This window comes from Marinicella sediminis (assembly GCF_002000055.1).
In the GTDB taxonomy this organism is placed as follows: domain Bacteria; phylum Pseudomonadota; class Gammaproteobacteria; order Xanthomonadales; family Marinicellaceae; genus Marinicella; species Marinicella sediminis.
Map to the genome: position 1 here is coordinate 288,357 of NZ_MVBD01000002.1, position 57,671 is coordinate 346,027.

Annotated in this window: 48 protein-coding genes (2 of these 48 cut by a window edge); 22 read left to right on the top strand and 26 right to left on the bottom strand. The window is 47.5% G+C overall.

All coding sequences use genetic code 11. The annotated features are described in order from the left end of the window. The 6 genes from B0475_RS03760 to B0475_RS03785 all read left to right on the top strand — a co-directional run. On the top strand, positions 1 to 211 hold the end of the coding sequence (locus B0475_RS03760; RefSeq protein WP_077410170.1) for a quinone-dependent dihydroorotate dehydrogenase. 812 nt of this gene lie to the left of the window's left edge; only the last 211 of its 1,023 coding nucleotides appear in the window; its start codon lies beyond the left edge, outside the window; it ends in the stop codon at positions 209 to 211. Beyond that, a complete protein-coding gene (murB, locus tag B0475_RS03765; protein WP_157892685.1) occupies positions 195 to 1,190 on the top strand; it encodes a UDP-N-acetylmuramate dehydrogenase in 996 nt (331 codons plus the stop codon). Before B0475_RS03760 ends, murB begins: the two co-directional genes overlap by 17 nt. 135 nt (positions 1,191 to 1,325) lie before the next feature. Next, positions 1,326 to 1,625, top strand: a complete 300-nt coding sequence (locus B0475_RS03770; RefSeq protein ID WP_077410174.1) for a c-type cytochrome — start codon at positions 1,326 to 1,328, stop codon at positions 1,623 to 1,625. Between the two features lie 130 nt (positions 1,626 to 1,755). Further along, positions 1,756 to 2,061, top strand: a complete 306-nt coding sequence (locus B0475_RS03775) for a c-type cytochrome (RefSeq protein WP_077410176.1) — start codon at positions 1,756 to 1,758, stop codon at positions 2,059 to 2,061. Between the two features lie 12 nt (positions 2,062 to 2,073). Next, positions 2,074 to 2,400 carry a c-type cytochrome gene (locus B0475_RS03780; protein ID WP_077410179.1) on the top strand — a complete coding sequence of 109 codons (327 nt, stop codon included), beginning with the start codon at positions 2,074 to 2,076 and terminating at the stop codon, positions 2,398 to 2,400. Positions 2,401 to 2,463: 63 nt separating this feature from the next. Then, positions 2,464 to 3,261: an SDR family NAD(P)-dependent oxidoreductase gene (locus B0475_RS03785; protein ID WP_077410181.1), complete on the top strand. Its 798-nt coding sequence runs from the start codon at positions 2,464 to 2,466 to the stop codon at positions 3,259 to 3,261. Between the two features lie 39 nt (positions 3,262 to 3,300). Here the strand turns inward: B0475_RS03785 and B0475_RS03790 are convergent, their stop codons facing one another. Beyond that, positions 3,301 to 8,217 (bottom strand): NAD-glutamate dehydrogenase, encoded by a 4,917-nt coding sequence (locus tag B0475_RS03790; protein ID WP_157892686.1) that lies wholly within the window; start codon positions 8,215 to 8,217, stop codon positions 3,301 to 3,303. 318 nt (positions 8,218 to 8,535) lie between these two features. Further along, positions 8,536 to 9,162: a glutathione S-transferase family protein gene (locus B0475_RS03795; protein WP_077410186.1), complete on the bottom strand. Its 627-nt coding sequence runs from the start codon at positions 9,160 to 9,162 to the stop codon at positions 8,536 to 8,538. Positions 9,163 to 9,292: 130 nt separating this feature from the next. Between B0475_RS03795 and B0475_RS03800 the strand changes: the two genes are divergently transcribed. From B0475_RS03800 to B0475_RS03810, 3 genes are read left to right on the top strand one after another with little or no spacing between them, the layout of a single operon-like run. Beyond that, positions 9,293 to 10,213, top strand: a complete 921-nt coding sequence (locus B0475_RS03800) for an ArsR/SmtB family transcription factor (RefSeq protein ID WP_077410188.1) — start codon at positions 9,293 to 9,295, stop codon at positions 10,211 to 10,213. Between the two features lie 15 nt (positions 10,214 to 10,228). Beyond that, positions 10,229 to 13,885 carry a methionine synthase gene (metH, locus tag B0475_RS03805; RefSeq protein ID WP_077410190.1) on the top strand — a complete coding sequence of 1,219 codons (3,657 nt, stop codon included), beginning with the start codon at positions 10,229 to 10,231 and terminating at the stop codon, positions 13,883 to 13,885. Between the two features lie 12 nt (positions 13,886 to 13,897). Beyond that, complete coding sequence (locus B0475_RS03810) at positions 13,898 to 14,491, top strand: acyltransferase (protein ID WP_077410192.1); 594 nt, start codon at positions 13,898 to 13,900, stop codon at positions 14,489 to 14,491. 182 nt (positions 14,492 to 14,673) lie between these two features. On the opposite strand, the gene B0475_RS03815 is transcribed toward B0475_RS03810, so the two are convergent. Both B0475_RS03815 and phhA read right to left on the bottom strand, forming a co-directional pair. After that, complete coding sequence (locus B0475_RS03815) at positions 14,674 to 15,018, bottom strand: 4a-hydroxytetrahydrobiopterin dehydratase (protein WP_077410194.1); 345 nt, start codon at positions 15,016 to 15,018, stop codon at positions 14,674 to 14,676. A gap of 32 nt (positions 15,019 to 15,050) precedes the next feature. Beyond that, on the bottom strand, positions 15,051 to 15,854 hold the full coding sequence (phhA, locus tag B0475_RS03820) for a phenylalanine 4-monooxygenase (protein ID WP_077410196.1): 804 nt from the start codon (positions 15,852 to 15,854) through the stop codon (positions 15,051 to 15,053). A 128-nt stretch (positions 15,855 to 15,982) separates the two neighbouring features. On the opposite strand from phhA, the gene B0475_RS03825 reads away from it, so the two are divergent. Next, the gene (locus B0475_RS03825) at positions 15,983 to 16,447 is read left to right on the top strand and encodes an Lrp/AsnC family transcriptional regulator (RefSeq protein WP_077410198.1); all 465 of its coding nucleotides are present in this window, start codon (positions 15,983 to 15,985) and stop codon (positions 16,445 to 16,447) included. A gap of 49 nt (positions 16,448 to 16,496) precedes the next feature. Here the strand turns inward: B0475_RS03825 and B0475_RS03830 are convergent, their stop codons facing one another. The 10 genes from B0475_RS03830 to B0475_RS03875 form a co-directional block, all read right to left on the bottom strand. Then, a complete protein-coding gene (locus B0475_RS03830) occupies positions 16,497 to 18,725 on the bottom strand; it encodes a beta strand repeat-containing protein (protein WP_077410200.1) in 2,229 nt (742 codons plus the stop codon). Between the two features lie 112 nt (positions 18,726 to 18,837). Beyond that, positions 18,838 to 21,909: a DEAD/DEAH box helicase gene (locus tag B0475_RS03835; RefSeq protein WP_077410202.1), complete on the bottom strand. Its 3,072-nt coding sequence runs from the start codon at positions 21,907 to 21,909 to the stop codon at positions 18,838 to 18,840. Between the two features lie 164 nt (positions 21,910 to 22,073). Continuing rightward, on the bottom strand, positions 22,074 to 22,904 hold the full coding sequence (proC, locus tag B0475_RS03840) for a pyrroline-5-carboxylate reductase (protein ID WP_077410204.1): 831 nt from the start codon (positions 22,902 to 22,904) through the stop codon (positions 22,074 to 22,076). Continuing rightward, a complete protein-coding gene (locus B0475_RS03845) occupies positions 22,891 to 23,274 on the bottom strand; it encodes a VOC family protein (RefSeq protein ID WP_077410206.1) in 384 nt (127 codons plus the stop codon). Before B0475_RS03845 ends, proC begins: the two co-directional genes overlap by 14 nt. A gap of 4 nt (positions 23,275 to 23,278) precedes the next feature. Next, positions 23,279 to 25,249: an exodeoxyribonuclease V subunit alpha gene (gene recD / locus B0475_RS03850; RefSeq protein ID WP_077410208.1), complete on the bottom strand. Its 1,971-nt coding sequence runs from the start codon at positions 25,247 to 25,249 to the stop codon at positions 23,279 to 23,281. Then, positions 25,249 to 28,740, bottom strand: coding sequence for a UvrD-helicase domain-containing protein (locus B0475_RS03855; RefSeq protein ID WP_077410210.1), 3,492 nt, complete (start codon positions 28,738 to 28,740; stop codon positions 25,249 to 25,251). The genes recD and B0475_RS03855 overlap by 1 nt, the downstream gene beginning before the upstream one ends. Next, positions 28,740 to 32,291: an exodeoxyribonuclease V subunit gamma gene (locus B0475_RS03860; RefSeq protein WP_077410212.1), complete on the bottom strand. Its 3,552-nt coding sequence runs from the start codon at positions 32,289 to 32,291 to the stop codon at positions 28,740 to 28,742. Before B0475_RS03860 ends, B0475_RS03855 begins: the two co-directional genes overlap by 1 nt. 87 nt (positions 32,292 to 32,378) lie before the next feature. Continuing rightward, positions 32,379 to 33,350 (bottom strand): GGDEF domain-containing protein, encoded by a 972-nt coding sequence (locus B0475_RS03865; RefSeq protein WP_077410214.1) that lies wholly within the window; start codon positions 33,348 to 33,350, stop codon positions 32,379 to 32,381. Positions 33,351 to 33,414: 64 nt separating this feature from the next. Beyond that, positions 33,415 to 33,807: a DUF6165 family protein gene (locus B0475_RS03870; protein ID WP_077410216.1), complete on the bottom strand. Its 393-nt coding sequence runs from the start codon at positions 33,805 to 33,807 to the stop codon at positions 33,415 to 33,417. 3 nt (positions 33,808 to 33,810) lie between these two features. Continuing rightward, positions 33,811 to 34,215, bottom strand: a complete 405-nt coding sequence (locus B0475_RS03875) for a DUF6524 family protein (protein ID WP_077410218.1) — start codon at positions 34,213 to 34,215, stop codon at positions 33,811 to 33,813. Between the two features lie 147 nt (positions 34,216 to 34,362). On the opposite strand from B0475_RS03875, the gene mltF reads away from it, so the two are divergent. Further along, complete coding sequence (gene mltF, locus B0475_RS03880) at positions 34,363 to 35,745, top strand: membrane-bound lytic murein transglycosylase MltF (RefSeq protein ID WP_157892687.1); 1,383 nt, start codon at positions 34,363 to 34,365, stop codon at positions 35,743 to 35,745. 97 nt (positions 35,746 to 35,842) lie between these two features. Beyond that, the gene (locus B0475_RS03885; protein ID WP_077410222.1) at positions 35,843 to 36,550 is read left to right on the top strand and encodes a PP2C family protein-serine/threonine phosphatase; all 708 of its coding nucleotides are present in this window, start codon (positions 35,843 to 35,845) and stop codon (positions 36,548 to 36,550) included. A gap of 45 nt (positions 36,551 to 36,595) precedes the next feature. Here B0475_RS03885 and B0475_RS03890 read toward each other — a convergent pair whose 3' ends face one another. Both B0475_RS03890 and B0475_RS03895 read right to left on the bottom strand, forming a co-directional pair. Next, a complete protein-coding gene (locus B0475_RS03890) occupies positions 36,596 to 37,687 on the bottom strand; it encodes an anhydro-N-acetylmuramic acid kinase (protein ID WP_077410224.1) in 1,092 nt (363 codons plus the stop codon). Next, positions 37,687 to 38,982: a peptidoglycan DD-metalloendopeptidase family protein gene (locus B0475_RS03895; RefSeq protein ID WP_077410225.1), complete on the bottom strand. Its 1,296-nt coding sequence runs from the start codon at positions 38,980 to 38,982 to the stop codon at positions 37,687 to 37,689. Before B0475_RS03895 ends, B0475_RS03890 begins: the two co-directional genes overlap by 1 nt. A 199-nt stretch (positions 38,983 to 39,181) precedes the next feature. Here B0475_RS03895 and tyrS point away from each other — a divergent pair, with 199 nt between their 5' ends. After that, positions 39,182 to 40,378 (top strand): tyrosine--tRNA ligase, encoded by a 1,197-nt coding sequence (gene tyrS / locus B0475_RS03900; protein WP_077410227.1) that lies wholly within the window; start codon positions 39,182 to 39,184, stop codon positions 40,376 to 40,378. A gap of 76 nt (positions 40,379 to 40,454) precedes the next feature. On the opposite strand, the gene B0475_RS03905 is transcribed toward tyrS, so the two are convergent. Further along, positions 40,455 to 41,177 (bottom strand): DUF481 domain-containing protein, encoded by a 723-nt coding sequence (locus B0475_RS03905; RefSeq protein ID WP_157892688.1) that lies wholly within the window; start codon positions 41,175 to 41,177, stop codon positions 40,455 to 40,457. Positions 41,178 to 41,284: 107 nt separating this feature from the next. Between B0475_RS03905 and coq7 the strand changes: the two genes are divergently transcribed. The 4 genes from coq7 (at position 41,285) to B0475_RS03925 (ending at position 46,084) form a co-directional block, all read left to right on the top strand. Further along, positions 41,285 to 41,962: a 2-polyprenyl-3-methyl-6-methoxy-1,4-benzoquinone monooxygenase gene (gene coq7 / locus B0475_RS03910; RefSeq protein WP_232781835.1), complete on the top strand. Its 678-nt coding sequence runs from the start codon at positions 41,285 to 41,287 to the stop codon at positions 41,960 to 41,962. Then, positions 41,959 to 43,605, top strand: coding sequence for an electron transfer flavoprotein-ubiquinone oxidoreductase (locus tag B0475_RS03915; RefSeq protein WP_077410230.1), 1,647 nt, complete (start codon positions 41,959 to 41,961; stop codon positions 43,603 to 43,605). The genes coq7 and B0475_RS03915 overlap by 4 nt, the downstream gene beginning before the upstream one ends. Before the next feature lie 227 nt (positions 43,606 to 43,832). Next, complete coding sequence (locus B0475_RS03920) at positions 43,833 to 44,048, top strand: cold-shock protein (protein ID WP_077410232.1); 216 nt, start codon at positions 43,833 to 43,835, stop codon at positions 44,046 to 44,048. A 140-nt stretch (positions 44,049 to 44,188) separates the two neighbouring features. Continuing rightward, on the top strand, positions 44,189 to 46,084 hold the full coding sequence (locus B0475_RS03925) for a tetratricopeptide repeat-containing diguanylate cyclase (protein ID WP_157892689.1): 1,896 nt from the start codon (positions 44,189 to 44,191) through the stop codon (positions 46,082 to 46,084). An 8-nt stretch (positions 46,085 to 46,092) separates the two neighbouring features. Here B0475_RS03925 and B0475_RS03930 read toward each other — a convergent pair whose 3' ends face one another. Genes B0475_RS03930 through B0475_RS03940 form a run of 3 tightly spaced genes read right to left on the bottom strand, consistent with a single transcriptional unit; the run spans position 46,093 to position 49,185 of the window. After that, positions 46,093 to 46,851, bottom strand: a complete 759-nt coding sequence (locus B0475_RS03930; RefSeq protein ID WP_077410236.1) for a phytanoyl-CoA dioxygenase family protein — start codon at positions 46,849 to 46,851, stop codon at positions 46,093 to 46,095. Next, positions 46,848 to 48,230 (bottom strand): GntP family permease, encoded by a 1,383-nt coding sequence (locus B0475_RS03935; protein WP_077410238.1) that lies wholly within the window; start codon positions 48,228 to 48,230, stop codon positions 46,848 to 46,850. The genes B0475_RS03930 and B0475_RS03935 overlap by 4 nt, the downstream gene beginning before the upstream one ends. Positions 48,231 to 48,249: 19 nt before the next feature. Next, positions 48,250 to 49,185 carry a DUF4920 domain-containing protein gene (locus B0475_RS03940; protein ID WP_077410240.1) on the bottom strand — a complete coding sequence of 312 codons (936 nt, stop codon included), beginning with the start codon at positions 49,183 to 49,185 and terminating at the stop codon, positions 48,250 to 48,252. 67 nt (positions 49,186 to 49,252) lie between these two features. On the opposite strand from B0475_RS03940, the gene B0475_RS03945 reads away from it, so the two are divergent. Beyond that, a complete protein-coding gene (locus tag B0475_RS03945) occupies positions 49,253 to 49,792 on the top strand; it encodes a hypoxanthine-guanine phosphoribosyltransferase (RefSeq protein ID WP_077410242.1) in 540 nt (179 codons plus the stop codon). Further along, on the top strand, positions 49,792 to 50,205 hold the full coding sequence (locus B0475_RS03950; RefSeq protein WP_077410244.1) for a cytidine deaminase: 414 nt from the start codon (positions 49,792 to 49,794) through the stop codon (positions 50,203 to 50,205). The genes B0475_RS03945 and B0475_RS03950 overlap by 1 nt, the downstream gene beginning before the upstream one ends. Here B0475_RS03950 and B0475_RS03955 read toward each other — a convergent pair. The 6 genes from B0475_RS03955 to B0475_RS03980 all read right to left on the bottom strand — a co-directional run bounded on the left by B0475_RS03955 (position 50,184) and on the right by B0475_RS03980 (position 56,179). Continuing rightward, a complete protein-coding gene (locus B0475_RS03955; RefSeq protein WP_077410246.1) occupies positions 50,184 to 51,050 on the bottom strand; it encodes a UTP--glucose-1-phosphate uridylyltransferase in 867 nt (288 codons plus the stop codon). The genes B0475_RS03950 and B0475_RS03955 overlap by 22 nt on opposite strands. Next, complete coding sequence (locus B0475_RS03960) at positions 51,047 to 52,858, bottom strand: polysaccharide biosynthesis protein (protein WP_198538103.1); 1,812 nt, start codon at positions 52,856 to 52,858, stop codon at positions 51,047 to 51,049. The genes B0475_RS03955 and B0475_RS03960 overlap by 4 nt, the downstream gene beginning before the upstream one ends. Positions 52,859 to 52,921: 63 nt before the next feature. Beyond that, positions 52,922 to 53,875, bottom strand: a complete 954-nt coding sequence (locus B0475_RS03965; protein ID WP_077410250.1) for an MraY family glycosyltransferase — start codon at positions 53,873 to 53,875, stop codon at positions 52,922 to 52,924. Then, entirely contained in the window at positions 53,856 to 55,037 is a 1,182-nt protein-coding gene (gene lapB / locus B0475_RS03970; RefSeq protein ID WP_077410252.1) for a lipopolysaccharide assembly protein LapB, read from the bottom strand. Before lapB ends, B0475_RS03965 begins: the two co-directional genes overlap by 20 nt. Further along, a complete protein-coding gene (locus tag B0475_RS03975) occupies positions 55,034 to 55,351 on the bottom strand; it encodes a LapA family protein (protein WP_077410254.1) in 318 nt (105 codons plus the stop codon). Before B0475_RS03975 ends, lapB begins: the two co-directional genes overlap by 4 nt. Before the next feature lie 69 nt (positions 55,352 to 55,420). After that, positions 55,421 to 56,179, bottom strand: coding sequence for a lysophospholipid acyltransferase family protein (locus B0475_RS03980; RefSeq protein ID WP_157892690.1), 759 nt, complete (start codon positions 56,177 to 56,179; stop codon positions 55,421 to 55,423). 164 nt (positions 56,180 to 56,343) lie between these two features. On the opposite strand from B0475_RS03980, the gene B0475_RS03985 reads away from it, so the two are divergent. The 3 genes in view from B0475_RS03985 to murU are tightly spaced (at most 5 nt apart) and all read left to right on the top strand, a layout consistent with a single transcriptional unit that may run on beyond the window. Further along, positions 56,344 to 56,649: a hypothetical protein gene (locus B0475_RS03985; RefSeq protein WP_157892691.1), complete on the top strand. Its 306-nt coding sequence runs from the start codon at positions 56,344 to 56,346 to the stop codon at positions 56,647 to 56,649. Positions 56,650 to 56,654: 5 nt separating this feature from the next. Then, positions 56,655 to 57,632, top strand: a complete 978-nt coding sequence (locus B0475_RS03990; RefSeq protein WP_077410261.1) for an aminoglycoside phosphotransferase family protein — start codon at positions 56,655 to 56,657, stop codon at positions 57,630 to 57,632. After that, positions 57,629 to 57,671, top strand: the start of a protein-coding gene (gene murU, locus B0475_RS03995; protein WP_077410263.1) for an N-acetylmuramate alpha-1-phosphate uridylyltransferase MurU. The gene runs 632 nt beyond the window's last position; 43 of the gene's 675 nt are visible here — the first part of the coding sequence; its start codon is at positions 57,629 to 57,631; its stop codon lies beyond the right edge, outside the window. Before B0475_RS03990 ends, murU begins: the two co-directional genes overlap by 4 nt.

The following is a 57,671-nucleotide window of genomic DNA, read 5'->3' on the forward strand; positions in this document are numbered from 1 at the left end:
AAAATCAAACCAGACATTGGGACTGGTCAGAGAATTTGCCGGTGAAAATTTCCCAATTATTGCGGTTGGTGGTATCATAGATAAACAAGACGCACTGGACAAAATAAAACTGGGGGCAGACCTGATCCAGATTTACACAGGATTTGTACTCAAGGGTAATCAACTGATCAAACAAATAAATGACCATCTGAATAGTGAAGATACTGCGTAACCACAACCTGAAAAACCTCAACACCCTGGGCGTCGATTGTTGTTGTGAGCAGTTTGCCGAAATCAATTCACTGGCTGACCTGGAAGCCCTTCCCAAAGACATTAAAATCACCGAAATGCTGGTATTGGGTGGCGGCAGTAATTTATTGTTCACTCAGGACCTACCTCGTTTTGTGGCCCACATCAAACCCCGCAAACACATCACCATCGTTGATAACCTGGTGGTCGCCTGGGCCGGCACCGTTTGGGATGACCTGGTACAATGGGCGGTACAACGAAACCTGGGCGGGATTGAAAACCTGGCGGCCATACCGGGCCTGGTAGGTGGCGCACCTTTTCAGAACATTGGGGCTTATGGAGCGGAGATCAAAGACTGCCTGGTATGGGTTGAGGTATACAACTGGCACACCGGACTGTATCATCGCCTGAGCAACGAAGAGTGTATGCTTTCCTACCGGCACAGCATATTCAAATACCATGACCAACCCTGGATCATCAGTCGGATTGCCCTCGATTTACGCCCCGACAATCCCATCAATGTCAGCTATGGCCCTCTGAAAACAGTGTTTGATAACCTTGGGGGTACCCCAACATATCAACAGGTAGCCACCGCGGTGACGCAAATCCGCGCCAGCAAACTCCCTGACCCTAAAACATTGGCCAATGCCGGTAGCTTTTTCAAGAACCCCATCATCAGCGATCAGCAAGCCAAAAGATTACAACGCCGTTTTAAAGAAATGCCATTGTTTGATACGGGCCAGCCTGATGAGCACAAAACCAGTGCCGCCTGGTTGCTTGAACAATGTGGTTTTAAAGGACACAAGGAAGGCGATGCCGGTTTTTATGACAAACACGCACTGATATTGGTGAATTACGGTAACGCCACCGGCCAGGACCTGTTGCGCATCAGCAAGTCTGCCAAACGTGCAGTGAAGAATAAATTTGCCATTGAGCTGGAAGAAGAAGTCAGGGTTTTGTAAAACATTGTCAGCAAATACAATAACTTGATCCAGATCAAAAATCAGTCAGTTTCCTCTGTTTTTATTAACTGTTCTTAACCATTGATTCCTTAATAATGATAAGCTTGCCCTGCTTTTATTTATTGGATAATCCACATGAAAAAAATAACTGTTCTGTTACTCACATTAGGTCTGTTTTCCGCTCCTGCCATGGCTGGAGATGTTGAAGCAGGTAAAGCCAAATCCGTGGTTTGTGCAGCGTGTCATGGACCTGCAGGCATCAGCTCCAATCCATTGTGGCCCAACCTGGCCGGACAAAAGGAAGCGTACCTGGTCAAACAAATCAAAGCTTTTAAAAGCGGCGAACGCAAAGACCCAAGCATGGCGCCTATGGTGGCAGCACTGACCGATGAAGACATCGCCAACATCGCTGCATATTACGCCAGTTTGAAATAAACACGATTTTCATCCAAGCACGTGATTAAAGGGTTGTTCTGCAACCCTTTTTTTGTGGAATTGAATTGAATTAGATTGAGAGATGGCTGTGATCTGACTATAATGGTCACTTTTTATAATTTGGCACGAAATGAAAAAAATACTGACACTGGCTCTGGTGCTTTCATCATTCCAATTATTCGCTGAAGGCGATGTAGAAAATGGCAAAAAAATTGCCTACACCTGTACAGGTTGTCATGGCATTCCTTTTTACCAAAACACCTACCCTGCTTATCATGTACCCCGACTGGGTGGACAGAATGAAGCTTACATCGCTCTGGCGCTGAAAGCCTATCGATCCGGCGAAAGGAGCCATTCCACCATGCAGGCCCAAGCCGGCAACCTGACTGATCAGGACATTGCTGACATCGCTGCCTATTTTTCATCGCTTAAATAACAGGAATCCATCATGAAAAACGTTTTGATTTTATGCTTATTGTTTGTGGGTTCAACAGCCATTGCCGGCGATGCTGAAAAAGGCAAAGAAAAAGCCCAGCAAGTCTGCGCTACATGTCACGGTATGGATGGTGTGGGCATTGACAATACTTACCCAAAACTGGCTGGTCAGTATGCCGATTACATGGAACGCGCATTGAAAGACTATCGTTCAGGTGCCCGTAAGAATGCCATCATGGCCGGTTTTGCAGCCACATTGACTGACGAAGACATCGAAAATGTAGCCACTTACTACTCAACCCTGAAAGAAAACCGGTTGCGAGATCTGACCATTAAATAGGTCAGCACCGATTGACACCAAAGGCCAGATTTCTGGCCTTTTTTTTGCTTTGGAGAAACACAGATGACAACATCATGGGCACTTGTTACCGGCGCATCAGCCGGACTGGGTAAACAATTTGCTTTACAATTGGCCGCTAAAGGACAGGCAGTTTTACTGGTCGCCAGGCGTGAAGCGCAACTCAAAGAACTGCAATCTCACATCAAAGCAGCCCATCAGGTTGAATGTGAGTACCTGGCACTGGACCTCAGCGAGCCTGATGCCAACCAAACCCTGTTTGATCATTCTCAGCAAAATAACTGGCAAATAGACACCCTGATCAACAATGCAGGATATGGCGTACCTGGTGATTTTGATGCGGTTGACTGGCAGACTCATCAGGACATGTTACAAGTGATGCTCACATCGGTGATTGAGTTGTGCCACCTGTATTATCCGTTGATGAAACAACGTCAACAAGGCCAGATCATCAATGTATCATCGCTGGCTGGCTTGACTCCAGCCACAGCAGGTCACACCCTTTATGGTGCAGTAAAGGCTTTTCTGGTTAAATTCAGTCAATCCCTGCATCTCGAAGCCAGCGATCATGGGGTGCATGTAACGGCTTTGTGTCCCGGTTTTACTTACACAGAATTCCATGATGTGAATGGCACCCGCAAGATGGTCAGCACAATGTCGAAAAAACTATGGATGTCTGCTGAAGATGTGGTATCCCAGGGGCTGCAGGCCGTGAACGATAACCAGGCTGTCTATATCAACGGCTGGCGTAACCGGTTGATTGCCCGGTTATGCAAACTGTTGCCAGAAAGCCTGGTGCGCTACCTGATGAAAGGCAGTATAGCCAAATTCCGCAAACGGTAAACAGCCAGGGCATGAACCTGCCCCGGCTGATGACACCTTTTACTTGGTGGCGCTCACCAAATGACTCAGGGTATTGATGGCCACCATAATGGTCGGATAATCCACTTGTTTTTCCAACTTGATTGAAGCCATCATGTCTTTGACATTTTTCACCTGAACACTGAAATCCTGACCCCACTGAGTCAGTATCACATCACTGCTTTGTTTCTTGCCATATCGTTTGATCAAGGAAGCCGTGAGTTCAGCGTGGTATTCAGTCAGATCATCCCGCAAGCCACCACGTGCATGAACGTGCCATTGATTGTTGACCTTAAGCTGCTCGATCATGTTCTGCAACCACAGTAGATTGAGCATCTTACCCAGTGGGAAATACATGTCAGCGGCTTGTTTGACGGTGACAGATTGTTGGTTGGCCACGCTGACCACATCCAAAGATGCACTGAGGTATGGAAGTGCTGATATTTTACTTGAAAGATCGTCGCTAAAACCTTGTTTTTGATATGTTTTAACAGACTTATTGAGTGCTGTTTGATCGGCATCACTGAGGTACTTGGCTAAATCCTTACTGAATTGATTGACCCCTTTATTCAACAAATTGACCTGAGATTCAATGTTCAGTTGATGACCCAGGTTATTCAATACCCAACGGGTGGTTTGTCTGACAAACTTCCAGATTTCCACAAAAGCCTCAATCTGTTTCACCACCTCTACCTCACCATCATGATGTTCGATGCCTTGCCACAGTTCATTCAACTTAAACAATTCTGTGGTGATATAAAAAGCCTGACAAATGGCCCCCACATCGGCACCGGTGTCTTCTTGCATGCGCATCACAAAAGTAGCTCCCATGCGGTCAATCACCTGACTGGTCAGGATGGTGCCAATGATTTCACGTTTCAGTCGGTGATTGTCCAGGTATTTGGCATCCACTTTCTGTAATTTTTTCGGAAAATAATTCACCACTAAACGACGTAACCAGGGATCATCAAGTACTTTTGAGCCGATGATCTGATCATACAAATCCAATTTGGCATAAGACAACAGCACACACAGTTCTGGCCGGCTCAGGCCTTCCCCATTCTTACGCCGACGTTCCAGTTCGGCATCGTTGGGCAAAAACTCTATGTCCCTGTCCAGCAACCCTTTGTCTTCAAGTTGTTTGATCAGATGAGCTTTGGCCCCTACCCGGTTTGAGCTGAGGAATGACATGAAACTCAGGGTTTGGGTTTGCATGTAATTGTTTTTCAAAACCAGATCACTGACGTCATCAGTCATGGATGCCAATAACTTGTTACGGGATTTGAGGTCAAAATGACCATCTTCCATCATGGCTTTGAGCAAGATTTTGATGTTCACTTCATGGTCAGAACAATCAACCCCAGCCGAATTGTCGATGAAATCGGTGTTGACTTTACCACCATTATGGGCAAATTCGATGCGACCTTTTTGTGTCATACCGAGATTTCCACCTTCACCAAAAACTTTACATTTCAATTGCTTACCATCAACTCTTAAGGCATTATTTGCACTGTCACCTGCATCAGAATGAGTTTCATCTGAAGCTTTGACATAAGTCCCAATACCACCATTCCAAATCAAATCCACTTCTGACAATAATAAGCGGTTAATCAATTCCTGAGGTGCCAGTTCATCTTCTCTGATCTTCAGCCAGGCCTTCACTTCAGGCGAAATGGGAATGGCCTTGTCTGAACGCGAATAGATGCCACCGCCTTTGGAAATCAGTGATTGATCATAATCTTCCCAACTCGAACGGGATAGCTGAAACAGGCGATTACGTTCTTCCCAGGTTTTCGCTGAATCCGGATTGGGATCGAGGAAAATGTGCAGGTGATTAAACGCAGCCTTTAAACATATGTGTTTTGACAGCAGCATGCCGTTACCAAACACATCGCCCATCATGTCACCAATGCCTACCACTGAAAAATCCTCGGCTTGACAATCCACACCCAATTCCCGGAAATGACGTTTGACTGACTCCCAGGCTCCCTTGGCGGTGATGCCCATGCCTTTGTGATCATAACCAGCCGAACCGCCTGAGGCGAAGGCATCACCCAGCCAGAAGCCCCGCTCTTCTGAAATTGCATTAGCGATGTCCGAAAAAGTCGCAGTTCCCTTGTCAGCGGCCACCACCAGATAAGGGTCTTCCTCATCATGACAAACCACATTCCTCGGGGCGATGATCCGTTTGCCTTTGATGTTGTCGGTAATGTCCAGCATGCTGCCAATGAATGATTGGTAACAACTGACCACTTCAGCCATCACTTCGTCGCGGCTGCCATTGGGTAGTTGTTTGACCACAAACCCACCTTTTGACCCAACTGGTACGATGATGGAGTTTTTCACATTCTGGGCTTTCATCAGACCCAGCACTTCGGTGCGAAAATCTTCATAACGGTCAGACCAACGCAGCCCACCACGGGCCACCTTACCCATTCGCAGATGAATCGCTTCTACCCGCGGTGAATAAACAAAAATTTCCCGAAAAGGCACGGGCTTGGGCAGGAAAGACAAGGCCGAAGAATTGATCTTCATGCTGATTGCCGGTTTAAAAGAACCTTCTTTGTTGGTTTGATAAAAATTGGTACGCAACATCGCTTTGATGGTATCCACCACGTGCCTGATGATGCGGTCTTCATCCTGAGATTTCACGGTATCCAGTAATGCAGTGATGACTTTAACCACTTTATCAGACATGGTTTGCCGGGTGAATTTTCGGCTGCGGACGTATTTATCCACACAATCCTGTTGATACTGGGTCAATGTCACATTCAGGTGATGACATTGTAAAGAAAATTTCTCGCTGAAGCGATCCAGGTAGGTACGCACCTCTTTGGGCTCCACCACTTCAAGCTTTGGTGAAAAGCGAATGGTAAATAACTCAACCAGCCAACGCGAAATGTGCGGATGCTGGATCATGGCTTTCTCAATGTAGTCTTTGCTGTATGGCAACCCAGTCTGCAGCAGGTATTTCACCACACCACGGAGAAAATTGATTTGGCGCCAAGTCAGCCCACCAAGAATGATGAGTTTGTTCAAAGGGTCTGATTCCAGCTCACCAGCCACTACCTGACCGAATGCTTCATGGAAGCGGGTTTTCACCAGATCCAGCTCCAGGCCCTTGCCAGATGCCAGATTCAGGTCAAAATCCTGAACCCAAATATTCTCACCATCAGCCAGTTTCAATTCATAAGGTCTTTCACTGACCACATGCAGCCCAAGGTTTTCCAGATCAGGTAACACCGCACTCAAAGGAATGGAGCTGTGATAACGGAATACTTTAAAACGAAAATCACCCTGACGTTTAACCCTTGGGGCGTATAAACTCATTTTAATGTCATCTTCACCGTCCAGTTTGGCGGCATTTTCCACATCAAAAGAAGCCACCCAAGGGCTCACATCTTCAGTATAGGCCACTGGAAATGATCCTTTGAAGCGATCCATCAAACGCACACTCTCTTCATTGCCCAGGCGTTCTTTCAAGGCCATCGAGAGTCGGTCTTCCCAGGTGGTCACCACCTCAATGACATCTGTCTTGATGGTTTTCAGGATGTCATCATTGAATTGTTTGATGTCCCTGATGACCACATATAAACGCGCATAATGAGAATCGTCAATGGCCACCGCAAATTCAACTTCAATACCACCAACCGCATCGGCCAGGAGTTTTTGTATCTTGTGTCGTGTGCTGGTGCTGAACAGGTCACGCGGCACATAGACCATGAATGAACAGAACCGATTGAATTTATCTCTTCTGGCAGTGACCTGAGTGGTTATTTTTTCCTGAATCACCAATGATTGATAGACCGCTTTGAACAGTTCTTTGGTGTTTGATTGCAACACTTCATCCCGCGGCATGGTATCGATGATGTGCATCAGCATCTTGCCACTGTGTGAATTTTCATCAAACCCAAATTGTTTGATCAGTACTTTGATCTTGCTGTTGATGTATGGGATTTTCAATGAGTTGGTGTTACTGGCAACGGAAGTGAACAAACCGATGAACCGGTGTTCAGCGATGACTTTGCCCTGCTTGTCGGTTTCCAGAAAACCAATGTAATCCAGGTTACCTTTGCGGTGAATCTTTGACAAAACATTGACTTTGGTGATGACCACCAGATCTGATTGTTTGGCCACCTGATAATCTTCGACAGAAAGCTGACTGGCGTCATTGGCATTGGCATCAAGGTCTTCACTGAGCAAGCCCAAACCTGATTCCGGTTCTGCCACCAGCTGTTGCTTCTTCACAGTATGCTTGCGATAACCAAGGAACGTGAAGTGATCATCCATCAGCCAGTCAATGAAGGCCTGTTGCTGTTTCCTGACTCCAGAATCATCCAGATCACCCAGTTGATTTTTAACAGCTGAAATGGTTTTCAACATTGGCTGCCAGTCTCCCACTGCCTTTCTGATTTGTGCGAATACCTGGTTCAGGTAGTCTTTGAATGCCTTAACCTGAGCTTTGCTTTCGATGTGTTTGACTTCGATATAAATCAAAGATTTGGTCTGGGTCTGACCTTTTTTGGGTTTGTCGATGAGCACCCTTTTGTTGTCTTTGCCTTCAACCTGAATAATGGGATGCGAAATCAACTTAATGGAAAGCCCAAATTCGGCACAGGCCATGGTGGCTGAATCGACCAGAAAGGGAATGTTGTCATTGACCAGCAACAACTGTGACACCGCTTCATCCGGGGTGTCCTGAATAACCTCAATGATGGGATTGCGTAACTTTCTCAACGACATGCTGTTGATCATGGTATGCACTGTGTGCATCCAATAATCCATGTCATGGGACTCCACTTCGTCCATAGACATGTGCATAAACAGTTGTTTACCCAACTGTTTTATGCTGTCGGTATAAGGAGAGTCACTCTGGGTGACCTGACTGGAAAACTTTTTGATGAACTTTTTGTGTTCAGCAGTTAATAACGATTGCATCAGATTCTCTGGTATCTTCTTCGCATGAATGTAACAACCAGCCATGTCGCCTGAATCTGTTGATTCTGGGTTGTGACCGGGTCAAACAATATACCAGTGCTCAGCACTGTTGCTGAGTCACTGTCCCCAAAACGAGTAACCCACTGTTCCACAAATCAACTGTTGTTGGTGTCATCAGTCCCCGTCGTGTTCTGTCATCAGTGCCGGCCAACCTCATGTTTTTATGACGCTGATGAGAACTTGAATTTTAACGTTTTCAGTGAACGAAATACAGCGAATGAAAAAATATAATTGGATAAACTTTTTCAGGCCTGCAATTCATCTCAACCGATCGAGCCAGCTTCGGATTTTCAGGTCCGCCTGCATGTCCCGATACCAACGCTTCAACCCAGCATACCGATCAGTCAAACCATATTTGGCCGATGCATGAACCACTGGAAAACTCACCAGGTCTGCCAGGGTCATGTCACTGCCTGTCAGGTATGCCCGGACCTTCAGGGCTTGATCGAACACCTGATAAAAATCCAAAGCCCGATCACGCAATACATTGGCAGCTTCCGGCTGTGGTACTTCAATGAGGCTTTTGAGATAAAAATTGTTGAACAGATTGGTGGATATGTCGGTGAGCTGAAACCAAATCCATTCGTCTACCTGACTTCGGGAACTTTCATTCTGTGGGTACCATGCATCACCATATTGCCGTCCCAAATAAGTCACGATGGCTCCGGTTTGTGAGACCACCAAGGGCTTATCCCGCCCGTCACGTTCAGCAGGATCAACCAATACCGGAATCCTGCCAGAGGGATTCATCTTCAAGAACTCAGCTGATCGCTGCTCACCTTTCATTAAATCCACTGTTTTGATCTGATGCGGTTGTTCCAGACAATGCAAAACCAGTTCTGCCACCTGACCATTGATGGTGTTGTATGTGTATAGTGTTATCATTGCTCCTCCGGATTTGTGACAACTGCTGTTGTTCTTAGTCTGTTTCTTTATATCACATTGATTAATGCTTGTATATTTCACATAAACCACTAAAATTCATAATATCTCTTAATCAAGATATAAAGATATAATGAATTTGAACGATGTGTTTAAAACCCTTGCTGACGAGTCAAGGATCCGGTTAATTCTGCTGCTACAGCAACAGGAATTAACCGTGGCTGAATTGGCTGAGATCACCCGTCTGGCTCAGCCAAGGGTTTCAACACACCTGTCACACCTGAAAAAAAATCACCTGGTTCAGGTGCGCAAACAGGGTGTCAGTTCGTATTACCGACTCAATGAAATTCAATTTACAGAAGACTTCAATGGTATTCTGGAGCTGGTCACCGAGCACTATGCAGAACATCCGTTGATTCAACAGGATAAGGAACAATTGTCACTGGTGATGGCCAGTCAGGCAGCATCCAATCAGTGGGTCGACGCTGTAGCTGGCGACATGGAACGTCATTATTCTCCAGGGCGAACCTGGGAAGCCACCACCCGTGTGGTTTCCAGGCTGGCCAATCTGGGCCGGGTACTGGACCTGGGTTCAGGAGATGGCGTTCTGGCTGAGTTACTTGCCGCCAACAGTGAACATTATGTCTGTGTTGACAATAACAACAAAGCCATTAAGGCGGCTAAAGACCGCCTTAAACATCTGAATAATGTGGAGTTTCACCAGGCCGATATTCATCAACTTGTCTTACCAGATAACCAATTTGACCATGTGTTGATGTTACACGTACTGACTTATTCTGATGACCCGCTCAAAGTCATCAAACAAGCACATCGGGTATGTCGGCCTGGCGGCCAGTTAATTATCAATACCCTGGATCAACATCCACATGAATTTGTCCGAACAGAATATGGTCACAAAAACCTGGGTTTTGATGTCACCACCCTGAAACAACTCTGCCAGAAAGCTGGTTTTGAACACGTCAATGTTGCTGTCAGCTCTCAGGAACAACGCAAACCTCACTTTAAAATCATCACTGTTGAAGCCACCAAATAACCACCCACAAACATCATGAATCAATCAATTTCTGTCAAAAAAGAACTCGAAAGACACCTGCAAAAGCGTATATTACTGCTGGATTCAGCCATGGGAACCATGATCCAGACCCTGAAATTGACTGAGCAGGATTACCGCGGCGAATTGTTACAAGACCATGCCAGCGACCTCAAAGGCAATAATGACATCCTGTCACTGACCCAACCAGACATCATACGCACCATCCATGAACAAAACCTGGCTGCCGGTTCTGATTTTGTTGAAACCAACACCTTCAATGCCACCTGCATTGCCCAGGCTGATTACCAAACTGAATCATTGACATATGAAATCAACCGACAGTCTGCCGTGTTGGCCAAACAAGCCTGTGATCAATACAGCTCAGCCGACAAACCACGCTGGGTGATCGGGGTACTCGGCCCCACCAATCGCACAGCGTCAATCTCACCTGACATCAACCGGCCTGAATACCGCAATGTGACATTCGCTGAGCTGGTAGCAGCTTACACCGAAGCTGCAGAAGGCTTACTGGCTGGCGGCGCTGATGTCTTGATGGTCGAAACCATTTTCGATACGCTGAATGCCAGAGCTGCATTATTCGCCGTACAAACGGTCCTTGAAAAACAGTCAGATGACATACCGGTGATGATTTCCGGCACCATTGTGGATGCCAGTGGCCGCACCCTATCAGGTCAGACATTGGCCGCTTTTTACCATTCAATCCGGCATGTCAAACCCCTGGCCATCGGCCTGAATTGTGCACTGGGTGCAGATGACTTAATTCCATATATCAAAGAGTTATCGGACATTTGTGAGTGTTTCGTGAGCATTCATCCAAACGCAGGTTTGCCCAATGAACTTGGTGAATATGATCACAGCCCTGAACACATGGCTGACATCATGAAGCACATGGTAAATCAAGGTCAGGTCAACATCATGGGAGGCTGCTGTGGCACCACCCCTGAACACATCAAAGCCATGGCTGAACTGGCAGCTGGTCACTCACCACGGGTTTTGCCTGAACCTGCGCCCCATTGCAGGCTCTCCGGCCTGGAACCATTGACCATTACCCCGGAACTGAATTTCATCAACGTCGGAGAACGAACCAATGTCACCGGATCACTGAAATTCAAGAGACTGATCAAAGAAAACGATCTGGTCACCGCACTGGAAATTGCCCAGCAACAAGTAGACAACGGTGCCCAAATCATTGACATCAATATGGATGAAGGACTGATCGACTCCAAAGAAATGATGGTCACCTTCCTTAATCTGATTGGTTCAGAACCTGGAATTGGCCGGGTGCCCATCATGCTTGATTCCTCAAAATGGGACATCCTTGAGGCAGGTTTACAACACATTCAGGGTAAAGGGATTGTTAATTCGATCAGCCTTAAAGAAGGTGAAGACAGTTTCATCAGGCAAGCCCGGCTGGCCCAAAAATATGGGGCGGCAGTGATCGTCATGGCCTTTGATGAAACCGGACAGGCCGATAGCTTTGAACGGAAAACTGAAATTTGCCAGCGTTCATATGACGTTCTCACCCAACAGGTTAATTTCCCCCCGGAAGACATCATTTTTGATCCCAATATTTTTGCCATTGGTACTGGCATTGAAGAACACAACAACTACGGCAAGGACTTCATTGATGCCACCCGTTGGATCAAACAAAACCTACCCCATGCCATGGTCTCAGGTGGTGTATCTAATATTTCATTTTCATTCCGTGGCAACAACCCCTTAAGAGAAGCCATTCACTCAGTGTTCCTGTACCATGCCATCAAAGCCGGTATGAACATGGGCATTGTGAACGCTGGACAACTGACGGTTTATGATGACATTCCAACCGAGATCAAAGACAAAATTGAAGATTTACTGTTCAACCGGGACCCCAACGCCACAGAGGAATTGTTGGAGCTGGCTAAAGACATGCAGGGACAGGCCCAGAGTGATGAAAACAAACTGGCCTGGCGGGAACTACCGGTCACTGAACGCATCAAACATGCCTTGGTGCATGGCATCATCGATTTCATTGAAACGGACGCCGAGGCCGCACTGGACGAAATCAATGATCCACTTGCGGTGATTGAAGGGCCATTGATGGACGGTATGAATGTGGTTGGCGATTTGTTTGGTGAAGGCAAAATGTTCCTGCCACAGGTGGTGAAATCAGCACGGGTAATGAAAAAAGCCGTGGCCTGGCTGACACCACACATCGAAGCCCGCAAAGGCCGGCAACAAGCCAAAGGCAAAATCATCATGGCCACCGTTAAAGGAGATGTCCACGACATCGGCAAGAACATCGTTGGCGTGGTGCTGGGATGTAATAACTATGAAATCATCGACTTAGGAGTCATGGTGCCAGCGACACAAATACTGCAGGCAGCCAGGGACCATCAGGCAGACATCATCGGACTGTCTGGTTTGATCACGCCATCCCTGGATGAAATGTGCTACGTGGCATCAGCCATGCAACAACAGGAAATGGACATCCCCTTATTGATCGGCGGGGCGACCACATCAAGGACCCACACGGCATTAAAAATTGAACCTGAATACGAACACGCCACGGTGTGGGTCAAAGACGCATCCAGAGCTGTGGGAGTGGTTCAACAATTACTTTCTGAGGTCGACCAGGTCAACTACTGCCAACAAATCAAAGCCGACTACCACACCATCCGGGAAAGGCGAAAAAACCGCAGTGGTCAAAAGTCACTGATTGATTTGAGTCAAGCCCGCAGCAATGCCCTCCAGCTTGACTGGGATCATTTCACGCCAGTCACCCCCTCTTTCACTGGCGTACGGGTTCTGCACGACATGTCACTGCAAACCATCAGTGAATTCATAGATTGGACGCCGTTTTTTCAAACCTGGGAACTGCACGGACGATTCCCTGCCATCCTGGAAGATGAGCTGGTTGGAACAAGTGCCTCAGAGTTATACCGCGATGCACGGGCCATGCTCCAACAAATCATCGATGAAAATTGGTTGCAATGCAAAGCCGTACTCGGGTTTTTCCCAGCCCACGCTGAAGGCGATGATGTACTGATTGAACACCAGGGCACCACGCATCGCCTGCTGAACCTCAGACAACAGGCCAACAAACCCAAAGCCAACCTTTGCCTGAGTGATTTCATAGCACCAGCATCCACTGCCAAGCAAGACCACATCGGGGCATTTGCGGTGACCGCAGGCCTGGGTATTGAACCACATATCAAACGTTTTGATGAAGCCAATGATGATTACAACAGCATCCTGCTCAAAGCCCTGGCTGACCGACTTGCAGAAGCCTGTGCTGAGTACCTGCATCAACAGGTCCGTATCCGTTATTGGGGTTACCAGCCTGAAGAAACGCTGTCTAACGATGAACTGATCAACGAACAATACCTTGGCATACGACCCGCCCCCGGTTATCCGGCTTGTCCTGATCACACCCAGAAAGAGTTGTTATTTAAGTTACTGGATGTGACCAACAACACCGGCATCGAACTGACTTCAGGGTTAACCATGTATCCAGCCTCCTCTGTCAGCGGTTTTTACTATGCCCATCCTGATTCCCAGTATTTCGTGGTTGGCAAGATCAATCAGCAACAGGTAACTGATTATGCCAAGCGAAAAGGGATAACTGTGGAAGAAGCTGGTAGAATATTGCGTCCTAACATCGATGATTAATCAGGTTTCGTCATGAGTTTTTACAGCATAGATGGGATACGACCTCAAGTTGATCCCAGCAGCTTTGTTCACCCCACCGCTTCAGTGATTGGTGATGTCATCATCGGCAAGCATTGTTACATCGGCCCACACGCCAGTTTACGCGGTGACTTTGGCCGCATTGTGCTGGAGGATGGGGTCAACTTTCAGGACGGTTGTATCGCTCATTGCTTTCCCGGTGGTGAAACCCGTGTTGAGCAAAACGGCCACATCAGTCACGGAGCGGTACTGCACGGCTGTGTGATTGGCGAGAACAGCATGGTGGGCATCCAATCGGTGATCATGGACAATGCCGTCATCGGAAGCGAATGCATGATCGCGGCATTGAGTTACATCAAACCCGGCTTCATTGCTCCTGACAGATCCATCATTGCCGGCTCACCTGCCGAAGTCAAAAAAACAGTCACCGATCAGCAAATCAGCTGGAAAACAGAAGGCACAGGCGTTTATCAACACCTGACAAAACGTTGTCTGGCTTCATTCAACCGCTGTGACCCACTGTCGCCTGCTGACAAGCAGTTAACAGGTGCAGCGTTAGACATTAAGCACTTCAAACCCTTGAAATAAGCAAAGCATTTTCATTACTTTCGCTTACATCTGCGACTGCCTTTTGTCTCAACTTAGATGCGATCAAGGTATCAGGCAACCAACATTCTGATGCATAACAGGGTTCACAGACAGCCCCTCACAAGCCAGGAACTTCCACAAGCAACCTACGTACTGTTGAATCACTTTGACTGCTCTGACCGTTATGCCCTTGATGCGACTGTCAGCTCGTCAACGGCTTTGGCACAAATGAAATCATTTCTGGTCAGTCCTTTGGCCTCGTGGGTAGTGAATGAAACCCGGGCATAATTGTAGCCAAAACAAACATCAGGATGATGACCCTGCTGATCGGCCAGATTGGCCAGGGCATTGATGAAGAACATGGTTTTGGCAAAATTTTTAAAACCAAAATTACGGCTTATTATCAGGCCATCATCACTGATCTGCCAGCCAGCATTGATGACTTTCATGTACTCGTACAGATCATCCTGCGTCAACAAACCCAAGCCACTTTGGCACGGATCACAATGTTGTTCACTGAAGTTCATGTGCAGACTCCTTTACTGTGGTGAAAAATACATTATACCGCTCTGGCCAATAAGTGATGAGGCTCTTTAAGCCCCCTGGTCCGGGCTTTTTCTATTTCACTGAGTAAGTCACACTCGGTGATTTCAGCCAGATGGTCAAATGAATCCAATACATAATAAATGGGTTGTTTGATATCAATCCGGTAAGGTGTGGTCAACACCTCAGTTAACTCAAATGGCAAACGTTGTGGTAAATCACTGGTAGCAGCGTATATTAATTCTGTGGGAGAAGACGCTAATCCTGAACCCATGGGTACCATGTGGTTCGTGTTGTTTTTTATCAGTCCAAATTCTATGGTGAACCAATACAATCTGGCCAACCAGGCATGTTGCTGACTGGTGGCTTGTTGGCCAATCCGGCCAATTGTTTGAGAAAATTCAGCCACTTTGTGGTTGGTCAGTAATGGGGTGTGGCCAAATATTTCATGGAAGATGTCAGGTTCTTTGACATAAGCAAAGTCTTCTTTTCTGCGAATGAATGACGCTGCTGGAAACTGCTTGTTGGCAAGCATGTCAAAAAACCGTTGATAGCCTATCAGTGCTGGTACAGGCACAACCTGCCAACCAGTTATGGATGATAATTTTTCAGAGATTTCAGAACACTGGGGAATTCTGTGGCTGGGCAGATCGAGTGTGGCTAATCCCTCTAAATACTCGTTAACCATATGCCTTTGTACCAGACTGATTTGCGCGTTGAATAATTCGGCCCACATGGCATGTTCATCTGCCTCATATTGAATCAGACCTTCAGAATCGGCTTGTTTCGCGAGGTAGTTGTTGGAGGTGTAACGGCTCATGTCAGTAAATCATTTAACGTAAGCACATTGTATGTATTTTCTCAGGAACCAAATCCCAATAATTCTTTATATTTGACCAATATTGGAATATTATTCCTTTCAACCCCCATTTATAGGCACATATTTGCATGAACGAGCTGGATTCATTTGATTTAAGTATTTTGAAGGTGTTACAGGAAGACTCAAGCATCCATATGCAGGCGCTGGCCGAACGGGTCAATCTGTCCAAAACACCTTGTTGGAGAAGGGTGAAAAAACTCGAAGAATCCGGCTACATCAGAAAATATGTGGCTTTGCTGGATCACCGAAAATTGGGTTTATCGGTGATGGCATACGTCCAGGTATCGATGAAAGATCATGACCTGAACACATTACAGGTTTTCCTCGACTTTGTTGAGCAAAGTCCATACATCCTGGATTGTCACGCCACTGCAGGCAATTTTGATTACGTGATGAAAGTCATTGCCGCGGACACCGAAGAACTGGAAAATTTCCTGATGCGGGAATTGTTGTCATCCGGGGTGATTCAATCCACCAACACCAATTTAATTCTGAGGCAAAAGAAAAGCACCACTGAACTGCCAGTTAAATAAAAAAGCCCGCGATGAAGCGGGCTTTTTTAATGTCTTCAGTGCATATCAATTAAACCAATCGACGTCTGCTTAAGAACCACAGCATCAATCCAGCCATCAGCAACAAACCACCCAGGCCCAAACCAGGTACTGGTATGTCAAAAAGCGCGGCAAATATGGTGGGTCCAACGCCATTCGGCGGGTTACTGAGCACGTTCGAATCATTGTTATTATCGCCGTTGCTGTCAAAGAACCCCTGTGCCTGATTCACAACATCGCCACGCACCCCCTGGTTAATGGTCACATCGATGGTAACGGTCACAGATCCGCCTGCGGGTACCGTGCCATTCCAGGAAACCGTGTTACCCGCGTTGCTGACAGCACCTGAAGTGGCAGCGGCTGACAAAAAGGTCACTTCCGGTGGCAACACATCTGTTAATTCATCGCCTGGATTATCCAGCTGATCATTGGGGCCTGTGTTTTCCACCAATATGCTATAGGTCGCCACTTCGCCAGGGCGATTACTACCGCTGACTGACTTGGTCAGTACCAGCTGGGCCTGCACGGTGTCATCATTGTTGATGGTACCCACCCCCTGGTTATCAGCAATCAGCGCACCTGTGGGATTACTCAGGTTTACATTAAACGTTTCATTGCCTTCAATCGCCACGTCGCCATTGACACTGACTGAAACCACCTGTGAAGTGGCACCACCCGCGGTGAAATTAACCACCTGACCGGCAACCGCCACATAATCATTGTCTGCAGTGGTGGCTGTACCATCAGCGGTATCCACCTGCACACTGGCATCAACCGACTGGTCGATGCTCACGGTAAAGTTAAAAGCCGTCACTCCGGCATCACCTTCACTCAATGTCACATCATCGATGGAAACATTTGCAGAATCATCATTGCTGATCACCCCTTCACCCTGACCATCGACAATCACGCCCCCGGTGGCGTTGGACAGGTTAACCAGGAAGTTTTCATCACCCTCAACGGTGGTGTCTCCATTGACCGTGACAGACACCGTTTGTGAAGTGGCGCCACCTGCGGTGAAATTGATCACCTGACTGGTGATTGCCACATAGTCATTGTCTGCTGTGGTGGCTGTTCCATCGGCAGTGTCAACCTGAACAGACACATCAGCCGACGCATCCATGCTGACGGTGAAATCAAAAGTACTGGTACCGGCATTGCCTTCATTTTGGGTCACATCATCGATGTTGATGTTGGGTACCACCAGCACATCATCATTGAGAATGGTACCGGTATCAGAGGCCAGGTCTCCACCCCGTGGAAATGGTTGCAGGATTTGTACGGTAAATCCTTCATCGGGTTCTACGTCTGTATCACCAGAGACATTGATGGTCAGTGTCACAGAAGTCTCGCCGGCAGTGAATGCCACATTGCCTGATGGCACCAGACCACCAAAATCAGCCGCATCAGCTGCATTTGCACCTGAACCAAACACATTGTAAGGCAGGTTGGTTGGCAGACAACTGTTGCTGCGGGTCACGGTGAAGTCAAATGCCGTGTTACCGGCATCACCCTCATTCAGTGATGGAGTCCCGGTCAAAGTGACGTTACCAAAAGGGCTGCGCAGGTTATCGATGCTGGCAGAGTTTAAACCGCCATTACCCACACCTGGGGTCAATGAGCCAAGGGCGGTGTCCGAAACCCATTCGGCATCCAAATCCGCATTTTGCAGTTGACCACTCAAAAATGCACCGGTGTTGTTGGCTGGCGAATTGGTCAGGGTGAAGGTGGCATTGGCACCAAAGACTCCGGGAGAAGAGTCCCAGTTAATCGCGAAACCATCAGCAGAAATGGTGGTGTTGCCATTGGTACCATTGGTGTCCACATAGACCACATCAGTACCGGCAAAGTTACCAGTGCTGCCATTGGTGGTCAGATTGGCACCACTGGTATTCAATGTCAGATTCCAATCACCCGTTGCCGGATCATATGCGGAATCCGCAGCGGGACCGGTATCACCGGCCACAGTGATGATGGTACCTGCACAAAAGGTGTTGGCTATGCTCTGCATGTTGGTGAACTGATATCCGGAGAATTTAGCGGCGGTTGAGCCGGTTGAATCACCAACAAAAAAGGTATTCAGTTCAGCTGCGGTCAAATCTTCCAGCAGGACCAATTCAGCAAATTCATTACCGCCTGCCAGATCACCGGCACGGTAAAACTCATTCACAATGATTTTAGATGTCAATCCACCTGCGTGGATGTGGCTCACTGCCAACATCGATGACATCATCAGTGCCAACTTACCTTTTGAAACCATGGGTCTTCCTCCCTTGCATATAAAAAAACGGATATTTAATCATGTTTGATGATCCATCGCCATAAAATCACTGATTTCAATGGCATTTGATCTCAAATAATTCATAAACGCATCATGTTTTGATCGGCGCCAGCAGTTGTTCCCATTGTTGTTGATCTAGTACCTCATAAAACGGCGTACTGCTTTGCAGCAAATTGTCAGCCAAATGTCGCTTTTGGTGCTGCATCTGATGAATGCGTTCTTCAATGGTGCCCCGGGTGATGAGTTTATAAACAAAAACCTGTTTATCCTGACCAATGCGGTGTGCCCGGTCACTGGCTTGCTGCTCAGCCGCCGGGTTCCACCAGGGATCAAAATGAATCACCGTATCCGCAGCGGTCAGATTTACCCCAGCGCCACCGGCTTTGAGACTGATCAGATAAACTGGTATCTGACCCTCTTGAAAGGCTGCAATGTCAGCTGTTCTCTGAGCAGGCGGGGTTTTACCGGTGAGCGAATAGTGTTCAATCTGCTGTTGGTTTAATTGCTCTGAAATGAGTTTTAACATACTGGTAAAACTGGAAAACAACAAGATCCGTCTGCCCTCTTCTATCAGGCTGGGCAGTACCATCATCAGCCAGTTGAGTTTGGCCGACTCGATACCAGGATCAATGGACTCCAGTTTCAACAAGCCCGGATGGCAGCATATTTGTCGTAACCGCAACAAAGCATTACCTATCAAAATCGGATTGGCCCGCTGATCACTGACCGCTTGCCTGATTTCATCGGCCATGGTCAGGCGGATGCTTTCATACACCATGGCTTGCTCCTCCTGCAACTCAATGAGTTTAACAATCTCGGTTTTGTCTGGTAACTCAGTGGCCACTTCGCTCTTGGTTCTGCGTAAAATGAATGGATTCAGCCGCTTTTGAAGCGCTTCCATTTTCTGTTGATTGCGGTCTTTCTCTATGGGCAACTGATACAATTGCTGAAACACTTTTTCGCTGGCCAGAAATCCAGGCATTAAAAACTCAAACAATGACCAAATTTCCCCCAGGTGGTTTTCAACTGGTGTGCCACTGAGGCATAAACGATGTTGGGACGGAATGCTCTTGGCAGATTGCGCAACCTGAGTTTTGCGATTCTTAATCGCCTGCGCTTCATCAAGCACCAACGTGTGCCATGGATGAGCGGCGAGTTTTTTACGATCACGGCTCATCACACCATAACTGGTGATCACCAAATCAAACAGATCAAGTTTTTTCAGCTGTTGTTTGCGGTTTTGGCCTGACAAGATCAAAGATTTGAGCTGAGGTGTGAACTTTTCACATTCTGCCTGCCAGTTGCCCAGCAAACTGGTGGGGGCCACAATGAGCACCGGATGATCCAACGCTCCATGCTCTTTGAGGTGCTGAACATGGGCCAGCACCTGCAATGTTTTTCCCAATCCCATGTCATCGGCCAGGATCCCGTTGAATTCGTGTAGACGCAAAAACTCCAGCCAGGCCAATCCAGACAACTGATAGGGCCTGAGTTCGGCATTGAGCCCAACAGGTGCAGCCACTTCAGGTAATTGTTGCATGGCTGATAATGCGCTGACTTTGTCACTCAGCTGTTGATCATCCAGCCAATCCAGATTCATCACCACCACCTGCTCATCATCTGTCTTCAGTTCAGCCAGCCGCACCAATTGGTGCTTATTCATGATCAGATGCCCACTTTGATCCAATGACTTTTCATCATACAACTCATTCAGGGTTGACAATATTTGCTCGACTGACTCACGAGCCAGCCCTATGAATTCTCCGCCATCCAGTTTGACCAGCAATTCATGTCTTACCTCAGCAAATTGACCGGTTTTCACCGCTCGAGCCAGGTACGGTAACAAATTGACTGTTTCACCATTGATGCTGGCACCCAGCGTGACTTCAAAATCGTTCGCAGCAGCGCCACTGACTGGCTGGACATCAATTTGAAACTGACTAACTGCCTGACTTTCAAGTCGAAAACCCTGATCAAACACCACATCCCAGCCCTGCGACATCAATACCCTCAGCATCGGTGCCAGCTGGGTAAAACTGTGTTCAACGTATCGATCATTAACGTCAAAATGTCGGTGTATGGGAGGCTCAAAATGGGCGTGTACCGAAGGTAATTTATCCAACTGATAACAATATGCCGCCACTTGAGACAATTGTTTTTCATTGAGGTGAAACTTGCCTGCAGTCACTTCAGCAAGGGTAAATGACAGGTCTTTGGTGACAAAAGAAATCTGCAGCCAGTCAATCCGTATCGGTTGCATTGGTTTCCAGCCTATATCGATGACAGAGGTTTTCAGCGTCACCCTTGGCATGATGGTTGCATCTACAGGAATGTCAATACTGGCATGATGACTTTCGTCAGGCTCAATCGTCACCACCGCATTTTGCGCGGGCAGAACAGTCAACCCCTGGCATAAGAACACCCCATCAGCAGGAACAGTCGCACGATTGATGATGTGCATTGGCGGACGGTAACAGGCTTTCCAGAAACACCTTCCGGTTTGTAATATGGCAGTCATCAGTTTCAAATGAGACTCATCATCAACCGAAAATTGCGACTGATCGTTCATTCCAGACTGGTGCATCAAATGCAGCACATATTGATCAGCAAGGCTGACAAATTTCGGAAGTATTTTGCGGGAATAAACCTGAGAACTGAGCGCCGTCCTTACTTCATACCGGTCTTCCTGAGTCAGGTAAGCCTTGTATAAGTTTACCGTCCACTGCTGACCTTGGCGGTCAAGCACATAAATCATGCGGTGTCTGGCCATGGCAGGAAATGGGTCATGATGCTGCCTTGCCAACCAATTCATGAAGGTTTGATTGACATCGCTGAGGGCTTTAACCTGACGGGTAAACGGGGAAATCTGATCCAGCTTGGCTTTGTTATGAATCGCCAGCGCAGCAAGGTGTTCGCAAGGCTGAGGCTGTTGACACTGACAGGTTCCAAGAGGATCTGTCTGCGGAGGCCAGGCCATGGTCACACTGAAGCCACCCTCAGCTGTCTTTATCCGGGCATGAGTTAACAAAGATTCTTCATTGTACCGCCAATGTTCAATGGGTTCATGAACCAGTAATTTACAGGCCTGATAAACCTGCCTTTCAGCAAACAAAGCCTCAAGCTGGCCAAGCGGGCCTTTAATACTGATTGGTGTTTTAAGCATGATTCAATGCGGTGTGTTTTTTAACCCAATCCACCATTATAGAGTAATGAGGGCCTGACTTCATGCTCTTTCCTGGCACGATCAATGGTTGGCAACCTCAGTGCATCATTGTCTGCAATGCAGTCTGGTCGGGCATCCAAAAATTCTGGCCTTGACCTGGCTGATCAGTCAAATTCCCGTGACAAGGTGACTGACCGTTCATTGGCAGCCTGAACGGCTTGATTGATGACCTCATCCACATGCTGCCTGGCAAAGGCATCCAATGCCGCGGCGGTGGTGCCATTGGGTGAAGTAACCCGTTCCCGCAAAGTAGCCAGTGATTCATCACTGCGCTCTGCCAGTAAAGCCGCACCCACGGCGGTTTTCTTGGTCAGCAAGGCCGCATCTTCTGCCGTCAATCCCAACTGTTCAGCTGCTGCCTGTAAGTGCTCCATGAACATAAAGAAATATGCCGGGCCTGAGCCGGATAAAGCAGTCACCGCATCAACCTGACTTTCTTTACTCAACCAAACCGAAGTACCCACGGCATCCATGATTTGTTCTGTCATGCGTTTTTGAGCATCCTTGACCTGTTCGTTGGCAAACATGCCAATGGCCCCCTGACCAATCAGTGCCGGGGTATTGGGCATCGTTCTGACCACCGAAAGCTGAGGGGACAACCACCGTTCAATTTGCGCTGTGGTGATGCCCGCTGCCACCGATATCACCAGTGGCTCATTGGTTAATATACTGGCTTTCACATCAGCAAGAACCTGTTTCATGACCTGGGGTTTAACCGCCAAAACCACGATGTCCGGCATGCCAAAATGAGCATTGTTGTCTTCATGCACCATGATTCTGAAGGTATCTTTGATGTAATCACGTTGTGCCAGGCCTGGGTCACTGGCTGAAATCTGACTGGCGGTCAGCCCTTTATTCAACAAGCCACCGATGAGGCTGGCGGCCATATTACCGGCACCAACAAACCGAATTCTGAGGTCTTTAGTTGAGTTCATCGCCTTTGGGACTCCACAATTCAACCTTATGGCCTTCCGGATCGGTGAACCACCCAAAGTCACCATATGACTCCTGCTGAATCTCGCCAATTTGCCGGGCTCCACCTTTGACCACCTGTTCCAGCATGGCTGCCACATCGTCCACAATAAAATTAAACATGAAGGTTTGTTTAGACGGGCTGAAATAATCAGAGTCTTTAGAAAACGTACTGAAAACGGTGCGGTCCATGGGTTTGGCCTCATTGGGATTGAGCATGCCATAGGTAGGCCCATCCATATGGATACCTAAATGATTTTTGTACCAGGCTGCCAGTTTTTCCGGATCTTCACATTGAAAAAACAAGCCCCCAACACCCCTTACTTTTTGCATATTATCACCTCTTTTTTGATGGATTGTACCAAAATGACAGTCCGCTGTGTCGCCTGGTTTTCCTTTCGATGGCTGCCCTCAACGAGACCCCCCGGGCATACAGGGTCACTGATTGTTTCGCCCGGGTCATTCCGGTGTATAAGATTTCACGGCACATCAGGCGGTGTTCAGGCCGGTCTGGAAACGGCATCAGAACATGAGTGAATTCTGAACCCTGGCTTTTATGCACTGTCATGGCATAGGCTGCCGTGAATCGTGGTAAAACATGAACGGAGTGGGACTGGTAGCCGCCTGAATGAGGAAATACCGCACGCATTTGCCCACTGGAAGCACGTAACAGGATGGCGACATCACCGTTGTAAATCCCCAATGTATGATTGTTCTCCTGCATCATCACCACAGCACCATGAAACCAAAGTCCCGCCGGTTCACCCAACCAACTCCTCATCCACTGACAGACCACCTCATTCATTCTTGTGGCACCCACTTCAGTTTGATTGACAAAAGTCAGAATCCGGCACTGTCCTATCACTTTAAAAATGGCACCCAGAGCGTTATCATACAGTTGGATTTGCGTTTCAGCGAAGCCTTCAAGAACATCTAACTGAGCCTTGAAATTGCCTTGATGGCTTTGATAATACCTGCCAATCCAATTGAGATAAAAGCCACGCCATTGATCCACATTCAGGGTTTCCGGCAACCAGGCCAAACCACTGTCTGGTGTGGCATGTACCTCATCGATCACCGGTAGCAACCTGGTCAAAGCCGAAGACCGTCCTTGTCGGACAAGTTCACTGGCCGCTGCAATTTCTGGCTGGCATCGTTTGGAAACCGACAACACGGTAACCCGATCAGTGAGCAGCTGTGGTTTATTGACACATTGCAATGAATGCACGATTGCATCAGCTTCTGGGCAACCAGCAAGCATGACCTGCAAATCCTCAAGTAATTGCTCACTGCAATACCCGACGACTTCCTGTGGCGGCATCAGATCACTCAACACCGCTCCGGCATTGACTGACGGCAACTGAAACTGATCACCCAATAATATCACCCGGCAATCATCCGCAACTGCGGACATCAATTGTTTCATCAGCATGATGTCCACCATAGATACTTCATCAACCACCAAAACCTGACAGCGTAGCGGGTTATCTGAGCCATGCTGGAAGCCGCCTCTGGTAGCCCGGGCGCCAAGCAATCGATGGATGGTGGTGGCCTCCAGTTCAGTCAGGGCCTGATCGGTTTCATCCGGGTCACGGATGTCATGTTGTATGCCGTGTCTGATGGCTTCTGACATGCGATTGGCTGCCCGGCCGGTGGGTGCTGCCAGGGCCATTGAATCAACCGCATAACCCAGTTTAACCAGACCACGCAATACCGACAACATGATGGTGGTTTTACCAGTTCCCGGCCCTCCGGAGATGATGCTGAATGATTGTAACAAGCAAATTGCAATGGCTTGTATTTGTTTCGGCTCAACCCGCTCAAATTTCAATTGGCCAAGCAGTTCACTCAGCACCCCGTTGATGTGTTCAGCAGTGAAAGCGGAACCGGTGAAACCGGTGATCAGGCGACTGATATCAGCGGTTAATTGCTGTTCCGCGTTGTGGTATTTCCGCAGGTAAAGGCAATCATTGGCAAGTACAAACATGGCATGACCAGATAAACTGAAAGCGTGCCAATCGATGGCCAGCCAATCTTCAGGAGATCCAGGCAAGTCTAACTGACTGGCAAAAGCCAGTAACCGCTCATCCCGAAGATGGAGGCACAATGAGCCCTGGTTGATTTCATGAATCAAATACAGCAACAACAGACACACCGTTTCATCGGCAGCGTCCCACTCATTGAACCCATCTCTCAACAACTGCAGATGTCCCAGGTCCAGGTTCAATTCTGCAGCCAATGCCTCTGCTGGCAAAGTGATACCGGGAAAGGTTTTTTGCAGGCTTTGAGCCGTCACTTTAAACTGCATCAGTAACGTCCCTCTTTGGCCAGTTTCATCAGTTCATCTGCCACATCTGCGATGTGCCATTGGGCCTTGCTGAAATCATCGTAAAACACCCCATTGGGGGCTGGATCATTGGCCTGAATACCCCTTGAAAACAAGTATAAAGCACCTTTAAGTCTGGCATCAGGTAGCTGCAACTGAGCAAACCAATGTTGCATGGCCATCGCATACAACTGGTATTGCCAATGGTATTGGTGGTGTGTCATTACTGCTTCATCAAGCACCGCAGGGGAATAACCCTGTGCGCTGAGGTTGCTTTTCCAGTCAAGGATATAGTAATCCGTGCCATGATCACCTGGCACGGCGAAAAACAGATCAATGAATCCGGTCAGATTGACCCCCTGACGATTCCAGAAAAAAGCCAGTTCATGTTGCCGCTGATTCGCCGGAATATCTGCCAGTTGACCACCACCCAGGGCATCCAGTGGTTTTCTCAGGGTGTGCCACACCCAGGAAGCCAATTCACTGCGATAATCACTGTACGGTTGGCCATGTTCATCCAACAGTGGTTGATTGTCCATTCTGAATTGCTGCATCTGTCGGTCAACCACCCGCATGATTGCCGCGTCTTCTGTCAGTTTGTCGGTGTTTTGATGCCGACAGGCCAGGACAAAATCGAGGTTTTCAAAAATACCATGCAACACATGTCCGGTTTTGACCCCGCCAGGAACTTGCTGCCGCAAGCTGGTAACTGGCAACAGTTTTTCCTGACCAGCTGTGGTTTGTAACTCAGCCGTCAACTCCTCATTATATCCATCACCGAATCCGGCTGTTCGGCCTTTGAACTGACTCAGTGACGAAAATGAATACAATTGTCTGCGCTGATGACTGAGTTTCTCCGGGACGGGTAGCAGGAATGAAGATTCATTACTCTGCTGATCAGTCCATGTACCGGACGGAATTGGAACGGGCAATTCATCCGGATCAACAACCATCTTGTCCAGTGCCAGTTCATCAATGCGGGCCATCACCGTTCGGCCATAGGCACCCAGCCTGTGGTCACTGGCTTTGTGAGGATAGTAAGGCAAAAACAGCATGAAAACCGCTCGCGTCATGGCCACATAGTAAAGACGTCGGTCTTCTTCTAATTGAGCCTGCTGATAAGCCTGTTTATTGGTTTTACTGAGATCAAAAACCTGTTGTTCCCGTTCAGAATCATGATACCGGTAATATTTGTCTGTTTGGCTGTTGTTATTAAATCCACCGAATAAAAAAACCACCGGAAATTCCAATCCTTTGCTGATGTGCTTGGTCATCAGCCTGACCGCCGGCAGTTCCGTGTCTTTTTGATGATAATCCTCATCTTCATGACTCATGGTCTTGTTACGCAACAGCACCTGTAACAATCCCCTGGCAGTCAGGTTTTGTTTCAGTGCGGCCGACAGCAGCTGTTGTTTCAATTGATGCAAATTGGTTCGTTTCCGGGAATCACCGGCAACCCGTTTCATGGTCCCCATGTCCTCAAATAACACAGCAAAGAAACGCACCCAGTCTTTGGCGGCTGCCAATTCCCTCAGTTGCAACCAATGCATCTGCACTGCCGGTAGCCGTTCTTCAGAAAAATCAGCCAGTTGATCCGGTTTGAGGTTAAAAAACACCGTCAGCAACGCATTATTCAGACGCTTGTGTTCATGTGGCCTGGACAATGCAGTGAGGAGTACCTGGTACTCAGTGGCTTCCAATGATTGATAAAGGTCTTTCTTTTTATGTCTGGTGAATGGCACACCCTGCTCCCTGAGTGCCTGTTCAAGATACTCGCCATCATTGGCACTGCGTAGCAAAACACAAATGTCTGATGGTCCCAGCATTCGCCGCTGACCCTTGTGCATGATTTTCACCTGACCAAGTAAGCGCCCTGTCATGACCTGGACCATTTGCCGGGCCAGTTGATGCTTTATCTCATCTGCTTTACCGCTCATGCCGGCATCAAGACAACACAACTCAGGTAAATCTGTCGGATTTTCCAGCAGCAACGGACCACCCAATTCATGGATGAGTTCAGCAGACGGTGCAGACACCGCCACACTGTCATGCGCAAACCAGCCGCCGTCATGCTGATCTGAAAAAAACCGATTGAGCTGCCTGATCAATCCCGCGGTGGTTCGGTAATTGGTTGCCAAACGGTATGTCAAAGCCTCACATTGAGTCGTCAGGGTTTGTACAGCCTGATAATAAGTGTGTAAGTCAGCACCCCGGAAACCGTAAATGGCCTGTTTGGGATCACCGATCACCAACAGCCGGTGTCTTTTTTTCGGGTCATGCACAAAAAGGTGTTCAAAAATCAACCATTGATAACGGTCTGTGTCCTGAAATTCATCAATCATCACCACCCGAAACCTGTCACGCAATGCTTCACTCAACAACTGATCCTCAGCCGGTAACAATTGTTCTCCTGCCAATTGATCCCACAATGAATGAATCATGTCAGCATAGCTGATCTGTCCCTGTTCACGTTTCCAGGCGGTACTGCATAATTGTAACTCCCGGACCAACTTAGGTATCAATTGCCTCTGCAGTTTGTCACAATCCAAAACCAATTGATTCACTTCGTCATAAAACTTAAACAAGACCGGCGCCAATAGTCTGTTGCTGAGGATGTGATCTTCATTGAAGACTTTGGGAGCCTTAAAGAACATTTTCTTTGCCACTGAGTCTGTTTGAATTTTGACGCCCAAAAAACTGATTTTCCAATCAACCAAGGCCTGATAATCTGCCAGAGACTGTAGCCTTTGGATTTCTTCACAAATCGGTTTGATCACCTCTGACCAATGGACAAGACGTCTGCTCTTCGGCATTTGCTCAAGATTCAACAATTCATTGAGCACAATTGTTTCATCTGGGATGCTTACTGCCCTGAGTTGTCCGACAACTTCCTGCTCAGTGATGGAGTCACTGTTGTTCAAAATGTGATCAGATTCAGGGTCATAATCACTGGCCAATTTGATCAACAACTCTTCAAGTGCCGACAATGACGAACCATGTAAGTGAGTTTTGATTTGCTGATTGAGTTGTTGGTTCGTGGCCCACTGACGCTTCATTCGGGTCAACACCCGCAGATAGACCAGCCTGTCTTCAATCACCTCCTGTTCAAATGGCATTCCCTGTTCAAAAGCATGCTCCTTCAGGACCCCATGACAAAATCCATGCAAGGTAAGGATCGGCGCCTGATGCACCGCCAACAACTGGTTTCTCAGGTGATCCTGTAACGCCGGTCTGAGGTCATTTTTGATCAGTTGCTGTTCAATTCGCTCCCGGATACGGGTACGCAATTCAGTGGTGGCTTTTTCAGTAAAGGTAACCAGCAAAATCTGTTCCAGAGTCAATTGATCCTCCAACAAACAACGCATCACCAGTTCTATCACAGTGTACGTTTTACCGGTTCCGGCTGAAGCTTCTATCACCGCATGTTGGCGCAAATTCACATCAGATGCCTGGTGAAGTGGGGTGATGCGCATCAACCGGGTCTCCTGGCCTGATCGGGCGCCACCCCTTTGAGCATATAATACAAGGGCAAAAAACGTTGACGATATGCTTTGAGGTAATCATTCATTGGCTGACATTCCACCAATTGCAACACGTTTTCATACTCCCGCCACTGAATGGCTGACTGATAAGTTTGGCTCAGCTGATCGCGGTCTTCCCGGTTCAGATTGTCCAGCAAATAGGCAAGATAACTGATTGATGACGATTTGCTTTTACTGCCCAAAAAAGGAACATCCTGAGCTTGTTTCGCTTTGTAATTAACCGTCATTGCAGGCAAGTGTGCAGCTGGTAAAAAACCATCCACTTCAGCCAGATAATCTTCAACCAGTGTTTTTAAATACTGCGCAATGGTTGTTCTCTGACCAAAAGAAATGGCCTCATTGGTCACCACTTTTAAAGTACAGCCAGTGGTTTTATCTGCACCCAGCACCAACACCTGATGATCAGGTGCAACCGGATGATCACTGAGTTGCCAGCAACACCAGTGAAGGAAAGGCTGCAGTAACTTGTCATTCCATTCACTGATGTTTTTTTGGCTGCTGAAAACCAACTGATGGCTGAGTCCGGCTTCCGACATATACACTTGGCGGGCCAGTCCATGCAGCCTGACCACCCTGCCCCCTGAAACGCTCAATTCAATGGCTGGCAACTGCAGTCCGGGCGATTGCTGGCTGGGCGCATCACCCAATACCACATCACCCAGCGGCCGGACTTCAGCGACCTCGGTTTTGATGGCAACCAACTGGTCTTCATGGCTGGTCAGTGATTCCAGTTGAGCAAACGGTTCAACCGGCGCTGATGAATGCAGTAACATCTGTTGATAAACGCTTTTCAAGGTTTCGGCGAAGCTGGCATTCTGCTCAGCCGCAAACCACAATGCCAGCGCCTCACAAAACAGCTCGTGTTTTTTCAATGGCGGCCACTCAAAAGGCTCATGTTCCACCTGTGATTCATCCTCCGGGTGAGCCGGCAACACGCCTTTTTTAGTCAACAAAGCCCGCTGCGGATTTTGTAGGTAGTCCGCCAACTCTTTGAGGCTCACATCAACCACCTCTGGCGCATCTGCCAGGTCTGTTGTGACCTCTTTATCGCACTGCACAACCGCTTCACCATCCTGGCTTTTTGGGCTGGTAAAATTAACCATGATGTCAGGCCAGGGCAAACCGTTTTGACCAAAAATACCACTGTGGGTGGCCAATAATGGCAGTTCATGCACCGGCAATTCAGCCAAATCCAATTCTTCGCGGTGTAATAACTCAGTGGCGTATTTTTGTAATGTCAATAACACCGGTGATGGTGAAATATCCTCGTCTTTGAGCAGGTTCTTGCCCACATAACTCAGGTACAGACGTTCACGGGTACACATCAGAGTTTCCAAAAACAAATATTGATTGGTTTCAATGGTGTTGATGTCTCCTATGCGCCTTGACCGGTGAGTCAGGTCAAGGGTTTCCTTACTGACCCGACCTGGAAAATGGGTGTCACTGAGACCCAATACATATGTTATTTTAAATGGTATCGGACGCATCGGCTGTAATGCAGCACACACCACACCACCGGTCAGGTAATGCCCTTTACCAGCCGGAATCTGTTTCAGTTCCTGGTCTATGAACTGCCTGATGTCAGCCCAGTTAAGGATCAGTTCAGGTTCTGCCTCAGCCAGCTTGTGCAACGAATCAAACAAGGCCATCTGGACCACTTGTTCCTGTGCCAGTTCTTCCGGTACAGTGATTAATTGTTCAAACATCACCGACAGCTGCTTTTGCCACTGAACCGTGGACATGGGCTTCCTGAAGCGCACATGCCAACCATATAACGTGTCAATCAACTCTGTTAATTGGCCCAGTTGTTCAGCTGTTAAAGGAAAGGCAGCCGCTTCATCCGGCAAGTCAACAGCGAGGGCCAACCTCAATCGGCTCAACCCCTGCTCCCAGGTGAATGGTTCTGGGTGATGTACATTATCCTGATGGTACAACTGCTGATAGCCGCCATATATACCCAATTGCGTACTCAAATCCAGCCATCGCTGCCAGTCATCAGCTGACAATTGGTTGGCAGCTTGAACACAAGGGTTATCCAACCAGCGAAACACCGCTGCCCGCATCAGGTCATCCTGCAACATCTGAAATAAGTCCGTTACTGCATCGGCATACCGGCTTTCAGTGGCCACTGTACTGTCGACGATCGCATAGGGTATGTGCAAACCCAGACGTTTATTGTGTTCTTCAAACACCTGTTCAATGACAAACCGATATTGGTTCATATCAGTCACCAAGACCGCCACGTCACTGAGGTTCAGTTTGGGGTTGTGTTGCAGGTTACTCACGATGCTTTGATACACCGCCGCCACTTCACGTTCAATGGTCGGGGCGTTGGCTAACTGCAAAGACATCAGCGCCGAAGGGTCTTTCACCACCCGGGTTTCATGCCTGCGGTGCATCACCTGACGTTGAATGGCATGCAGTAATGAATCACTTTGTTGTCCCTCTTCACGGAGCCATTGTTCGGCAAAATGAACCTCACAATACACCGCCTCCTCTTCCAGCTCACTGAACAATTTCAGGGCTTCCCGGCCTGGCTTACCCCAGGCACTGAGCAATGGATTTTCATCATCCATCGGTGGCAGTTCAGTGAATTGTTCAGCAACATCTTGTTTTGACAAGGTCAAACCCTGCTGATCTGTGACCAGCGGCTCAATGCGTCTGAACTGACTCAAACCCGCTGCCAGCCACCTGGCTTCGGCAGGAGTTTGAACATCTTCCCAGTATTCTGCACACACGTTGAGTTGGTAAATATGCACCGTGTGGTGACGGGCCAGTAGATTCAGAATTTTACGGTGTAACTGTGATAACCGTGATGGGGTAAACACATGGATCGCTTGCCCACCAGGACTGGGTGGGTGTTCTGCCAATTCCAGCATCGCCTGAAACAAAGTTCGGGCATCACCAGCTTCCTGTCGGGCCAATGACAGGTAGAGTGTTTTCTGTAACAACTCAGTCTCTCTCAGGTGCACATCCTGACTGCCTGCAAACCGAAGTTTTCCAGCCAACCAATCAATGATCATCTCAGGTCTTTGTGATTCGTAGTCGAGCAGTAATTTAGCCAGTCGTTGACTCAGTTGCCAACGCTTGGCACTGGCCAGTTGATCACCATCAGTGGTGGGCAAATAACGATTCAATGGCCGGTATTCCGGCATTTCACGCCAGTTATCCATTGTCAGTTTGCGCCACACAGACCAGGCCAGGTTATTTTGCGTTAACTGGGTGCTTTGCCGACCAGTGATCTGGTTAATGAATTGCATCAGACCGGTTTCCAGAAATGGAAAGGCCACATTGGCACACACCCCATTGTGACTGGCCAGTTGTAACTGCAGATAACGTTGCATATTGGCATTGGGAACCACGATGCTCGGCTGTACAAAAACCCCATTCTGCCGTTGTTCACGGGATACTTCATGAGCCAGTTTTGTAGCCAGCAACTCGACCGCGTGACTGAAATACAATTGAATTCTGGGGGTGTTCATGTGCAGTTTGAATGATTCATGATGCCATCACAACGCACAATCGTCTCAAAAAGTGAGAACCGCTGACAACCGGTGCAACCACTGGCACTAATACCTGATGGCTTTGACGATTTGATCACGACCGGATTTTTTGGCTTTATACAAGGCGTTGTCAAGGCGATGCAGCCACTCTCTGACTGACTCATCCTGGTATTTTTGTGCCACGGCCAGTGACAAAGTGATTTTAAACTGGCTGTTGATTTCACTGCTGGCAAAGGCATCATGCAAGTTCTTGGCCAACTGGTAAGCATGATCAAAATCACAGCCTGGGCACAGCACGGCAAACTCATCTCCGCCAATGCGGTAAAAGCAACCCTCATTGCCCACCAAATCAGCCACCAGTTTGGTTGCCTGAATAAGCACGTCGTCACCAGTGGCATGACCATAATAATCATTGACCAGCTTAAAGTTATCCAGATCCAGCAAGATGGCAGATACCTCTGAATCGGTGCTCCCAAGATTGAGGGTATCCTGATTGAAAGCCCTCCTGTTTTTGACCCGGGTCAATACGTCTTCATTGGCAATCAACCTCAGGCGGGCATGCTGCTGATACATTTTTGAGGAAAATAAATGACAGAAAAAACTGGTGATGAATAATGTCATGGCGATGGAAACCAGCTTGATCAATGGCAGTTCGATCAACAAAAACAAGATCACCACAGCAGAAACAGACCACAACAACAAAGCCTGTCGTGTTGGCAGTAAGTAAAACACCAGGGCCACAGAAGGATAAGCCCAATAGACCTGATCCGGGCCTTTGAGAATGATTGTGGCGATGGTTCCGGCCACTGAAATGATGGCAATGGCCAAAGCTGGAAACTCGGTGGTTCGGGTTCTCAGAACATGAAGAAATACATACAAGCCAAACAGGGCCAGAACCAGATCCAGCACCGCAATGACATAATCCTCACTGAAATACCTGATCAATGAAAACAAACCCACACACACGGCGTAAGTAAGGCTCAAACCCATGATGATGATTTCCTTTTCTTTTCTCACGGTTTTGTTGGCTTCAGTCATACCTATGATTATATCTGCTGAGGGTCAGGCATTACAAGCGCACCGCTCTGAGGCAGTTGGATTGTCATTCGTAGGATTGATATGACTTTTCTTCCACCAGGTCTGAACCAGTGAGCAGGTTGATGTCTTTCTTTACTTTGGCCCGGTCATCATTCTGATAATACACGCTGCGGGCCAACTCGATGAATTGCTCATCAAACTCCCGGTTTTTTTCTTTGATCCGAATATCATCTTCAATTTTCCACAATCTCAGATTGACTGCTTTAAGGCTTTCCTGCAAACGATCTGTATCGGCATTTTTCAATCCGGTCTGCTGCCAGGTTTGGTTTAACAATTGCAATTCATAATTGATGTTTTTCAATTTATCCTGATCAGTGATTTTTACTGATTTGATTTCCAGGATGGTGATTTTGTCCAACAATTCACCCACAGACATGGGGGTACTGACTAAACTCATCGGTTATTCTCCTAATTCATCGGTGTCAAACTGACCGGTGATTTTTTTCTTGAAATGAGACCAGGAAATACCTAATCCCAGAATGACTGAAATGGTGATGATCATCACCCAGGACATGATCCCCGGATTACTCAGATCAAGCCAACCCTGATCCACAAATAACCACACCAAAGTACCACAAAAGGCGACCACGAATAAAATCCCCAGAATTCCCAGAGACTTGACCGTGGCTGACAGATAGAACAGATAACAGCCCAGTGCCACAATCACCGCCAGTATTTTCAACGGCAACTGCGCGTCATTCAATGGCATCATCCAATGGTACAATGAATAGCCGGAAGGGTTGTATGTGGCAAAGACCAGAATAAATGCAAACAGCCAGCGCAAAAAAAATCCTGACAGATTCATGTGTGTTGTTTCCAATCGTTAAAAAGGGTCATTATAATGTAGACTGATGAGAATGACAGCGGGAAAAAGAACAATGAAACCATTAAGACACAGGTTTGACGATTGACGGACCATGAAGATATAAAACAGTCATATGTCAAAAGGCTGTTGCAACAGCTCCTGCTGGTGTTGTTCATCATGCTGGGTTTCGTGATGCTGTTCAGCCCGTTGCGACAAACTTCCCAATGGGAGTTGATTGAACAACGCGGTGTGCTGAAATACGGCACCCGGATCTCATTGTTGTCATATTTTCGGGTGACAGATGATGTGGTTGGTTATGAGCATCAGTTACTCAAAGCCTTTTGCGAACAAAATAACCTGCAACTTGAACCGGTGGTTTTTGAAAACAATGGAGCCATGTTGGCTGCCCTCGAATCCGGAGAAATTGATTTGGCAGGAGGCCACTTATCACGCACCAAATCCCGGGCCATGTCATATCAGTTCTCTGCTCCCATCAGTGAAACAGCCATCAATCTGGTGACTCATTTTGATTTTCGGCATGAAACCTCACTGGATGCCTTCGAACCAGCCCGGGGGGAATTGATCGGTAACAGCAGCTATGCTGAATTACTTGATGAGCTGGCTGACTTTTCACCGAAAAACCTTGTGTTGACCAATCGGTTCTCATTGTTTGAGCTGATCAAAAAAATCAATTCAAAAGACCTCGATTACACTTTTGCAGACGCAGAAATTGTTGATATTTATCAATATTTTGTGCCGGGAATTTATCAAACAATTCAACTTTCTCCAAAAGAAGATGTGGTGTTCATGACCCACCTGTATCGCAGCGAAGAATTACTCCTACATTTGAATCAATTCATTCAACAGGCACGCAAGGATGGTTTATTGAATAACTTCAGGAATGACCTGATGAAACACATCCCCGATATCGATGTGGCCGATACGGTCACTTTCTTTGATAAGCTGCAAAGCGTCTGGCCTGACATCAAAGACCTGGTACTTGAAGTGGCTGAAGAAGAAGGCTTTGATCCGGCGTTGCTTGCTGCCATCAGTTATCAAGAGTCCCACTGGGATCCGGATGCAGTCTCTATCTCCGGCGTCAAGGGCCTGATGATGCTGACCGCCACCACAGCGGAAGAACTGAACATTGAAGATCGCACTGATCCACGTCAAAGCCTGATTGGTGGCATCCGATATTTTCGCAACATGCAAAACAAGATACCACAACGCATTGAAGAACCAGACAAATCATTGTTCGCTTTGGCGGCGTACAATATTGGTTATGGTCATTTGGAGGATGCCAGAATTCTGGCACAAAGTGCCGGAAAAGATCCGGATGTCTGGCTGGATGTTGAACCCTTTTTAAAACAGTTGAACAACACAGCCATGGCCCCTATGCTGAGGTTTGGCAATGCCGACGGCAGAACCGCAGTCATTTACGTGAACAACATCATGACCTACCAACAACTGATGGCCTGGAAGTTGCAAAAAGACCGCACCGCTGCTCATTGGAACAAACCCATTATGTGAACCAATGCTCATTTTCTGTGTGTTCACAAAACATTTAACAAAATGCTACAATTAATTGAGTCAGGGTCAGTGCTATAATCAAAAAAAAAATTATTGAATGAACATCAACTTAGGACATACTTCTCATTCCGGCATCAAACGGGATCACAATGAAGACACCTATGGCATTGATTTGGATGCCGGGTTATTTCTGGTGGCCGACGGTATGGGCGGTCACGATCATGGAGAAATTGCCAGCGCACTGGCCAGAGATCACATCCTCCATGCCATCAAAGATGGCGTTTCCATCAAACAAGCCATTCTTGATGCCAATCAGGAAATCATTAACAGCTCGCTGGAAAAACCAGGTGATTTACCCATGGGCACCACCATTGCACTGCTGAAAACCAATGGCTCTCGTTTTGATTGTGTCTGGGTGGGAGATTCCAGGGTATATAAGCTCTCTGACAATCACCTGGAGCCAATCAGCTCTGACCACTCCTATGTTCAGGAATTGGTTGACCAGGACCTGATCACTGCAGAACAGGCAAGATCACATCCACACAGAAATGTAGTCACTCAGGCATTGGGTGTCACTGACAACAGCGAAATCGTCATTTCAGAAAAACATGGCACCATCAAAAAGCATGATAAATTCCTGATATGTACCGATGGCCTCACTGAAGAAGTGGACGATCAAACCATCAAAGAAATCATGAGCAAAGCACTGGAGCCCAAAGAGATTGGTGATCAACTGATGATACAGGCCCTGGAAAACGGTGGTTCGGATAACATCACTGCCATCATTGTCGAATTCATTGGCTAATTACCAAAAAAGACTTTAACAAATCCAGATAAGTCATTGATTTTATTATCTGATCGATTTGTGAAGTACGCCATAAACATGGGCTTGAGCAGCACCGGTTACAGCACGCAAATCGGTCTGCATTCTTTGACTGTTTTGCCATGCAAGCCAGGCCATCAGAACCGCCTCCACATCATCAGGTGCTACGCCTAAGCTGGCGGTGCTCAACACCGGAACAGATAGCTCATCTGACAAAGCATTCATCAGGGCGCTGTTATGCACGCCACCACCACACACATACACCTCATCAACCACAACTTCGGTTGCTTCCAGTGCAGCGGCCACACTTTTAGCCGTCAATGCCAGCAGGGTCCGCTGAACATCTACTGCCCGGTATTGCCGGTCTGCAAGCATGTCATCAAGCCATTCAAGGTTAAACAACTCCCTGCCGGTACTTTTGGGAGGCTGCCGCTGAAAGTAAGGATCGGCCAGCAATTGGCTCAGTAAATCGGCAATGACTTGTCCTTGTGCGGCCCATTGTCCACCTGAGTCAAGGTCTACACCCAAATGCCTGGCACACCAGCCATCCAGCAAACAATTGGCCGGTCCGGTGTCAAACCCAATCAAATGCTGACCTTTCCTGACAGTCAGATTGGCGATACCACCGAGGTTAAGGATGGCAGCCGGCCGTTTGATAAGGCGCAATAAGTGTTGATGAAATGCCGGAGCCAATGGCGCGCCCTGCCCGCCCAGAGCAACATCCATTTGCCGGAATTCAGCGACCGTATCGATACCGGTCAGTGCTGCCACCATGGCAGCAGAACCCCACTGTATCGTATTGGCATGGGTGTGGTCAGGGTCATGATAGATGGTTTGCCCATGCAGACCCAACACAGATACTTCATGAGGATGTATTTGTTGACTTGCCAATAACTCACCAACGACTTCGGCATAGAACCGGGCCAGTCGGATATCCAGCTGGCTGAGCTCAGACAGTTCAGCACTTTGTTCACTGATCAATTTGTGCAAGGTGGCTTTTAAATGATCAGGATAGCATTTGAAGTGAGTTGCCAGGGTTTTTTGTCGCACCCCAAAATCAACCAAAGCCACATCGACACCATCACAAGAGGTGCCGGACATCACACCAATGCAGAGCATCAGTTGGCAGCCACCAAAGGTTCTTGCAGATGGCTGAGCTGACTCAACAGTGGCGTGGCATAACTCATGAAGTCGGTCATCAGATCAGACGACAACGGTTTGGACTTGGGCAATGACACTGTTCGCGGATTGCGATGCACGCCATTGTAGATAAATTCATAATGCAGATGGGGGGCCGTTGACAGTCCGGTTGATCCCACATAGCCAATGGTTTGACCTTGTTTCACCCGAGCCCCTTTTTTCACCGCCTTCCTGGAAAAATGCAGGTATTTGGTAACGATGCCATTGGGGTGCTGAATGAACACGTAGTTGCCATTGTATTTGTTATAGGCGGCCTCGATCACACGACCACTACCAGCGGCATAAACCGGTGTACCGGTGGGTGCCCGGTAATCAATCCCGCGATGCGCCTTGACTCGATTGGTGATGGGGTGCTTGCGTTTTGGGTTAAAGTTGGAACTGATGTAAGAGAAATTCAGCGGTGCCCTGAGGAAGGCTTTTTTCATGGCCCGTCCGTCTGGTGCGTAATAACTGCCATCACCATCAGCATCCTCATAATAAACCGCTTCATAGGTCTTACCCTGGTTGGTGAAACTAGCTGCCAGGATTTTGCCATCGGTCAGGTAATCACCATTTTTATACACCTGTTCATAGATCAGGCTGAATGAATCACCGCTTCTGATTTCCAGCACAAAATCTATATCCCAACTGAATATATTGGCCAGTTTCATGACCATGTTATCAGTCAAACCGGCGGCTTTACCGGCACCGAACAATGAATTGCTGATCACTCCCTGTGCATTGACCAAACGGATCTGTTGATCATGGGTAATGATCTCAGTAGAGATTTGTTGCATGTCATGATGAATGATCAGTTCCTCAAATTCCGAAGCCTGATAGCGCAACTGAGTCAACTCTCCTTCCGGAGTCAGGGTAAAATGAATGTCATTTCCTGGCATGACTTTCACCAGTCGCTTGCTGTCTTCATTGAAATGAGCAATTTTAAGCAACAAGGCCTGAGACAAACCCATGTCGGTAAAAATCCCCGATAACGTCTGCCCTTTTTGTACAGTAACGGCTTTATGAATGAACTGTTCGGACCCCACCAGGCCGCGTTCAGCAAAACTCAACAACGGTCTGTCCGGCAACTGGATATCTAAAGACGCCTGACTGAGTGGGCGTTCTGTGTGGGCATCAGCATCGACAGAAATGATGTCTGAGATGGCATACATAACAAACAATGCCATGACCAGGATGACCAGTTTTTTGGCTTTGGGTTGCCGTTGTATGAACACCTTTATGCGGGACAGTTGTCGGTCAAAAGTGATGTTTTGACGTTGTTTACGTATGGCTTGCGCTTTGATAATGCTGTTTCCACCGGGATTCTTTGATTGACTGAGATTATAGATTATTTTTTACCCCAATGGTTCATTTGAGGTTCTAAATATCCGCTGTTTTCTGTAGAATTAACCCCTTTTTAACGCATTAACCAACATGTCAGTACAAGACGCCCTGGATTTAATCTGTCGTGGCACCGACGAAGTGATCAAACTGGAAGAGCTCGAAGCCAAGCTCAAAGCCGGCAAAACATTACGGGTCAAAGCCGGATTTGACCCCACCGCACCAGACATCCATGTCGGTCACACGGTATTGATCAACAAAATGAAACAGTTTCAGGACCTTGGTCATGAAGTGATTTTCCTGATTGGCGACTTCACCGGTATGATTGGCGATCCGACCGGCAAAAGCGCCACCCGCAAAGCATTAACCCGGGAAGAAGTTCTGGAAAATGCCAAAACTTATCAGGAACAAATCTATAAAATTCTCGACCGCGAGAAAACCATCATTGAATTCAATTCAAATTGGTTCAAAGACATGAGTGCTGCTGACATGATTGAATTATCGGCCAAGTATAATGTGGCACGCATGCTGGAACGCGATGATTTCAACAAGCGTTACAAAAGCGGTCAATCCATTGCCATTCATGAATTCATGTACCCATTGGTGCAAGGCTACGACTCTGTGGCCCTTAAATGCGATGTGGAATTGGGAGGAACGGACCAAAAATTCAACCTGTTGGTGGGTCGCCATCTGCAGGCTCAGGTCGGCCAGGATCCTCAAATTGTCATTACCATGCCCCTGCTCGAAGGCCTGGATGGGGTGAACAAAATGTCCAAGTCTTTGGATAACTACATCGGCATTGATGATGCACCCACCGACATGTTCGGCAAAGTCATGTCCATCTCAGATGATTTGATGTGGCGATATTTCGAGTTGCTGAGTTTCCATTCAAATCAGCACATCGAACAACTCAAAACAGAAGTGGGCGCTGGCAAAAACCCCCGTGACGTTAAGTTTGCCCTGGCCATGGAACTGATTGAACGCTTTCACGATCAGGCTGCTGCAGAACAAGCCCTGGCAGCCTTCAAAGCTCAATTCCAGAAAGGCGCCATTCCCGATGACATTGATGAACTTGAACTGGTGACAGAAGACGGTGTGATGGGAATTGCCCACATACTCAAAAATGCCGGACTGTGTGTCAGTACCTCAGACGCCATCCGCATGGTCAAGCAAGGTGCAGTCAAAATCAATGGTGAAAAAGTGGCCGATCCGAAACAGACTTTTCCGGCCGGCACGCACGACGTGTTTCAGGTAGGCAAAAGAAAATTTGCTAAAATCAAATTGACCTGATCGGATCATGCTGTCGTTAAACACAAAAAAAGCCCGGTTCTCCGGGCTTTTTTATGGGGTATAAATGACCTTATCTTCAGAAGTCATAAACCAGGTTGGCAGAAACCAATGTATCGGTGGAATCCTTACCCGCTGGCGCATCGGTATTGTGACGGTATTGATGAGCCAGTTTCACGGCAAATTTTTCACTGACTTTGAATGAAAAACCCAGGTCGTTCTGGATAAAGGTGTTGTCGTCTGTGGCTTCTACCACCAAAACATCTTCAAATTTAGTGGTTTCAGTCAGCTGACGCATGTAGTTCAGGTTGCCAGACAAGACAGCACCATTGTTTTCACTGCGATCAGCGTCAATGGCCTCGGTTTTATAACCCAAACCAATTTCAGTGATCAGCCGGGAGGTCTCGGTGTCATGAAATTTATGGCCCCACCCAACAGTTGTGGTGATGGTGTAATCAAAACCGGAAAAATTATCTTTGTCCCAACGGGTACCATAGTACGCATAATCATTGTCATCAAATTTGTAACCGGTTTTGGTGTTCAATGTGTAGCGTTCAGCGGTGTCCACATCATTGTTGGAAGCGCGCAATAAATCCAGAGAGAGGTCACTGACCCAGTTATCAGACTCTCTTTTCACTTTCAGACCGGCACTCAGGTTTTCCGTGTCGGAATTTCCCGATGTCATGGAAAAGCCCAATTGGCCGGTTCCTGACCATTTGGCACCTTCGTGATCGTCAGCCAAAACAGTCGTTGAGCACATGCTGGCCACTGCCAGACTCATATATAGGGTGGTTTTATTCATGATTTGTTCACCAATGTTTAATGGAACCGCGTAATATAACTGTTTTGTTTTAAATGGCAACCTCCGAACTGTTAAATATTGAGAATTCATCTCATTTTGATGAATCAATGGTAAAATGTCTGCAAAAAATCACAGTACCTGAAATGAACCTGACCAACGAATCATTGGGCAATCGGTTGATGATTGAATTTGACCGCATGCTCAAAGTATTGAATCACCAGACAGACCCCAACGACAACATTCCCGGTGCAGCACTTGACGAGGCAAAGTTAAGTGATGATCGTACCAAACACATAGCGGGTCTGATGCGCATCAATCACACCGGCGAAGTCTGTGCCCAGGCACTTTACAACGGCCAGGCAATGATGGCCCGTGATGAACAGACCAGACAGCATTTGTTACAAGCTGCCAAAGAAGAACATGATCACCTTAACTGGTGCCAGAACAGGCTGGATGAACTCGGTGAACAGGTCAGCATCAGTAATCCATTGTGGTACCTGCATTCCTTTGCCATCGGTTCATTGGCGGCTTTCTTTGGTGATGCTGTCAGCTATGGCTTTGTGATTGAAACAGAACGTCAGGTTGAATCTCATTTACAGGATCACATCACAGACATTGGTGATGATGATGCCAGATCCATCAGCATTTTGAAACAAATGCAGTTGGATGAAATACGTCATGGTGAAAATGCCAAACAGGCCGGTGGCGTGGAACTGCCCGAGCCAGTCAAACTCGTCATGACTGGCATGTCGAAAATTATGAAATTTGTGAGTTACAGAATATGAACAGAGAATCGATGGAATTTGATGTGGTTATTGTGGGTGGAGGGCCTGCCGGCCTTGCGACAGCCTGCCGCCTGGCACAGTTATCACAGGAACATGGTAAAGACTGGCAGATCGCGTTGGTTGAGAAAGGTTCTGAAATTGGTGCCCATATCATGTCCGGAGCCGTCATTGAAACCGATGCATTGACTGAACTTTTCCCCGACTGGAAGACACAGGGAGCACCGGTCAAAACCGAAGTTTCTGATGATGAATTTCACTACCTCAGAAGTCTCGAAAAAGGCCGGAAAGTACCCAACTTTCTGATTCCAAAACCCATGCGTAATCATGGCAATTACATCATCTCATTGGGCAAACTGTGTCGTTGGTTAGGTGAGCAGGCTGAGAATCTGGGGGTAAATATTTTTCCGGGTTTTCCTGCCAAAGAAGTGATTTATGGCGAGGATGGTGAAGTGAAAGGCATCATCACCGGTGACATGGGTGTGGATGCCCAGGGAAATGAAAAAGGCAGTTTCGAGCCCGGCTACGAATTGCTGGCACCGCAAACTGTATTTGCGGAAGGTTGCCGGGGTTCATTGGGTAAAGAGTTGATGGCCCGCTTTGAGCTTAATAAAGACACCGATCCACAACACTATGGCATTGGCCTGAAAGAAGTCTGGCAAATCGACGAAAGCATTTCTGACCCGGGCAAAGTGGTACATACCCTGGGATGGCCACTGGATAATCACACCGAAGGTGGAGGATTCCTGTACCACCTTGAAAAAGGCACTGTCGCCCTGGGATTTGTTGTGGCTTTGAATTACGAAAATCCCTACCTGAGCCCATTTGAAACATTTCAGCAATGGAAACAACACCCGGTCATCAAACAGGTCATCAAGGGTGGTAAGCGAGTGTCCTATGGCGCCCGGGCATTGAACAAAGGTGGCTTTCAGTCATTGCCCAAACTCACGTTCCCAGGTGGCTTACTGGTGGGCTGTGAAGCCGGCTTTTTAAATCCGGCAAAAATCAAAGGTACCCACACCGCTCTGAAAAGCGGCCTCATCGCTGCACAAAGTATTGGGGATGCCTTGCTGAATGATCAGGTCTCTGGCGAACTGACCAGTTATGCCGCTCACATTGAAGCATCCAGCATCTACAGTGAACTGAAGAAAAGCCGTAATTTTGAGCCTGCACTGAACAAAATGGGCACATTTTTTGGTGCAGCTTTTACCTATCTGGATCAAAACATCTTTGCCGGCAAGTTGCCTTTTACCTGGAAAAACCCGGTTCCTGACCATGCCAGACTGAAACCAGCCAGCGAATGTCAGCCCATCGAATACCCCCGACCTGATAATGAAATATCATTTGACCGACTGTCGTCTGTGTTTTTATCAAGCACCAACCACGAAGAGGATCAACCCTGTCATTTACAACTGAAAGACCACAGCATCCCTATTGCAGTGAATTTGCCTGAATGGGCAGAGCCCGCTCAGCGTTATTGTCCGGCGGCAGTTTATGAAGTAATTGAAGAAAATGATCAAAAAGTCTTCAGAATCAACGCTCAAAATTGTGTGCACTGTAAGACCTGTGACATCAAAGACCCTTCACAAAACATCAATTGGGAAACCCCAGAGGGCGGCGGCGGACCCAACTACTCTAATATGTAAATCCTGCATATGAAGGCTCAGGAAAGCGGTTTACCTTATAAATAACCGCTTTCTGGTCAGATGTTCGTTATTTTTCATTGACTTAACCTGTCACAACCTATAGACTTCACCTTGTTCGAATACTCGCCTGAATTAAGATCTCCTTTTCAAAGCTTTATTCATAAATCGTTGACCAGTTGTGCATTGGGCGGTCTCGAACAGTTTTTTTTTAATTTAAGGTTATACATATGTCAGAAAAAGTTACAGGTACCGTCAAGTGGTTTGACGAGTCAAAAGGTTTTGGTTTCATTCAACAAGCGTCAGGTTCAGATGTGTTTGCACACTACAGCGCCATTGTCGTAGAAGGAGACGGATTCAGAACTTTGCAAGAAGGTCAACAAGTTGAATTCAACATCGTTGATGGACAAAAAGGTCCTCAGGCTGAAAACATCACTGCACTGTGATACAGCTCTGAAAAAATCAGCTAAAACGGAATCTCAGGATTCCGTTTTTTTTTGCCTGATATTCCTTACAACGCCATTGCCTGCCTGTCTGGCATCCTTAATTTCCATGTACCACTGATTCGATGTGGTATGATCAATGCGTGAAGTCACAAGAACTGAGTGATTCTGTATCAATGAACATTTATTTTAAGCACATGATTTGGGGGACGGGTCTGCTGCTTTATTCACTGGCCGGACTGGCCAGGATCAGCGCCTTCAACCCTGCCTATCAGGACCTGCTGGATTTGTCAGAAAACCAGCCGCAAAAGGCCCTGCAATATTGGCAGGAAATGGATCCTGTCGATTTTTCTGCCGCCAGAAAAGCCGAACATCATCTGGTCGCCAGTCAGCTTTATGGCAACCTTGACTACCCCAATAAAATGACCACCGCTGCCCAGCAGGGGCTGGCTTTGATTTCTTCAAAAGAGGAGCCCTGGCTGTTCCACCAGCTTTCCCTGGCCCTGGTTGACTCCTGGGATCGCAACGGCACAGGCATCAGAGGCCTGGCGAAGGTAGAAGATGCTCAGCGTTGGGGCGCAGAAAATAATGACCTGGGTACCAGATTGTATGCCATGTTAATCCTCAGTCAGTTACTCATTCAAACCGATCAATACAATCAGGCATTGCAGTTGGTGCAGGAAGCTTATGATCTGGCACCTGTCGAGGGGCCCGATTTGGTCAAAGCAGACTTTTCAAACCAAATGTCAGCCATTTATGTATACCGTGATGAGTTTGAAATTGCCCTGCCATATTTACAGGAAACACTGGCCCATTACCGCAAAAAAGATAAAAAACTTGCGGTTTCTATCGCCTTATTTGAACTGGGTCGGGCTCATCTGGTCCTTGATCGCACAGCCTCTGGATTAGCCTATCTGCAGGAATCCATCCAAATCGCTGTGGCCATCAATGATCTGCAAGGCATTGCCTATGGACTCAATGAGTTGGCCACGCACCATTTATCCCTCCAGGAATATGACAAAGCCGAATCTTATTTACAGGAAGCCCGGCAAAGATTCAACGAAGCCGGCAATCAATACATGTTGTTCGACAACAACATACAGTTAAGCCAGTTATACACCCAAACCAAACAATTCGGTCTGGCTGAACAGTATTTAACGACAGCCGCCCAACAGGTGGACCCTCAATTGCTGCCTTTTTCACAAATTGCCATCCAAAGACAACAGGCCAACATCCTTGATGCCCGGGGCCAGCATGAAGAAGCTTATGACCTGCTTACTGATGCCGTCAAACAACTTCAGGAACTTGAGGCTCAACAAAGTGCCGAAAAATTACATCAGATCAGGGCCATATTTGAAGTTGAGTCCAGTGAACAGGAGAACCAGCTGCTGGCGCAAAAAAACCAATTACAACAGCAGCAACTGGCCATAAAAAACCAACAGAACATACTGCTCATGCTGTTTCTGGTCAGTGCATTGTTACTGGTGCTGTTTCTGATTTACTTTACCTTCAAATTCCGCAGACAAAGTGCCCGTTTACATGAACTGGCAAATTATGATGAGCTAACAGGCCTGAGAAACCGCAGTAACACCATTTACGCAATCAAACACAAACTGAAAAACCTGGACAAAGAACAACCCATGTACCTGGTGATGATTGACCTGGATTATTTCAAAGACATCAATGATCGGTTTGGTCATGCACTGGGGGACAAAGTGTTGAAAATTTTTGGCGATTATTGTCGCGACGTATTCAGTGAGAATGATCTGGCTGGGCGTGTCGGAGGAGAAGAATTTTTGGTTTGTTTGACCGGTTACACACCACAACAAGCTTTTGATCGGATCGAAAAGCTGCGTCAAAAAACCGCCAAGATGCACCACCTCATCAAAGCCCCTGATTTTTCAGTGACTCTGTCAGCTGGTCTGTGTCAGATCACTGCGGATAAACCGAGTTTTCATCAATGGGTCAAATGTGCGGACAAAGCCTTGTATCAGGCTAAACATGCAGGCAGGAATCAAACGATCGCTGCAGATCTTTGAAACCCTGTTTACAAACAAACCTCTTCAAACTGTGTGGATTTAGAATTTGGTAACGGGTGATTGCCCTCACCGTGGTATGAATACACCAATGAAAATTTACCCTGATCCGTGACATTGTTATTGGCTGCATGAAAAAGCGCGGCGTGAAATAACAACACATCACCGGCCTGTAATTCCACATCAATGGCTTGTTCAAGCCAAGGTTGCGCATCAGGGTGCTCAACCTGTAAAAACAACTGCTCATCTACCATGTCTTCACTGGTGTTCCAAAGATGTGATCCGGGGATCACCTTCAAACAACCGTTTTCGTTGTTTTCAGTACCCATGGCCAACCACGAATTAATCAGTTGATCGTTGGCAAATTGCCAATACCTGATGTCCCTGTGCCAAAGCGTTTTACTGGAATAATCTGGCTGTTTGGTCATGATACAGTTGTGGTGTGACTGAACCAGATAAACCGCTTCTGAATCAAACAACGATTGCAGCATGCCTTTTACCATTCTGTTTTTTGCCCACTCGCGAAACGCAGAATCACGACTGTAAGCCAACAACAATCTTCTGATGGTGTCTCCACCCTGCTCTGCGACTGATTGAGGGGCTTTGGGATAGCCCAGAGTGGCCTCCAACTCAAAGGGAGGCAGTCGCATGCTCAGGTGTTGTTTGGTTTGATTCCTGATTTCATTGAGCAGTGTCATATCAATCAATTGACGTCTGATCAGGTAACCATCTTCATGAAATAACTGGATTTCTTCGGCACTGAGCTTCATGCAATCACCAGACTCAGGATGCCTACGGTGATTGCTGTGATGATCACCGGTATCACCAGTGACACCATGAAAATGTCCTTATAGGATTGCCTGTGCGATAAACCACAGATGGTCAGTAATGTGATCACCGCACCATTGTGGGGCAAGGAATCGAAACCACCAGAGGCCATTGAAGCCAGACGATGCATCCACTCAGGGTTGATGCTGAACTGTTCAGCCAACTGAGCATATGTACTGCCCAATGCCTCCAGAGCGATGGTCAAGCCACCGGATGCTGAACCGGTGATACCGGCCAGTACATTGACGGCCACCACCTCGGAAATCAATGGATTTTGCGGAGAAATATTGATCACCGCATCCTTGACCAGCAGGAATGCACCGAGCGAAGCGATGGTGCCGCCATAGCCGACTTCAGATGCGGTATTGAATGTTGGCAGCATAGAACCCATGGCACCTTTGGTCATTGTGCCATTGATGTCCGTCAGTTTTTTCCAATGCAGTGCCACCACTGCCAGGTTGGCCATCAACAGGGCAATGATCATCGACCAGATGGATTTGACTTTACCAACTTCGATCTGGCCAAACTTTTCACTGCCAAGATAACTGGTGTCCCAGGCAGGGATGATGAGTTTCTGCAGTACAAAGTTGGCCAGTACGACCACCAGAATCGGAGCCAGTGATGTCAGTAATCCTGGTAACAAACGATCTTCTGTGACCACTGGTTCATTGCTGTGGTTATCGCCATATCCTTCTTCCCTGTACTTTTTGATCCGATGGTTCAACCAGGCCAATCCTCCGGTCATCATGCCCAAACCAGCCAATAAACCAATCAGTGGAGCGGCATACATATCAGTCCCGAAATAGCTGACCGGAATGATGTTGTGAATCTGTGAAGTTCCCGGCAGACAGGTCATGGTAAAGGTAAATGCACCCAGGGCAATGGTTGCCGGAATGAAGCGTTTAGGCAAATTGGCTTCGCGAAACAAAGCCGCTGCCAGTGGATAAACCGCAAAGGCCACCACAAAAGCAGAAACCCCTCCATAAGTCAGCAGTCCACAGGCCAGCACAATGGCCAATGCAGCATGCCTGATGCCCAGTGTACCAATGATGCTTCTGGCAATCGATTTGGCTGCACCGGTGTCTTCCATCAGTTTGCCGAAAATCGCTCCCAATAAAAAGATGGGAAAATACTTGATGGCAAATGAACCCATTTTGGTCATGAATATCTGGGTATAGATGCCCAGCATCTGCGATCCTTCTCCAGCCAAAACCACTGCCAGCATGGCCAAAACAGGCGCCAGGATGATCACACTGACCCCTCGATAAGCCAGATACATCAACAATCCCAACGACAACAGTATGCCAATCACACCTTCCATCAGTTATCCCCTGTTATGCTCAATTCAGAATCTTGACTGAATCAGCTATGATTTCATATTGCTTGCCTTTCAGCCCCTTGGCACCTTCAGATTCAAAGTGAGCTATCTGCTCAGCTGTCAATTCTCTGGCCACCAGCTGCCCATAGACATGTGCCTGACCACTGGCATCTTTCGGGATCAGGAAAGCATGGTCATTGAAATCAACACGGACAAATTCATCGCCATCAGCGAGGATCATCCAACACCCTTTTTTCTGACATACCCGGGTGATACGACCACTCATCATGCGGGTTTCACCTGCGGCTTGTTCTGCCTCAGCCAGAACTTCCTGAAGCGGTTGTTCAGCCAAGCCCTCCTGCGGCCATGGAGCGCCATATACCCGCCAATCTTCAGTTTGTTCAGTGACTTGAACGTCACTGGCTTTGGCAGCTTTCGCTGACTTACTTTGCAGTGCGTTCAAAGCTTCAAGCACCTGAGGTACATGGGTGCTTGGGTTGACTTCTTCAAAGTGCCGGGCAATCATGCCCTGCGGATCGATGATGAAGGTTTGTCGCTTGGCATAACTGAAAAAGGCCATGCCACCATCCACACCATAATCACGGGACATCGATTTATTGGCATCTACCAATAGATTGAATGGCAGGTCATATTTGCTGATGAAGGCCTTGTGAGATTCGGCATCATCCAGCGAAACACCCAGCACAGCGGTATTCATGTGCTGCAGTTTTTCATAATGATCCCGGAAAGCCTTGGCTTCTATGGTACAACCTGTGGTGTCATTCTTGGGGTAAAAATAGACCACCAGCCACTGCCCCTGATAATCTGATAACTGATGCTGATTGCCGGATTGATCCTGCAAGTTGAAGCTTGGCGCCGGTTGACCTTGCATACTGTTGGCAATGGCCATAAAATTCATGGTCAATAAGGTGAGTAAAACAATGGTTTTTTTAATCATTATGGTCTCTGCAAAAAAGGACGATTTATTCTACCAATTTTCAATCAACTGAGAAACCTTAAACCCCATGTATCAGAAAATATTACCTGCAGGCAGTGAAATCCTGATCAGTGAAAGCACCATCGATCAGGCCATCAACGATCTGGCTGCAGAATTGAACAGCGATTATGCCGATAAAGAAGTGGCTTTTTTAACCATCATGAATGGAGGGATGATATTTGCATCGGCGTTATCCACCCGTTTGAATATCGACATGGAAATGGATTACCTGCAATTATCACGTTATGGGAAAAGTAAAACCGGTGGCCAGTTGGTGTGGAAGTATCAACCTGAAATCAACCTGAAAAATCGCCATGTGATCCTTTGTGATGACATTTATGACGAAGGACATACGTTGGAAGCAGCGCACAACTGGTGTATGAAGCAAGGGGCACAATCGACCAGTTCAGTTGTTTTGGTGCTCAAAGAACATGACCGGACTTATGCAGATTACAAGCCCGATTACGTGGCCCTGAACATTCCGGACCATTATATATTTGGCTACGGCATGGATCTGGAAGAAAAACTCAGGCAATTGCCAGCCATTTATTACCTGCCGGATGCCTGATGAAACCATCAATCACAGCACAATTGTATCAGGCAGCCAAACAGGCACAAGACAAAGCCTACGCACCTTATTCACATTTTAGGGTGGGCGCTGCAATTCTGGATAATAACCAGCAAATCACGGCTGGTTGCAACGTGGAAAATGCAGCTTACCCAATCGGCTGTTGTGCCGAACAGGCAGCGGTGGCACACATGATCATGTCAGGAGGCCAGGCCATTGATCACATCCTGATTGTGGGTGGTGATGGGCAACCTTGCCCGCCTTGTGGTGCATGTCGGCAAATCATCTTTGAGCATGGTCACATGGAAACCATGGTTTATCTGGAACAGCCAGACAACCAGGGCAATTTCACAGCCAGACCCATCAAGGAATTGTTACCGGATGCTTTTGATCACTCGCAATTGGCAAAATAATCCCTGACCTGAGACTTCAATGATTGGTTCTGCATGGCCACATGCAGGTTGGCCAGTACGAATCCTTCCTGACTGCCACAGTCAAACCGCAAACCTGCCAACTTCACAGCCTGCAATCCTTGCTGTTCCATCAGGTCTTTAAGGGCATCAGTCAGTTGAATTTCATTGTGACTGTCCATGGCGGTGTTCTTCAGGTATCCAAAAACCGTTTGCGGTAACACATAACGTCCTATCACACCAAAACGGGATGGCGCCTGTGACAACGCTGGTTTTTCAATGATGTCTAATACCTGACTGACGTTATTATCCCATTGCTGAGGTTCAATTACCCCATAACTGGATATCCGCTCATCACTGACGGTTTCAACACTGACGGTGGCTTTGCCATTACTTTGAGCTGCTGACAACAAGGCCTGCAAAGGGTTTTCCGTGGCTTGTAAAAAGTCATCTGCCAACAAAACAGCAAACATTTCATCCTCTTCAATCAGACTTTCAGCCTGTAATACCGCATGTCCAAGACCCAAAGGTTGTCCCTGAGGAATGAAGACCCTTTGGATGTCAACCGGCAGGGTATCCAACTTTTCAACCAGATGATTTTTACCCTCTGCTTTGAATTTGGCCCGCAAATCAGGCATGGGGTCAAAATGGTCGCTGATGGCATGCTTACTGGCACTGGTGATGAAAATCAAAGTGGTGATACCAGCCTCCAGGGCCTCTTCAACCGCATATTGGATCAATGGCTTATCAATGATTGGTAACAATTCCTTGGGTATTGATTTGGTGGCTGGCAAAAACCGGGTTCCCATGCCGCCCACGGGAAAAACCGCTTTGGATATCTTTTTCATGACTGTTTTTGTTCTGTGGTTTGTGGATTAGACTGAATCACCCTGAGTTCATTGCCTTTGAATTCCGGCACCATCTGACCCAGCATTTTTTTCAGTTGATCCTGTTCAAACCGACGGGCCATTTTAGCAGCTTGCAGGATTTGTTGATTCAGCTGTTCAGGTTGTTGATTGCTGTGTTTGACGGCCCTGATCTTCTGGGTCTCAGTGGGAATCAATGACTCCATGTCATAGTGCAACTCTTCATAAAGTTTTTCACCTGAGCGCAGCCCGGTGATGCTGATCTTGATTTCGCCGGCTTTTCCAGACAGTGCAATCATGCGTTCAGCCAGAGACTTGATTTTCACAGGCTGCCCCATGTCCAGCACCAGCACATCGTTGTCATTTTCCAGCACCAGACTTTGTAAAATCAGCTGGCAAGCCTCTTCAATCGTCATGAAATAACGTTCCATTTTCTCATGCGTCACAGTCAATGGACCGCCAGCTGCGATTTGTTGTTCAAACAACGGCACCACTGAGCCTGCTGAACCCAGTACATTACCAAATCGAACAGTGAAAAAATCGGTTTGGCTTTGTTGGTTTTTCAATTGGCAGTACTTTTCTGCCAGGCGCTTGGTGGCACCCATGACGCTACACGGATTGACCGCTTTATCGGTTGAAATCAGCACCATTTTATCCACAGCGAAATCAGCACAACAATCCGCAACATTCTTGGTGCCGATGACGTTGTTCAAATACCCCTCACAAGCATGAGACTCCAGCAACGGGACATGTTTATAGGCCGCCGCATGAAACACCACATCGGGCTGGGTTTGTTTGAAAATATGATAGAGGTGAGAATTATTGGTGACATCACATAAATGAGAATGAACCAACAGGTCCATTTCACTCAGGGCTTTATCCACCAGATAAAGGTTAAACTCTGAATGATCAACAATGCTCAATTGACTGACCCCAAAGCGGGCCAGCTGACGACACAATTCAGAACCTATGGACCCGCCTCCCCCTGTAACAAGCACTGATTTGTTTTTGATGTATGCCGCCACTCCAGACCAATCCAGCTCGATCTTTTCACGACCTAACAAATCTTCAACAGTCAAAGGTTGCAATTGATTGACGTTCAGTAAGTGATGATCCTGGTCATCAGGGTCGGGGGCAATGCGGATGGTACAAGCCGTTTCTGCCAGCTGATCAACCACCTGCCGGATCAGCGCAGATGAAGGGCGCTGTTTGGCAATCACCACCAGATCTGCCTGCAATTCGGAGACTGTCAGACTCAGGTCCTCCAGACCTGATTGAATTTTCACCCCCCTCAGGTGTGCTCCCTTGAGTGCTTCGCTGTCATCAATGATGGACAAAACATGACAGGATCGGGTGCTACTGGCATTGCGGATGAAAGCATCGGCCAAATGGCCGGCTCCGATCACAATCGCACGTGGAATGGTGCTGTTGTTTAAGTTGAAGTACTTGTCTTTCCACAAGCGGTAGGTGATCCTGGGCCCACCCCACAAAATCAGCAGGATGACCGGATACAACAACAATACACTGCGGGGAATTCCTTCGAGTCGGTTCAGCAGGACAAAGAATAAAGCAATGACCAATGTTCCAATGGTGGCTGATTTCACCAAATTGATCAAGTCCGGCATACTGGCAAAGCGCCATAATCCCCGGTACATATTGAACCTGAAACTGACCAAGCCCTGCAACACCATCACCATCATGATTTCAGCCGACCAAAACACCAAGGGTGGTGAGTCAGGCCAAATGCTGTAGCGGATGAAAAAACCAGCCATCCAGGCCAGCCAAACCATCAACAGGTCATGACAAACAACCGCAATTCTCAAATGAAGGACTCGTTTCAGCATATCGGTATTTTACCGTCCCAGCCTTAAAGTTTTGCTAAAAATAACCACCAACAACAAATAAATGATTGTCACCACAGCCATTTGCTGCCAAACCGGCAGTCCTGTTACCAACACCGCAACCACACAAAACAAGCCAGTCAGCAAGGCGTATATACATGAAATGGCCCCATGGCTTAAGCCGCTTTTGATGATTCGTTGGTATAAATGAGAAGCATGAGCTTCGGTGATGTTTTCACCTGCTTTCAGGCGATTGAGCAAAGTGAGCGTGGCATCAGTGATAAAGACCGCATGGATCAATGCCACCTGGTGATAACTGAGCAAACCTGCAGTGATGGCCAGAAAAGCCAGCACAGCAAGCAAAAATGCCATTGGCAAACTACCGGAATCACCCATAAACAGTCTTTTCAGCAGCAGGTTGAATATCAGGTATACCGATACCACCCCAAGTCCCGAATAAACCAGCTGCGCTTGCGCGAAACCCGGGGGAATCAACCAGGCATAAAACAGCAACACCACCAGGGCATGCAGGCCTGCCATACCATTGGCCCCATCCATAAAATTAAACAGATTCAACCACCAGATGACAGCCAGTGTCAGGAATAACCAAAATAAACCCGGGGGGTAACCAAAGGCATACAAACAAGCCAACGCAATCACAAATTGAACCAGCAACCGGGGCTTAAAAGACAAATCGAAGTGGTCATCAGTAAAGCCCAACAAGGCCATCAACATCAGCAGATAACCGGGCAGAAATCCGGGTTGTTGCCAAATCAACATGGCGGCGAAAGGCACAAACATCCACAACCCACCTCCTGTGACAGCCCGCCCCTGATGCAGACTCCTGCTGGTGGCCTGATCTGTTACCACCCGGCTGGACATAAAGACATACCAGCACAACAGCAGACCCACCACGGCGGTGGTCATCATGGCCAGAACAAAGGGATTATTCAGATTCCAGTCCATAGATGGGCTTGACCACACCCCAATGTTTACAACTGGGACATTGCCAGTGTAATGAATGGGCGCCAAATCCGCATTTGCGACAGCGCAGTTTGGGTTTACCTTTGAGTAATTCAGCGATCAACTCTTTGAGCACCTCAAAATAGGCAAAATCATCTTCGATCTCATTCAATTTTTGCTCATTCAGTAACAACAAAGCATTCAGACCCTTGAAAGAAGCCCGTTTTTTTAATTGTTGACTGAGGTATTCAGTGGCATATTCATCGCCCCGCGTACCGGCATAGTAGCTGGCCAGGGTCAACACCGGTGATACTCCATGGTAAGATTCTGTCAAAGACAACAGCTTGTCTTCCAGCAAATCACCCTGCTCAAGTGCCAGGTAACATTCGGCCATGTCATCAATGAAGATTGGCACAAATGAGTCATCAGCTTCAATGGCTGCAGCATAATGATCAATCGCCTGATGCCATTGCTCAGCCTGTTGACTTAACCGTGCTGAAATCAAATGTGAACGCACCGCTTTTTTATCGATTCGCAATGCCGAAGCCAGGTATTTCTCTGCCTGATCAGGATCTTGTTGATTGACAGAGAGCTCCGCCAGTTCGCAATAGAAATGTCCGATGGGTATCTGCATATTACGATTGGTGGCACTTTGATACCTGCTGGCAGACTTAATGGCCTGTAACCAATCCTGTTCCTGCTGATATATTTCTACCAGTGAATGCAGTGCTTCAGGGGTGTGCGCTTCAATTTCCACCAATTCGGAAAACAACACCTCTGCCCGATCAAGTAAGCCGGCGCTCATGTAATCTTTGCCGATGGCCAGTAAAGCCCGTGTGCGATAACGTTCCGGCAGTTCAGCCTGAGCAATCAATGCCTGATGTAGTTTGATGGCTCGGTCAACCTCACCTTTGCGACGATAAAGGTTACCCAGCGCCAATTGGGGCTCGAAGGTTTCCTGCGAGGTTTCAGCCAGTTGAATAAAAACATCAATGGCCTTGTCAGATTCATCATTCAAAAGGTAATTGAGGCCTTTGAAATATCGGTGATTGAGTTGTTCGAATGTTCTTTTGGTGTTGGCAGCCCGCAAAATGAAAGCCAGATACAGGCCCATTAACACGCCAGCCAGAATGGCCAGTGAAATCCACAACCCAGGAAGACTCATGGGGTTTTACTCTGCTCAGTTAATTGTGGGCTTTGGGAGCTTTCAGGCTGTTCAGCCAGGGCCTTGTGATAAGCCCGTTTCCAATACATTTTCCGGCGGTTGGCAGGCCAGGTCCAATACAACCAGCCAATCAACAACCCAGCCAAAACCCCCAGCGTACCACAAAGTAACAGAGCAAAACCCAAGGGCCAGTTCAGCTCAAACCAATACAAATTGATGTTTACATGTCCGGCGTTGAGGCTGCTGACCGCAATGGCGCCAGTGAGTAACAGCAGAACCAGAATCAAAGTGAAGATTTTTTTAAATGTACTCATGATGATGCATTATATGTTGTTAGCCGGGCTTTAAACAAACCCATTTAGAAACTGCCCCATTGATTCAAGTTAATCAGAGGTCACAACCGTTGTTTGTTCTTCGGTTAAGCCACTGGCAATGATGTCCTGACAACGGGCAATCAATTGTGCGGTACCCAGCTTCGTAACTTGTTCCACAGGTATGGGTTCATGAAAGGTCAATCCGATGCGTCCGGGAGTGATCAGCAACCCACCACTTTTTAAAACCTGGTCAGCACCGGCTATGGTGACTGGCAATATGGGTAACTGCAGGTCCTTAGCCATTCTGAAGGCGCCTTTTTTGAACGGTTTCAGTTGATCCCCACAGCTGCGCGTACCTTCTGGGAAAAAAAACACAGACGTACCATCCACCAGTTGTTCGCGCGCATTACGCATGGCTTGAATGGAGGCCTGGCGGTTTCTGCGGTCGACATAGATATGACCCATTTTTTCACAGGCAAATCCAACGAAAGGCATTTTCCTCAGTTCAATTTTCATCACCCATTTAAAATTCAGGGGTAAATAGCCATAAACCACCAGAATGTCATAGGTGCTTTGGTGGTTGGCAATCACCACATAGGATTGGTGAGGCTCAATGTTCGATTGCCCGTTTTTTTCAACCATCACCGGAGTGATCCATAAAATCACTTTCCCCCATGGACGGGCGATGTATTTACCGGCAAATTCAGCCGCTCCTAATATCGACAGCAGACTGATGAGCATGGCCACCAGAATGGTGAGCAGCCAGGCAAAAGGATAAACCACCAGCCAAACGTAAATTTGATAGAAATACAGCATAACTTTCTTCATGTGGCAAATTATAAGCCACATCAGGCACTGATGTTACTTAAAAATCCGGACATCTGAATCAAGCCGCAGGCCTGCTTTATGTGGACCAGGTCACATTGACAGCAAAATCGATGTGACAAGCAGGATTCAAACTTGCTAGAATGGCTTTCTTTTATTCAGGTAACATGATGAAACAGATACTGCCATTGCTGATCCTGTTGTTGCTGACCATTCATGCCCGGGGTGATGTATTACTGATTGAACGGGTGGCTGCAAAAGACCAGGTCAATTTACCGCAAAAGAGCACCACCATGAATCAGGTGAGGACTGCGTTTGGTGACCCGTTGATGATGTCTGAGCCAGTGGGCAATCCGCCCATCACCCGTTGGGAATATGCCGATTTTGTGGTTTATTTTGAACATCAGCACGTGATCACCACAGTGCTTAAAAAATCAAAAACCACAGAATCAGGACCCCGGCCTAAACAATAAAACCAATGTCCCGTTCCGAACAGCTCAGCCAATGGCTGAACCACGTCCTGGAAACCAATGATTTCCGGGTTGAGACCGCTTCCGAGGATGCCAGTTTTCGACAATATTTCAGGGTCAAATGTGGTGACTTAAGCTACATTGCCATGGACGCACCTCCACAACTGGAAGATTGTCGTCCTTTTGTTAAAGTTCAAGCCATCCTGCAACAACATCAGGTCCATGTACCATTGATCAAAGCCCATGATGAAGTAATGGGATTCATGTTGCTCACAGATTTTGGCCATCAGCTTTATCTGGACCTGCTCAATGAGAGCAACTACCACGCCATGTATGCCATGGCGATCGATGAACTGGTCATCCTGCAATCTGCCCCGGTGGATGCCATACCTGCTTATGACCGACCATTATTAAGCACTGAACTGAATTTATTTTCAGAGTGGTTCATTGGACACCACCTGAATCATCAATTGACCGAACAGCAACAACTCATCGTCCAACAATTGCATGAATTGCTGATCGACAATGCACTGGCCCAGCCACAGGTGTTTGTGCATCGCGACTTTCACTCCAGAAACCTGATGTGGACAGATGATAAACCAGGAGTTATCGATTTTCAGGACGCCGTTTGCGGACCGGTCACCTATGACCTCGTTTCTCTTCTGAAGGACTGTTACATTCGTCTGCCTGAACCCACCGTGGATGATTTGATCAGTTATTATCTGCAACAATCTGGTTTAGCTCATAAGCCGGCCTTTTCCAGAACACAGTTTGTCCGGTGGTTTGACCTGATGGGCCTGCAACGCCACCTTAAGGCCATCGGTATTTTCAGCCGCCTGAATTACCGGGATGGCAAACCCGGATACCTCAAAGACATCCCGAGAACCATGAGTTATGTTCAGGATGTGTGTGACTGTTACCCTGAATTGAGCGCGCTCAAACAATTACTGAAAGAAATGTTGCCCACCATCAGGCACCCTGCATGAAAGCCATGATACTGGCTGCCGGCCGGGGTGAACGCCTCA

Excerpts from the sequence above, each read along its gene's own strand:
- B0475_RS03770 (WP_077410174.1), top strand. The coding sequence starts at position 1,326 with ATGAAAAAAATAACTGTTCTGTTACTCACATTAGGTCTGTTTTCCGCT.
- B0475_RS03775 (WP_077410176.1), top strand. The coding sequence starts at position 1,756 with ATGAAAAAAATACTGACACTGGCTCTGGTGCTTTCATCATTCCAATTA.
- B0475_RS03780 (WP_077410179.1), top strand. The coding sequence starts at position 2,074 with ATGAAAAACGTTTTGATTTTATGCTTATTGTTTGTGGGTTCAACAGCC.
- B0475_RS03785 (WP_077410181.1), top strand. The coding sequence starts at position 2,464 with ATGACAACATCATGGGCACTTGTTACCGGCGCATCAGCCGGACTGGGT.
- B0475_RS03790 (WP_157892686.1), bottom strand. The coding sequence starts at position 8,217 with ATGCAATCGTTATTAACTGCTGAACACAAAAAGTTCATCAAAAAGTTT.
- B0475_RS03795 (WP_077410186.1), bottom strand. The coding sequence starts at position 9,162 with ATGATAACACTATACACATACAACACCATCAATGGTCAGGTGGCAGAA.
- B0475_RS03800 (WP_077410188.1), top strand. The coding sequence starts at position 9,293 with ATGAATTTGAACGATGTGTTTAAAACCCTTGCTGACGAGTCAAGGATC.
- metH (WP_077410190.1), top strand. The coding sequence starts at position 10,229 with ATGAATCAATCAATTTCTGTCAAAAAAGAACTCGAAAGACACCTGCAA.
- B0475_RS03810 (WP_077410192.1), top strand. The coding sequence starts at position 13,898 with ATGAGTTTTTACAGCATAGATGGGATACGACCTCAAGTTGATCCCAGC.
- B0475_RS03815 (WP_077410194.1), bottom strand. The coding sequence starts at position 15,018 with ATGAACTTCAGTGAACAACATTGTGATCCGTGCCAAAGTGGCTTGGGT.
- phhA (WP_077410196.1), bottom strand. The coding sequence starts at position 15,854 with ATGAGCCGTTACACCTCCAACAACTACCTCGCGAAACAAGCCGATTCT.
- B0475_RS03825 (WP_077410198.1), top strand. The coding sequence starts at position 15,983 with ATGAACGAGCTGGATTCATTTGATTTAAGTATTTTGAAGGTGTTACAG.
- B0475_RS03830 (WP_077410200.1), bottom strand. The coding sequence starts at position 18,725 with ATGGTTTCAAAAGGTAAGTTGGCACTGATGATGTCATCGATGTTGGCA.
- B0475_RS03835 (WP_077410202.1), bottom strand. The coding sequence starts at position 21,909 with ATGCTTAAAACACCAATCAGTATTAAAGGCCCGCTTGGCCAGCTTGAG.
- proC (WP_077410204.1), bottom strand. The coding sequence starts at position 22,904 with ATGAACTCAACTAAAGACCTCAGAATTCGGTTTGTTGGTGCCGGTAAT.
- B0475_RS03845 (WP_077410206.1), bottom strand. The coding sequence starts at position 23,274 with ATGCAAAAAGTAAGGGGTGTTGGGGGCTTGTTTTTTCAATGTGAAGAT.
- recD (WP_077410208.1), bottom strand. The coding sequence starts at position 25,249 with ATGCAGTTTAAAGTGACGGCTCAAAGCCTGCAAAAAACCTTTCCCGGT.
- B0475_RS03855 (WP_077410210.1), bottom strand. The coding sequence starts at position 28,740 with ATGCGCATCACCCCACTTCACCAGGCATCTGATGTGAATTTGCGCCAA.
- B0475_RS03860 (WP_077410212.1), bottom strand. The coding sequence starts at position 32,291 with ATGAACACCCCCAGAATTCAATTGTATTTCAGTCACGCGGTCGAGTTG.
- B0475_RS03865 (WP_077410214.1), bottom strand. The coding sequence starts at position 33,350 with ATGACTGAAGCCAACAAAACCGTGAGAAAAGAAAAGGAAATCATCATC.
- B0475_RS03870 (WP_077410216.1), bottom strand. The coding sequence starts at position 33,807 with ATGAGTTTAGTCAGTACCCCCATGTCTGTGGGTGAATTGTTGGACAAA.
- B0475_RS03875 (WP_077410218.1), bottom strand. The coding sequence starts at position 34,215 with ATGAATCTGTCAGGATTTTTTTTGCGCTGGCTGTTTGCATTTATTCTG.
- B0475_RS03885 (WP_077410222.1), top strand. The coding sequence starts at position 35,843 with ATGAACATCAACTTAGGACATACTTCTCATTCCGGCATCAAACGGGAT.
- B0475_RS03890 (WP_077410224.1), bottom strand. The coding sequence starts at position 37,687 with ATGCTCTGCATTGGTGTGATGTCCGGCACCTCTTGTGATGGTGTCGAT.
- tyrS (WP_077410227.1), top strand. The coding sequence starts at position 39,182 with ATGTCAGTACAAGACGCCCTGGATTTAATCTGTCGTGGCACCGACGAA.
- B0475_RS03905 (WP_157892688.1), bottom strand. The coding sequence starts at position 41,177 with ATGAATAAAACCACCCTATATATGAGTCTGGCAGTGGCCAGCATGTGC.
- coq7 (WP_232781835.1), top strand. The coding sequence starts at position 41,285 with ATGGTAAAATGTCTGCAAAAAATCACAGTACCTGAAATGAACCTGACC.
- B0475_RS03915 (WP_077410230.1), top strand. The coding sequence starts at position 41,959 with ATGAACAGAGAATCGATGGAATTTGATGTGGTTATTGTGGGTGGAGGG.
- B0475_RS03920 (WP_077410232.1), top strand. The coding sequence starts at position 43,833 with ATGTCAGAAAAAGTTACAGGTACCGTCAAGTGGTTTGACGAGTCAAAA.
- B0475_RS03930 (WP_077410236.1), bottom strand. The coding sequence starts at position 46,851 with ATGAAGCTCAGTGCCGAAGAAATCCAGTTATTTCATGAAGATGGTTAC.
- B0475_RS03935 (WP_077410238.1), bottom strand. The coding sequence starts at position 48,230 with ATGGAAGGTGTGATTGGCATACTGTTGTCGTTGGGATTGTTGATGTAT.
- B0475_RS03940 (WP_077410240.1), bottom strand. The coding sequence starts at position 49,185 with ATGATTAAAAAAACCATTGTTTTACTCACCTTATTGACCATGAATTTT.
- B0475_RS03945 (WP_077410242.1), top strand. The coding sequence starts at position 49,253 with ATGTATCAGAAAATATTACCTGCAGGCAGTGAAATCCTGATCAGTGAA.
- B0475_RS03950 (WP_077410244.1), top strand. The coding sequence starts at position 49,792 with ATGAAACCATCAATCACAGCACAATTGTATCAGGCAGCCAAACAGGCA.
- B0475_RS03955 (WP_077410246.1), bottom strand. The coding sequence starts at position 51,050 with ATGAAAAAGATATCCAAAGCGGTTTTTCCCGTGGGCGGCATGGGAACC.
- B0475_RS03960 (WP_198538103.1), bottom strand. The coding sequence starts at position 52,858 with ATGGTTTGGCTGGCCTGGATGGCTGGTTTTTTCATCCGCTACAGCATT.
- B0475_RS03965 (WP_077410250.1), bottom strand. The coding sequence starts at position 53,875 with ATGGACTGGAATCTGAATAATCCCTTTGTTCTGGCCATGATGACCACC.
- lapB (WP_077410252.1), bottom strand. The coding sequence starts at position 55,037 with ATGAGTCTTCCTGGGTTGTGGATTTCACTGGCCATTCTGGCTGGCGTG.
- B0475_RS03975 (WP_077410254.1), bottom strand. The coding sequence starts at position 55,351 with ATGAGTACATTTAAAAAAATCTTCACTTTGATTCTGGTTCTGCTGTTA.
- B0475_RS03980 (WP_157892690.1), bottom strand. The coding sequence starts at position 56,179 with ATGAAGAAAGTTATGCTGTATTTCTATCAAATTTACGTTTGGCTGGTG.
- B0475_RS03985 (WP_157892691.1), top strand. The coding sequence starts at position 56,344 with ATGATGAAACAGATACTGCCATTGCTGATCCTGTTGTTGCTGACCATT.
- B0475_RS03990 (WP_077410261.1), top strand. The coding sequence starts at position 56,655 with ATGTCCCGTTCCGAACAGCTCAGCCAATGGCTGAACCACGTCCTGGAA.